Origin of the sequence: Pseudomonas sp. A-B-19, assembly GCF_019947515.1 — a bacterium.
In the GTDB taxonomy this organism is placed as follows: domain Bacteria; phylum Pseudomonadota; class Gammaproteobacteria; order Pseudomonadales; family Pseudomonadaceae; genus Aquipseudomonas.
Genome location: NZ_JAGYGN010000019.1, coordinates 57,672 through 115,342, shown reverse-complemented (window position 1 = coordinate 115,342; position 57,671 = coordinate 57,672). Strand labels below are relative to the sequence as shown.

The following is a 57,671-nucleotide window of genomic DNA, read 5'->3' as shown; positions in this document are numbered from 1 at the left end:
ACTCCCACTCCTTTCGAAAACGGATTTTGAATCCGCCGCGTCTACCAATTCCGCCATCAGGGCTCAATGGCGGCGAAGTATAGAGATGAGATAACCGTTGGTCAATCAGGTACATGGAGAATTTTTGATATTTCCGCTAGACTTCCCGGCCCTGCTAGACGACACCCCATCATGCGCGTTGCTGACTTTACCTTCGAGCTCCCTGATTCGCTGATCGCCCGCCATCCGCTGGCCGAGCGGCGCAATAGTCGCCTGTTGACCCTGGATGGGGTCAGCGGCGCCCTGGCACACCGTCAATTCACTGATTTGCTGGAGCATTTGCGCCCCGGCGACTTGATGGTGTTCAACAATACCCGGGTGATTCCGGCGCGGCTGTTTGGCCAGAAGGCTTCCGGCGGCAAGCTGGAAATCCTGGTGGAGCGGGTGCTCGACAGTCATCGCGTGCTGGCTCATGTGCGGTCCAGCAAGTCGCCCAAGCCTGGGTCGAAGATTCTGATCGACGGCGGTGGCGAGGCCGAGATGCTGGCGCGGCACGATGCGTTGTTCGAGCTGGGGTTTGCCGAGGAGGTGTTGCCGCTGCTCGACCGTGTCGGGCACATGCCGTTGCCTCCTTATATAGACCGCCCGGATGAAGGTGCCGACCGCGAGCGTTACCAGACGGTCTACGCCGAGCGTTTGGGCGCGGTGGCGGCGCCGACGGCGGGGCTGCATTTCGATCAGCCGCTGATGGAGGCAATTGCCGCCAAGGGCGTCGAGACCGCGTTCGTGACCTTGCACGTCGGGGCTGGCACTTTCCAGCCGGTGCGCGTGGAGAAGATCGAAGACCACCACATGCACAGCGAATGGCTGGAAGTCGGCCAGGACGTGGTCGATGCGGTTGCCGCCTGCCGCGCTCGCGGTGGCCGGGTGGTGGCCGTGGGGACCACCAGCGTGCGTTCCCTGGAAAGCGCCGCCCGCGATGGCGTGCTCAAGCCGTTCAGCGGCGATACCGACATCTTTATCTACCCGGGCCGGCCGTTTCATGTGGTCGATGCCCTGGTCACCAACTTCCATTTGCCCGAATCCACGCTGTTGATGCTGGTTTCGGCGTTCGCCGGTTATCCCGAGACCATGGCCGCCTATAAAGCCGCCGTCGACAACGAATACCGCTTTTTCAGCTACGGTGATGCGATGTTTATCACCCGTAATCCAGCACCGCGTGGCCCCGAGGAAACAGAATGAGTCGCCAATGTCGTATGTCTTTCGAGCTGCTTGCCACAGACGGCAAGGCTCGTCGCGGTCGTTTGACCTTCCCGCGCGGTACCGTCGAGACCCCGGCCTTCATGCCGGTGGGCACCTACGGCACGGTCAAGGGCATGCTGCCACGGGATATCGAGGCGACTGGCGCTGAAATCATTCTGGGCAACACTTTCCACCTGTGGTTGCGTCCGGGCACGGAAGTGATCAAGAAGCACGGCGACCTGCACGATTTCATGCAGTGGAAAGGCCCGATCCTGACCGACTCCGGCGGTTTCCAGGTGTTCAGCCTGGGCGCCATGCGCAAGATCAAGGAGGAGGGCGTGACCTTCGCTTCCCCGGTCGATGGCGCCAAGGTGTTCATGGGCCCGGAAGAGTCGATGCAGGTCCAGCGTGACCTGGGCTCCGATATCGTGATGATTTTCGACGAATGCACGCCGTACCCGGCCGACGAAGATGTCGCCCGCGTATCCATGGAGTTGTCCCTGCGCTGGGCCAAGCGTTCGAAAGAAGCCCATGGCGACAACACGGCGGCGCTGTTCGGTATCGTTCAGGGTGGCATGCACCAGGACCTGCGCATGCGCTCCCTGGAAGGCCTCGACAAGATCGGCTTCGATGGCCTGGCCATCGGCGGTCTGTCGGTGGGCGAGCCCAAGCACGAGATGATCAAGGTGCTGGATTATCTACCGGGCATGATGCCGGCTGACAAACCTCGTTACCTTATGGGCGTTGGCAAACCGGAAGACTTGGTTGAGGGTGTGCGCCGCGGTGTGGACATGTTCGATTGCGTGATGCCAACCCGTAATGCCCGCAACGGGCATCTGTTCATCGATACCGGCGTGCTGAAGATCCGTAACGCGTTCCATCGCCATGATGATTCGCCGCTCGATCCGACCTGCGATTGCTATACCTGCCAGAACTTCTCCCGCGCTTATCTGCATCACCTGGACAAGTGCGGCGAAATGCTGGGAAGCATGCTCAATACCATCCATAACTTGCGCCATTATCAAGTGCTTATGGCTGGTTTGCGCGAGGCTATTCAACAGGGTACATTGGCCGCCTTTGTCGATGCCTTCTACGCCAAACGCGGGCTTCCCGTGCCGCCTTTGGACTGAGTTTTCTGACCCCAAGATTCAACATTTGCAACTGGAGTGCTAAATGAGCTTTTTTATCTCTAATGCCATGGCTGACGCCGCTGCACCTGCTGCGGGCCCAATGGGTGGCGGTTTCGAGTGGATTTTCCTGGTCGGTTTCCTGGTCATCTTCTACCTGATGATCTGGCGTCCACAGGCCAAGCGCGCCAAAGAGCAGAAAAACCTGCTGAGCAGCCTGCAAAAGGGCGACGAAGTTGTGACCACTGGCGGCATCGCCGGCAAGATCACTAAAGTGGCCGACGATTTCGTCGTTCTGGAAGTTTCCGACACCGTCGAAATGAAATTCCAGAAAGGCGCCATCGCCGCCACGCTGCCAAAAGGCACGCTCAAGGCGATCTAAGTTTCAACTTCATCTTCAATCGACGGGGCGCGCAAGGCGCCCCGCGTCATAAACGGGCGGCGTGATGCTGAACAAATATCCTCTGTGGAAATACATTCTGATCCTGGCGGTGCTGGCGGTCGGTCTGATTTATTCCGCTCCCAATCTCTACCCTGATGACCCGGCCATTCAGGTCAGCGGAGCCAGCACGGCGCTGCAGGTCAATCAGGCTGATCTGGATCGTGTGAGCGCTGCGCTCAAGGAATCCGGGATCAACGTCAAGGCTGCCACTCTGGCCGCCAACGGCAAGGGCGGGCTGATTCGCCTGACCAAGGCTGAAGACCAGCTGCCGGCCAAGGACGTTGTACGCAAGGCATTGGGTGATGACTACGTCGTCGCGCTGAACCTGGCACAAACCACCCCGCAATGGCTGCGCAACCTCGCTGCGCACCCGATGAAGCTGGGTCTGGACTTGTCCGGTGGTGTGCACTTCCTGCTGGAAGTGGACATGGAAAAAGCCCTCGATGCACGCCTGAAAGTCTACGAAGGCGACGTCAAGAGCCTGCTGCGTAAAGAGAAGCTGCGCTATCGCAGCCTGCCGCAACTGGGCGGTGCCATCCAGCTGGGCTTCGCTGATGAAGACAGCCGCGAACAGGCTCGTTCGATCATCCGCAAGAACTTCAACGATTTCGACATTGTTCCGGCCGACCTCAATGGTCAACCGGTGCTGCGTCTGGCGATGACCCCGGCCAAGCTGGCGGAAATCCGCGAATACTCCATCAAGCAGAACTTGACCACGGTGCGTAACCGCGTCAACGAGCTGGGTGTTGCCGAACCGATCGTCCAGCGTCAGGGCGCCAACCGCATCGTGGTTGAGCTGCCGGGCGTGCAGGACACCGCCGAAGCCAAGCGTATCCTCGGCAAGACGGCCAACCTGGAGTTCCGTCTGGCTGCTGAGCCGGGTGCTTCGAAAGCCACTTCCGAGGAATTCGAGTTCCGTGAGGGCAAGCGTCCTCCTGCGCTCATCGAGCGTGGCCTGATCATCACCGGTGACCAGGTGACCGACGCCAAGGCTGGCTTCGGCGAGCACGGCACACCGGAAGTGAACATCCGTCTGGACGGTCACGGCGGCGAGCTGATGAACCGTGCGACCCGTTCGAACGTCGGTCGCAGCATGGCGGTGATCTTCATCGAGCAGCGCCCGGTCACCACTTACACCAAGCAGATGGTCAACGGTGTCGAGAAGGACGTGCCGGTTCAGACTTTCAAGGAAGAGAAGAAGATCATCAGCCTGGCGACCATCCAGTCGCCGCTGGGTGCGCAGTTCCGTATTACCGGCCTGAACGGCCAGGGCGAGTCGTCCGAACTGGCGCTGCTGCTGCGTGCCGGTGGTCTGGCTGCACCGATGTACTTCGCTGAAGAACGCACCATCGGCCCGAGCCTGGGTGCCGACAACATCACCAAGGGTATCGATGCATCGCTGTGGGGCATGCTGTTCGTTTCGCTGTTCATCATGGCCATCTACCGCTTCTTCGGCCTGATCGCCACCGTCGCTCTGGCGGTGAACATGGTGATGCTGCTGGCCCTGATGTCGCTGCTGGGTGCAACGCTGACCCTGCCGGGTATCGCCGGTATCGTGTTGACCATGGGTATGGCGGTCGACGCCAACGTGCTGATCTTCTCGCGGATCCGTGAAGAGATCGCCGCCGGCATGACGGTGCAGCGCGCAATCAACGAAGGCTTCGGCCGGGCATTCACCGCGATTCTCGACGCCAACCTGACCACTCTGCTGGTCGGCGGCATCCTCTTTGCCATGGGCACCGGCCCGGTCAAGGGCTTCGCAGTGACCATGTCCCTCGGGATCTTTACCTCGATGTTCACGGCCATCATGGTGACCCGCGCGATGGTCAACCTGATCTTCGGCGGTCGTGACTTCAAGAAGTTGTGGATTTAAGGGGCTGCCATGTTACGTACAATCAACTTCATGGGCGTTCGCAACTTTGCGTTCGGCGTCACATTGTTCCTTACTGCACTGGCCATATTCAGTGTCTTCCACAAGGGCATGAACTGGGGCCTGGACTTCACCGGCGGTACGCTCATCGAGCTGACCTACGAGCGTCCGGCCGACGTCACCAAGGTGCGCGAGCAGCTGGTGACCGCGGGTTATCACGAAGCCATCGTGCAGAACTTCGGTGCAACTACCGACCTGCTGGTGCGCATGCCTGGCGAAGACCCTCAACTGGGTCACCAGGTCGCCGAAGCCTTGCAGAAGGTGGGTGGCGAGAACCCGGCGACGGTCAAGCGCGTCGAGTTCGTCGGCCCGCAGGTGGGTGAAGAGCTGCGCGACCAGGGCGGCCTCGGCATGCTGATGGCGCTGGGCGGTATCCTGATCTACCTGGCGTTCCGCTTTCAGTGGAAGTTTGCGGTCGGTGCGATCGTGTCCCTGATCCACGACGTGATCGTGACTGTCGGTATCCTGTCGTTCTTCCAGATCACCTTCGACCTGACGGTGCTGGCGGCGGTACTGGCGATCATCGGTTACTCGCTCAACGACACCATTGTGGTATTCGACCGGGTTCGCGAGAACTTCCGTGTACTGCGCAAGGCCAGCCTGATCGAGAACATCAACATCTCGACCACGCAAACCCTGCTGCGGACCATGGCGACTTCGATCTCCACCTTGCTGGCGATCGCGGCCCTGCTGTTCTTCGGTGGCGATAACCTGTTCGGTTTCTCCATTGCCCTGTTCATCGGTGTTCTGGCGGGTACCTACTCGTCGATCTACATCGCTAACGTGGTGCTGATCTGGCTGAACCTGAGCACTGAAGACCTGATTCCTCCGGCCAATACCGAGAAGGAAGTCGACGACCGTCCTTGAGGCAGCAGTCCTTAAGCGGTGTCATCCAAAAAGGCGCGAGTTGAACTCGCGCCTTTTTTTGTGCTCCAAGGCTGGGAGAAGCGCGGACACGCTCCGCATGTGATGGTCCAGGAGGTTCATGTGAACAAGTCGATGCTGGTTGGTGCTGTACTGGGTGCTGTCGGTGTAACTGCCGGGGGTGCTGTGGCCACCTACAGCCTGGTTAAAAGCGGCCCGGAGTACGCACAAGTACTCGCCGTTGAGCCGGTCAAGACACAAATCAAGACTCCACGTGAAGTATGCAAGGATGTAACGGTCACCCGGCAGGCGCCGGTGAAAGATCAACATCAGATCGCCGGTACGGTGGTCGGTGCATTGGCAGGTGGTCTGCTGGGTAACCAGATTGGTGGCGGCTCCGGCAAGAAGATCGCCACGGTCGCGGGCGCTGTCGGTGGTGGTTATGCCGGCAACAAGGTGCAGGAAGGCATGCAGGAGCGTGATACCTACACCACCACCCAGACCCGCTGTAACACGGTTAACGACATCAGCGACAAGGTTGTAGGTTACGACGTACGGTATTCGCTGGATGGCAAGGAAGGTAAGGTGCGCATGGATCGTGATCCAGGCAACCAGATTCCGGTGGATAAGGAAGGCAAGTTGATCTTGTCGGAGAATCAGGCGGCTCAGTGATCTGCTGAAGCCGGATTCAAAAGAAGCACCTTGCGAGGTGCTTTTTTTGTGCCTGCCATTTATGCATCGCGGCGTACCCCTTGTAGGAGCGAGCGTGCTCGCGAAGAACCCAAAGGCACCGCGTCTATCCAGAATGCCCGCGTTATCGTTGGCGACCATCGCGAGCGAGCTCGCTCCTACAGTATTTCGGATCGAATTGCGGGCATAAAAAAAGCACCCCGAGGGGTGCTTTCTCTGTCGCTGGAAGCTTAGCGCTTCAGCGAGGCTGGCAGGTGCGGCTGGATCGCCGTCAAAACTGCCTTGAAGCATTTGGTGTTGCCGGCAACGACGTGGCCTTTCTCAAGGAAGTCGTGACCGCCGGTGAAGTCGCTCACCAGGCCGCCAGCTTCCTGGATCAGCAGGGCGCCTGCAGCCATGTCCCACTCGGACAGGCCCGACTCCCAGAAGGCGTCGAAGCGGCCGGCGGCCACGTAGGCCAGGTCCAGGCTCGCCGAACCTGCGCGGCGGATGCCGGCGGTCTGGCCAACCAGGGCGCGGAACATGCCCAGGTAGTTGTCGAGGTTGTCCATCTGGTCGTCACGGAACGGGAAGCCGGTACCCAGCAGGGCGCCGTCCAGGCTGGTGCGGCCGCTGACGCGCAGGCGACGACCGTTCAGTTGGGCGCCGCGACCACGGCTGGCGGTGAATTCTTCCTGGCGAACCGGGTCCAGAACAACGGCGTGCTCAAGACGACCGCGGTATTTGCAGGCGATGCTGACAGCGAAGTGAGGAATGCCGCGCAGGAAGTTGGTGGTGCCGTCCAGCGGATCGATGATCCACAGGTACTCTTCGCCTTCGATGCCGGTGCCGGCGTGCATGCCGGTCTCTTCGCCCAGGATCGAGTGATTCGGGTAGGCCTTGCGCAGGGCGTCGATGATTTTCTGTTCGGCGGCGCGATCCACCTCGGATACGTAATCCTTGGCGTCTTTTTCGTCGACCTTGATGGTATCCAGGCGCTCGATGGAGCGGAAGATCAATTCACTGGCGCTGCGGGCGGCGCGCAGCGCGATATTCAGCATGGGCTGCATGGATGTGTCACCTAAGGTTGTTAAAGAAAGCCGAGCATTCTATCAGAAAGTTTCTACAGGAGAAGGACGACGTTCGCTTTCGTGGCTTAACGGTAACGACAGCTGTAAGATTCCGCTCCCGATTATCGTGTTCGAGAGCGCCTCCCTTGCTGCAAAACATTCGTGTCGTCCTGGTCAATACCAGCCATCCGGGTAATATCGGCGGGGCTGCGCGTGCCATGAAGAACATGGGCCTGTCGCGGCTGGTGCTGGTCGAGCCGCGCCTGTTCCCGCACCACGAGGCCGATGCCCGTGCTTCCGGTGCCGGCGACATCCTTGAAAACGCGCAAGTCGTCGCCACCTTGGAAGATGCCTTGGTCGGCTGCAACCTGGTGCTCGGTACCAGTGCCCGTGACCGACGGATTCCCTGGCCGCTGCTCGATCCTCGCGAATGCGGTGCGAAAGTGGTGGAGGAAGCCGGGCAGGGCGCCGAAATCGCCCTGGTGTTCGGTCGTGAAGATTCCGGCCTGACCAACGAAGAGCTGCAGCGATGTCATTATCACGTGCACATCCCGTCAGACCCTGAGTTCAGCTCGCTGAATCTTGGGGCCGCGGTGCAGGTGTTGAGTTATGAAGTGCGCATGTCCTGGCTGGCGGCCCAAGGTCAGCCGAGCAAGGTCGAGAAGGAAGAAGTGGCCTCGGTGAAAAGCGCTGAGCTTGCGACCATGGATGAGCTGGAGCGATTCTATGAGCACCTGGAGCAAACTCTGGTGGCCATCGAATTCCTCGATCCGGAAAAGCCACGGCACTTGATGGCGCGCCTGCGCCGGTTGTATGGACGAAGCTCGGTCAGCCGGGCGGAAATGAATATTTTGCGTGGCATCCTCACGGAAACCCAGAAAGCGGCCCGTGGTGAACTACTAAACCGGAAGGATTAATGATGTTCGAGCGTTTGCGTGAAGATATCCAGAGCGTATTCCACCGAGACCCGGCGGCGCGTAACGCTTTTGAAGTCCTGACTTGCTACCCGGGCATGCATGCCATCTGGATTCACCGTTTGTCGGCGATGCTGTGGCGCGCGGACCTGAAATGGCTGGCGCGCCTGGTGTCGAACTTCGGGCGCTGGTTGACCGGGATCGAGATTCATCCGGGCGCCAGGGTCGGTCGTCGTTTCTTCATTGACCATGGCATGGGCATCGTCATCGGTGAAACCGCTGAAATTGGCGATGACGTGACCATTTATCAGGGCGTGACCCTGGGCGGTACCAGCTGGAACAAGGGCAAGCGTCACCCGACGCTGGGTGATGGTGTCGTTGTCGGTGCCGGCGCCAAGGTGCTTGGCCCGTTCACTGTCGGTGCTGGTGCCAAGGTCGGTTCCAACGCCGTGGTGACCAAGGAGGTGCCGCCGGGCGCCACTGTGGTGGGGATTCCGGGGCGGATCATCGTCAAACCCGACGAAGAACAGGACGCCAAGCGCAAGGCCATGGCCGAGAAGATCGGTTTCGACGCCTACGGCGTGACTGAAGATATGCCTGACCCGGTGGCTCGCGCCATTAACCAGTTGCTCGATCACCTGCAGGCGGTCGATGGGCGCCTGGAGGGTATGTGCGGGGCGTTGAAGGATCTGGGCAGCAATTACTGTGCGAAAGATCTGCCTGAGCTGCGCGAAGAGGATTTCGCCTGTGTGAAGGACAAGGATCAGAGCCAGGCCAGCTGATGCCTGTGTAGGAGCTGCCGCAGGCTGCGATCTTTTGATTTGGCTCTTTCAGGAGCGAAGATCAAAAGATCGCAGCCTGCGGGTCGCAATCAGGTAATGGCAGAGCGCTGACCGGTGTGCCATTAAACCGCAGACCCTGCTATGATTCCGCCGCTCTTTTGCCACTAAACCCGACTAAAGCACTAGGTCTTATAGTTGACTTAAATACTCGGGAATTGCATACTCGCCTCATTCCGAACTCCGTGGTAATTGTCCATGCGACTGACTACAAAAGGCCGATACGCCGTGACCGCCATGCTTGACCTGGCGTTGCACGCGCAGCACGGGCCCGTGTCCCTGGCCGATATCTCCGAGCGCCAAGGCATCTCCCTGTCCTACCTCGAACAGCTTTTCGCCAAGCTGCGCCGCAGCAATCTGGTGTCCAGCGTGCGTGGTCCGGGCGGTGGTTACCAATTGTCCCGCGACATGCAGGGCATCCAGGTCGCCCAGGTGATCGATGCAGTGAACGAATCGGTCGATGCAACAAAATGCCAGGGGCAGGGTGATTGCCATTCCGGCGACACTTGCCTGACTCACCACTTGTGGTGCGATCTGAGCCTGCAGATTCACGAATTTCTGAGCGGTATCAGCTTGGCTGACCTTGTGACTCGCCGTGAGGTGCAAGAAGTAGCCCAGCGTCAGGACCAACGCCGTTGCAACAGCAAGGTGCCACGCCTGGACAAGATTGAAGCGTCCGCCGTCGAATGACAGCCGAAGAGCCAGCGGCACGCCAGCCAGCCTGATTTAGGAGATAGTCCATGAAATTGCCGATTTACCTTGATTACTCTGCGACCACCCCGGTTGATCCGCGTGTCGCGCAAAAAATGAGTGAATGCCTGCTGGTCGACGGAAACTTCGGTAACCCGGCGTCCCGTTCCCACGTGTTCGGCTGGAAAGCCGAAGAGTCCGTTGAAAACGCCCGTCGTCAGGTCGCTGACCTGGTCAATGCCGACCCGCGTGAAATCGTCTGGACCTCCGGTGCCACCGAGTCCGACAACCTGGCAATCAAGGGTGCGGCGCATTTCTATGCCACCAAAGGCAAGCACCTGATCACTACCAAGATCGAGCACAAGGCTGTCCTCGACACCATGCGCCAGCTGGAGCGTGAAGGTTTTGAAGTGACCTACATCGAGCCTCGTACCGATGGCCTGGTGACCCCGGAGATGGTCGAAGCCGAACTGCGCGATGACACGATCCTGGTGTCGGTCATGCACGTGAACAACGAAATCGGCACCATCAACGACATCGCAGCGATCGGCGAACTGACCCGTTCCAGGGGCATCCTGTTCCACGTCGACGCCGCTCAGTCCACCGGCAAGGTCGAGATCGACCTTTCGAAGCTGAAAGTCGACCTGATGTCCTTCTCCGCCCACAAGACCTACGGTCCTAAAGGCATTGGCGCCCTGTACGTAAGCCGCAAGCCGCGCGTACGTATCGAGGCGACCATGCACGGTGGCGGCCACGAGCGCGGCATGCGTTCCGGCACCCTGGCGACCCACCAGATCGTCGGCATGGGCGAGGCTTTCCGTGTAGCCAAGGAAGACATGGCTGCCGAGAACGCGCGCATCAAGGCGTTGAGTGACCGTTTCTACAAACAGGTCGAGCACCTGGAAGAGCTGTACGTCAACGGCAGCATGACCGCCCGCGTTCCGCACAACCTGAACCTGAGCTTCAACTACGTTGAAGGCGAGTCGCTGATCATGGCGCTCAAGGATCTGGCGGTATCGTCCGGTTCGGCCTGCACCTCGGCGTCGCTCGAGCCTTCGTACGTACTGCGCGCCCTGGGCCGCAACGACGAACTGGCACACAGCTCGATCCGTTTCACCTTCGGTCGTTTCACCACCGAAGAAGAAATCGACTACGCCGCGCAGAAAGTCTGCGAGGCCGTTACCAAGCTGCGCGCTTTGTCGCCGCTGTGGGATATGTACAAAGACGGTGTCGACATTTCGAAAATCGAGTGGGCGGCACACTGATTTCAAGTCGCCGCGAACCGGCCCTGCGCACGATGGTGACAGGGCTCAAAGAGCGACTCTCTGATGAGTGAGGATTGAGAATCATGGCTTACAGCGAAAAGGTCATCGACCACTACGAAAACCCGCGCAACGTCGGCAAGATGGACGCGCAGGATCCTGATGTCGGCACCGGCATGGTCGGCGCTCCGGCGTGCGGCGACGTGATGCGCCTGCAGATCAAGGTCAACGACGCCGGCATCATCGAAGATGCCAAGTTCAAGACTTATGGCTGCGGTTCGGCTATCGCTTCCAGCTCCCTCGCCACCGAGTGGATGAAGGGCAAGACCCTGGACGAAGCAGAAACCATCAAGAACACTCAGCTGGCTGAAGAACTGGCCCTGCCGCCAGTGAAAATCCACTGCTCGGTACTCGCTGAAGACGCCATCAAGGCGGCTGTTCGCGATTACAAGCAGAAGAAAGGCTTGATCTGATTTTCGAGTTTTGGCGACGAGTAAGGAGTCACCGATGGCTATCAGCATGACAGAAGCGGCTGCTCGACACGTGCGGCGCTCCCTCGAAGGGCGCGGCAAAGGTGAAGGGATTCGTCTGGGTGTTCGCACCACAGGCTGTTCCGGTCTTGCCTACGTGCTGGAGTTTGTCGACGAGGTGGTTGCAGAGGATCAGGTGTTCGAAAGTCACGGCGAAAAAGTGATTATCGACCCGAAAAGCCTGGCCTACCTGGACGGCACCGAGCTCGATTTCGTCAAGGAAGGGTTGAACGAAGGCTTCAAGTTCAACAACCCCAACGTACGCGGTGAATGTGGCTGCGGCGAGAGCTTCAACATCTGAGGCTTGTCGTGGGTACTCCTTGTCATTTCGCTTTATTCGAGCTGCAACCGAGTTTCGATCTGGACCTCGATCAGCTGGCTACGCGCTACCGTGAGTTGGCGCGCAGTGTTCATCCGGACCGCTTTGCCGACGCTTCCGAGCGAGAGCAGCGGTTGGCGCTGGAGAAATCCGCGAGCCTCAACGAGGCCTACCAGACGCTCAAGAGTCCACCCAAGCGCGCGCGTTACCTGCTTGCCTTGAATGGTGGTGAGCTGCCGCTGGAGGTCACGGTGCATGATCCGGAGTTCCTGCTGCAGCAGATGGAGCTGCGTGAAGAGCTCGAGGATTTGCAGGACAGCGCCGACCTCGATGGTGTTGCCGTCTTCAAGCGTCGCCTGAAGGCTGCCCAGGATGAACTGAACCAAAGCTTCGCAGCTTGCTGGAACGATGCCGCGCAACGTGAACGGGCTGAACGCCTGATGCGGCGCATGCAGTTTCTCGACAAGCTCACCTACGAAGTGCGCCAGTTAGAAGAGCGCCTCGACGATTAACCCAGTGCCGCTCCGGTCGCACGCCTGATATACAGATAAGTCCTGATAACGATGGCCCTACTGCAGATCGCCGAACCCGGCCAAAGTCCTCAACCGCACCAGCGTCGCCTGGCTGTGGGGATCGACTTGGGCACTACCAATTCGCTGGTCGCTGCATTGCGCAGTGGTCTTTCCGAGCCACTTGCCGACGCAGAAGGGCGGGTTATCCTGCCGTCTGCCGTGCGCTACCACGCTGATCGCGTCGAGGTTGGCGAATCCGCCAAGCTGGCCGCCGCTACCGACCCCCTGAATACTGTGCTGTCGGTCAAGCGCTTGATGGGGCGTGGTCTGTCCGACGTCAAGCAATTGGGCGACCAGCTGCCGTACCGTTTTGTCGACGGCGAGTCGCACATGCCGTTCATCGAGACGGTCCAGGGCCCGAAAAGCCCGGTCGAAGTCTCCGCCGATATCCTCAAGGTCCTGCGTCAGCGCGCTGAAGCGACCCTGGGTGGCGAACTGGTGGGCGCGGTGATCACCGTTCCGGCCTATTTCGATGACGCTCAACGTCAAGCCACCAAGGATGCGGCCAAACTGGCCGGTCTGAACGTGCTGCGTTTGCTCAATGAGCCGACCGCCGCGGCAGTGGCCTACGGTCTGGACCAGCACGCCGAAGGCCTGGTCGCGATCTACGACCTGGGCGGCGGCACCTTCGATATTTCGATTCTGCGCCTGACTGGCGGAGTGTTCGAAGTCCTGGCTACCGGCGGCGACAGCGCCCTGGGTGGCGATGACTTCGACCACGCGATCGCTGGCTGGATCATCGAAAGCGCTGGTCTCTCCGCAGACCTCGATCCGGGTACGCAACGCAACTTGCTGCAAACCGCCTGCGCGGCCAAGGAAGCCCTGACCAATGCCGTGACCGTCGAGGTGGCCCATGGCAACTGGAAGGCCGAGCTGACCCGCGAAGCCTTCAATGCGCTGATCGAGCCGATGGTCGCTCGCAGCCTGAAAGCCTGCCGCCGTGCGGTGCGTGATTCCGGTATCGAGCTGGAAGACGTGCATGCCGTGGTCATGGTGGGTGGTTCGACTCGCGTTCCTCGCGTTCGCGACGCCGTCGCCGAAGCTTTCGGTCGCCAGCCGCTGACTGAAATCGACCCGGATCAAGTGGTTGCCATCGGTGCTGCGATCCAGGCCGATACCCTGGCTGGTAACAAGCGCGATGGCAGCGAATTGCTGCTACTGGATGTGATTCCGTTGTCCCTGGGGCTGGAAACCATGGGCGGCCTGATGGAGAAGGTGATTCCGCGCAACACCACCATCCCTGTCGCTCGCGCCCAGGACTTCACCACTTACAAAGACGGCCAGTCGGCCATGGCCATCCACGTATTGCAGGGCGAGCGCGAGCTGATCAGCGACTGCCGCTCCCTGGCGCGCTTCGAGTTGCGCGGCATTCCGGCGATGGTGGCAGGTGCTGCGAAGATTCGCGTGACCTTCCAGGTCGATGCCGATGGTCTGCTCAGCGTTTCCGCCCGGGAACTGGGGTCGGGCGTCGAGGCCAGCATTCAGGTCAAGCCGTCCTACGGCCTGACCGACGGCGAAATCGCCAAGATGCTCAAGGATTCGTTCCAGCACGCCAATGACGACAAGGTTGCCCGTGTATTGCGCGAGCAGCAGGTCGACGCCCAGCGCCTGATCGAAGCGGTACAGGCGGCTCTGGAGGCGGATGGCGAGCGTTTGCTCGACGCCGACGAGCGCATGGTCATCGAGCTGCAGATGCAGGAACTGAGCGAACTGATCAAGGGTACCGATGGTTACGCCATCGAGCAGCAGACCAAGCGTCTGTCGCAAGTGACCGATGCCTTTGCCGCCCGCCGCCTGGATTCGACGGTGAAAGCCGCACTGGCGGGGCGCAACCTGAATGAGATTGAGGAATAACGATGCCGCAGGTCATTTTTCTGCCACACGAAAAGTTTTGCCCGGAAGGCATGGTCGTGGAGGCTGAGACGGGTGTTTCCATCCTCGAGCTGGCCCACGCGAACCATATCGAGATGGAAAGTGCCTGTGGTGGCGTCTGCGCCTGCACCACCTGCCACTGCATCATTCGCGAGGGTTTCGACTCGCTGGAAGAGGCTGACGAGCTGGAAGAGGACTACCTTGACAAGGCTTGGGGTCTTGAGCGCGAGTCCCGCCTGGGATGTCAGGCCAAGGTCGGCACCGAAGACCTGACCGTCGAGATTCCGAAGTACTCGCTCAATCACGCAGCCGAAGCACCGCACTGATTCAAGGAATTGTCATGAAACTCAAGTGGACTGATGTGCTGGAGATCGCGATCCAGCTGGCTGAAAGCAAGCCCGACGTGGACCCTATGTCGGTCAACTTCGTCGATCTGCGTAAATGGGTGATGGAATTGCCCGATTTCGACGATATGCCTGAGCATTGTGGCGAGAAGATCCTGGAGGCCATTCAGGCCCACTGGATCGAAGAACGCAACTGAGCCACGCCGCAGGTTAGGCAATACCCGAGAACCCGCGTATAATTCGCGGGTTTAATTTTTCGTAAATTACCGTTTCTGGAGTTACACCATGGCTGTTCAACGTACTTTCTCCATCATCAAGCCTGACGCCGTTGCTAAAAACGTGATCGGCAAGATCGTTTCGCGTTTCGAAGAAGCTGGTCTGAAAGTTGTCGCTTCGAAAATGAAGCAACTGTCCAAAGCTGAAGCTGAAGGCTTCTACGCTGAGCACAGCGCTCGTGGTTTCTTCAACGACCTGGTTGCTTTCATGATCTCCGGTCCGGTTGTCGTTCAGGTTCTGGAAGGCGAAAACGCTATCGCTCTGAACCGTGAGCTGATGGGCGCTACCAACCCTAAAGAAGCTGCAGCCGGCACCATCCGCGCTGACTTCGCTGACTCCATCGACGCCAACGCTGTTCACGGTTCGGACTCCGAAGCCGCTGCCGCTCGCGAAATCGCATACTTCTTCGCAGCTACTGAAGTAACCACTCGCTAAGCATTGGCTTAAGAGTGAAGGTGAATCCATGACTACATCGACTGTAAAAACCAACCTGCTGGGTCTGACTCAGCTGGAAATGGAAAAATTCTTCGACTCAATCGGGGAGAAGCGTTTCCGTGCCGGTCAGGTAATGAAATGGATTCACCACTTTGGTGTCGATGATTTCGATGCCATGACGAACGTCAGCAAGGCCTTGCGCGAAAAGCTCAAGACTGTTGCCGAGGTCCGTGGTCCGGAAGTGGTCAGCGAGGACATCTCCAGCGACGGCACCCGCAAATGGGTGGTGCGCGTGGCGTCCGGCAGCTGCGTCGAGACCGTCTACATTCCCCAGGGCAAACGCGGCACCTTGTGCGTTTCGTCCCAGGCAGGCTGTGCCCTGGATTGCAGTTTCTGCTCCACCGGCAAGCAAGGCTTCAATAGCAACCTCACCGCCGCCGAAGTCATCGGCCAGGTGTGGATTGCCAACAAATCCTTTGGCAGTGTCCCGGCAACCGTCGACCGTGCCATCACCAACGTGGTGATGATGGGCATGGGTGAGCCGCTGCTGAACTTCGACAACGTCGTCGCGGCCATGCATCTGATGATGGACGACCTGGGTTACGGCATTTCCAAGCGCCGTGTGACCCTGTCGACCTCCGGCGTGGTACCGATGATCGATGAGCTCTCCAAGCACATCGACGTCTCCCTGGCGTTGTCCCTGCACGCACCGAATGACGCATTGCGTAACCAATTGGTGCCGATCAACAAGAAGTATCCGCTTAAGATGCTGCTCGAGTCGTGCCAGCGCTACATGTCGAACCTCGGCGAAAAGCGCGTACTGACCATCGAGTACACCTTGCTCAAGGACATCAACGACAAGGTTGAGCACGCCGTGGAAATGATCGAGCTGCTCAAGAACATCCCGTGCAAGATCAACCTGATCCCGTTCAACCCGTTCCCGCATTCCGGGTACGAGCGTCCGAGCAACAACGCGATTCGTCGTTTCCAGGATCAGCTTCATCATGCCGGTTTCAACGTCACCGTCCGCACCACCCGTGGTGAAGACATCGACGCTGCCTGTGGTCAATTGGTAGGGCAGGTGCTGGATCGCACCCGTCGCAGCGAACGTTATATCGCCGTGCGTGAGTTGAACGCCGACAGCGATCTGGCGACGAACGCTACGAACGACAACTAAGAGAGGATCTCTATGTCCCTGCGCTTTGCGCTGCTTTTGCTGTTGGCCAGCCTGTGTGCTGGCTGTGTGCTTTCGGGTGACTACAGCCCGATGAAGACCAGCAAGGGCCGTGATGAAGCGCGTGAGGCATATGTGCAACTCGGTATCGGGTATTTGCAACAAGGTATGACCGAGCGTGCCAAGGTTCCGCTGAAAAAGGCGTTGGAGCTGGATGGCTCCGACCCGGATGCCAATGCGGCGCTGGGGCTGGTCTTCCAGGCCGAGATGGAACCGGAGCTTGCCGACGAGCATTTTCGCAAGGCGCTGTCTTCCCGCCCCTCCGATGCGCGAATCCTCAATAACTACGGCAGTTTTTTGTTCGAGCAGAAACGTTACAAGGAGGCCTACGAGCGCTTTGAACAAGCCGCCGCCGATACCCTGTATCCTGAGCGTTCGCGGGTGTTCGAGAACCTGGGCATGACCGCTGCGATGCTTGGTGAGCGCGATCTGGCCCGGCAGCAACTGGAAAAAGCCTTGCGCCTGAATCGCCAACAACCTCGTGCATTGCTGGAAATGGCTGAGTTGTCTTACGAAGACAGGCATTATGTGCCCGCGCGTGACTATTACGACCGTTTTAGCCAGCTCACCGAACAAAATGCACGTAGTCTATTGCTCGGCGTTCGGCTGGCAAAAGTGTTTGAAGACCGCGACAAGGCCGCAAGTGCAGGCCTGAAACTGAAAAGACTCTATCCCGGTACGCCGGAATATCAGCAATACCTGTCGGAGCAATGATGAAAGCGGCGCATCCTGAAGTTGTAGCAGCGAATCGCGTTAACCCCGGTGAGATTTTGCGCCAGGCCCGCGAAAGCAATGGCTGGTCGCTGGCCGAAGTGGCTCTCAAGCTCAACCTCACCACCACTTCCCTGAGCAATCTGGAAGCCGGCGCTTTCGACAAGCTGCCCGGGCATACTTTTGCCCGTGGTTATATTCGTACCTATGCCAAATTGCTCGGCATGGACCAGGCCGTACTGGTCCAGCAATTCGATCAGTCCACCGGCACCGATTCCCAGGGCAGCAGCGTTCACAGCCTGGGTCGTATCGAAGAACCGGTCCGGGTCTCCCACACCATCCTGCGAATCGTCAGCCTGCTGTTGCTGATCGCGGTGATCGGCGGCGGTTTCGTCTGGTGGCAGGATCAGACCTCGATGCGTGCCAAGGACCTGATCGGCCTGGCTCCGGAACACGTTGTAGTCGAAGGCGCCGACGGTACGACACAGATTCATCCGCTGGACGAGCCGGAAGACCAGGCCGTCGTGGAAGGTCAGACCGAAGGCGGAACCGTCCTCGTGCTGCCACAGGCCGACACTCCGGCTGAAGTGCCGACGGATGCTCAGGCGACTGCGCCGGCCGTCCCTGCAGCGCCGGCAACACCAGCCGCACCCGCTCGCAATCCGGCGCCAGTTGTCGCGGCGCCAGTGACGCCGGCAACGCCAGCGTCGGCGGTACCTGCTGCCCCGGTCGCGGTCGTGACGGCTCCGGTAGCACCGAGCGCGCCTGCTCCTGCGGTAACCGCGCCGGTGGCCGGCCAAGGCCAGGTTCAGGTGCGGTTCACCGCCGATTGCTGGACACAAGTGACCGACGGTAGCGGCAAGGTGCTGTTCAGCGGTCTCAAACGCAAAGGCGACAGCCTGGCAGCCAATGGCAAACCACCGTTTACCGTGCGTCTGGGCTTTGCCCGCGGCGCTCAGGTCAGCTACAACGGCCAGCCGGTTGATGTCGCTCCGTTCACCAGTGGCGAGACTGCTCGCCTGAAGTTGGGTCAATAAGTCATGCACGGCGAATCTCCAATCAAACGTCGCGAATCCCGCAAGATCTGGGTCGGTAACGTGCCTGTTGGCGGCGATGCACCTATCGCTGTGCAGAGCATGACCAACAGCGACACCAACGATGTCGCGGCCACGGTCGCGCAAATCAATCGTCTGGAAGCGGCTGGCGTCGATATCGTGCGGGTCTCCGTACCGGACATGGACGCCGCCGAAGCCTTCGGCAAGATCAAGCAACTGGTCAAGGTGCCCTTGGTTGCCGACATTCACTTCGACTACCGCATCGCTTTGCGCGTAGCCGAGCTGGGTGTCGATTGTCTGCGGATCAACCCGGGCAACATCGGCCGCGAAGACCGTGTGCGCGCCGTGGTCGATGCCGCCCGTGACCGCGGGATCCCGATCCGTATCGGCGTGAACGCCGGTTCCCTGGAAAAAGACCTGCAAAAGAAATACGGCGAGCCGACCCCGGCGGCACTGGTCGAGTCTGCCTTGCGTCACGTCGAGCACCTTGAACGCCTGAACTTCCAGGACTTCAAGGTCAGTGTGAAAGCGTCCGATGTGTTCATGGCCGTCGAAGCGTACCGCCTGCTGGCCAAGGAAATCGTCCAGCCGCTGCACCTGGGCATCACTGAAGCCGGTGGTTTGCGTTCCGGCACGGTGAAATCCGCCGTGGGCCTCGGTATGCTGCTCGCCGAAGGGATTGGCGATACTATCCGCATCTCGCTGGCGGCCGACCCGGTCGAGGAAGTGAAAGTCGGCTACGACATTCTCAAATCCCTGCACCTGCGTTCCCGTGGCATCAACTTCATCGCTTGCCCGAGCTGTTCGCGGCAGAATTTCGATGTGGTCAAGACCATGAACGAGCTGGAAGGGCGCCTCGAAGATCTGCTGGTGCCGCTGGATGTCGCGGTGATCGGTTGCGTGGTCAACGGCCCGGGCGAAGCCAAGGAAGCTCATATCGGCTTGACCGGCGGTACGCCGAACCTGATTTACATCGATGGCAAGCCGTCGCAGAAACTGACGAATGACAATCTGGTGGATGAGCTCGAACGCTTGATCCGCCAGAAAGCGGCCGAAAAGGTCGAAGCTGACGCTGCCGTTATTGCGCGCGGCTGAGCCTGGCTAAAAAGAGCCGAACGAATTAAGGAATTTTTGTGAGCAAGTCTTTGCAAGCCATTCGTGGCATGAACGACATCCTGCCCGAACAGACTCCGCTGTGGCGTCATTTCGAAGGCACCGTTTCGCGTCTGCTGGATAACTACGGTTACAAGCAGATCCGCATGCCGATCGTCGAGTTCACCGAACTGTTCAAGCGTTCGATCGGTGAAGTGACCGACATCGTCGAAAAAGAGATGTACACCTTCGAGGACCGCAACGGCGACTCCCTGACGCTACGCCCTGAAGGCACGGCGGCCTGCGTGCGCGCAGTGCTGGAACACGGCATCACCGGCGGTGGCCAGGTTCAGAAACTCTGGTACATCGGCCCGATGTTCCGCCACGAACGTCCGCAGAAAGGCCGTTATCGCCAGTTCCACCAGATCGGCGTGGAGGTGTTCAATCTCGACGGTCCGGACATCGACGCCGAACTGATCGTGCTGACCTGGCGCCTGTGGGGCGAACTGGGTATTCGCGATGCGGTAAAACTCGAGCTCAACAGCCTGGGTACCAGCGAATCCCGTGGTCGTTATCGCGAAGCACTGGTCGAGTTCCTGTCCCGGCATCTGGACAAGCTGGACGAAGACAGCCAGCGCCGCCTGAAGACCAACCCGTTGCGGGTCCTGGACACCAAGAACTCCGAGACACAGGCGATTCTGGCCGATGCGCCGAAAATGGCCGACTACCTCGACGAAGAGTCCCGCGTGCATTTCGAGGGCCTCAAGGCTCGCCTGGACGCCGCCGGCATTCCTTACGTGATCAACCCGAAGCTGGTTCGCGGGCTCGATTACTACAGCAAGACCGTTTTCGAATGGGTCACCGACAAGCTCGGCGCCCAGGGCACCGTCTGTGCCGGTGGCCGTTACGACGGTCTGGTGGAGCAGATGGGCGGCAAGCCGACCGCCGGCGTTGGTTTTGCCATGGGCATCGAACGCCTGGTGTTGTTGCTGGAAACCCTGGAGCAGATCCCGCAAGAGATCTCCCGTCAGGTCGACGTCTACCTCTGCGCCTTCGGTGAAGCCGCCGAGCTCGCCGGCCTGACGCTGGCAGAGCGCGTTCGTGATCAGTTGCCCAACCTGCGCCTGCAAGTGAATGCCGGCGCCGGCAGTTTCAAAAGCCAGTTCAAGAAGGCCGACAAGAGCGGCGCGCTGTATGCGCTGATCCTTGGTGACGACGAAATGGCCCGGCAAGTGGTAGGTTTCAAACCCCTGCGTGGCCAGGGCGAACAACAAAGCATTGACTGGGATGCGCTTGCAGCACACCTGGCCACCTGCGTCGTGCAGGGTTGAAGCTGTCTAAACAGCCGAATTAGCGATTAAGGAGTATTGGGGTGTCGAGTACCGAAGACGAACATGTGGCGGAATTGAAGGAATGGTGGTCACGCAACGGTAAGCCCCTGGTCACTGGCGGCTTGTTGGCGCTGGTCATCGTGTTCGGCTGGCAGGCGTTCCACAAGTATCAGAGCAATCAGTCGCAAGGCGCCTCGATGCTCTATCAGCAATTGCTCGAGACCACGCTGACGCCTGATGGCAAGCCTGATGCGGCCCGTGTTTCGGAACTGGCCGGCAAGCTCAACAGCGAGTTCGCCGGCAGTGCCTACGCGCAGTACGGCAGCCTGTTCGTGGCCAAGGTGGCGGTCGACAGCGGCAAGCTGGACGACGCGGCCAGCGAGCTCAAAGCCATTGTCGCCAAACCGGCCAACCCGGCGCTGGGCGAAATCGCCCGTCAGCGTCTGGCCCAGGTACTTGGCGCGCAGAACAAGGCCGATGAAGCGCTGAAGCTGCTCGATGGCGATGCCGACAAGGCATTCCTGGCCACTCGCGAAGAGCTCAAGGGCGACCTGCTGGTGCAGTTGGGTCGTACCGATGAGGCGAGCGCGGCGTATCAAAAAGCCAAGGCGGCTCTGTCGGATGAAGCGGCGGTCGGTGGCCTGCAAATCAAGCTGGACGACCTGGCCAAAGGGGATGCGTGACGTGATTCGTTGGAAACATGCAGCATTGCTGGCCCTGGCCTTGTTGGCCGCGGGTTGCAGCAGCAACAGCAAAAAAGAACTGCCTCCGGCCGAACTGGTCGACTTCAAGGAAGAAGTGGTTCTGCACAAGCAGTGGAGTCGTTCGATCGGTGACGGTCAGGGCGAAACCTACAACATGCTGGTTCCGGCCATCGATGGCGATACCATCTATGCCGCCGACGTCACCGGCGTGTTGATGGCGATGGACCGCAACACCGGCGACGTCAAATGGAAGAAAGATCTCGAGCTGCCTGTCTCCGGCGCTGTTGGCGTAGGTTACGGTCTGGTCACCATCGGTACGCTCAAGGGTGAAATCGTTGCCCTGGACGCTATCAACGGTGAAGAGAAGTGGCGCGCTCGCGTGTCCAGCGAAGTGCTGGCTCCGCCAGCCAACAACGGTGACGTTGTGGTGGTTCAGACCCAGGACGATCGCCTGATCGGCCTGGATGCCTCCACCGGTAACCGTCGCTGGATCTATGACAGCACGCCTGCAGTACTGACCCTGCGTGGTACCAGTGCACCGATCGTGACCAACCGCCTCGCGGTGGCTGGCCTGTCGACCGGTAAAGTGGTTGCCGTGGATATCTCCAACGGCGTACCGGTGTGGGAGCAGCGCGTAGCGATCCCGCAAGGTCGTTCGGAGCTGGAGCGTGTGGTCGATATCGACGGTGGCTTGCTGCTGTCGGGCGGGACGCTGTATGTCGCCAGCTATCAGGGGCGCGTTGCCGCTCTGGACCTGCAAAGCGGCCGTCAGCTCTGGCAGCGTGATGCTTCCAGCTACGCCGGTGTCGCCCAGGGTTTGGGCTCCGTTTATGTGAGCCTGTCTTCTGGCACCGTTGAAGGCATCGACGAGCGTTCCACTTCTGCCTTGTGGAGCAACGATTCGCTGGCCCGTCGTCAACTGTCGGCCCCGGAAGTGTTCTCCAGCTACGTTGCAGTCGGTGACCTGGAAGGTTACCTGCACCTGCTGAGTCAGGTGGACGGTCGTTTCGTCGGCCGCGAGCGCATCGACAGCGACGGCCTGCGTGCCCGTCCGCTGGTGGTGGGTGACACGATTTATGTATATGGCAACAGCGGCAAACTGGAAGCCCTGACCATCAAGTAACGACTATGCTTGGGGTTAACCCCCCAGGCGGCCCCGGTTTACCGGGGTTTGCAGCGCTTTCATGCGCTGCCCCGAGCACCAGCCGCTGCCACGCAGCGGCTTTTGTATTTTCTGAAATAACGAAGTGGAGAGCCGCATGGTTCCCGTAATCGCCCTGGTGGGCCGACCAAACGTCGGCAAGTCCACCTTGTTCAACCGCCTGACCAGGACTCGCGACGCCATCGTTGGCGACTTGTCCGGTCTGACCCGTGATCGCCAGTACGGTGAGGCCAAGTGGCAAGGGCGTTCCTACATTCTGATCGACACCGGCGGTATCTCCGGTGACGAACATGGTATGGACGAAAAGATGGCCGAGCAGTCGCTGCTGGCCATCGAAGAAGCGGATGTCGTGCTGTTCCTGGTAGATGCCAAGGCCGGTTTCACCGCCGCCGACCAGATGATCGCCGAGCATTTGCGCAAACGTAACAAGCGTTCCCACGTGGTGGCCAACAAGGTCGACAACATCGACCCGGAAATGGCCCGCGCCGAATTCGCCCCGTTGGGCATGGGCCATGCGATCCCGATCGCCGGTGCCCACGGCCGTGGTATCACCCAGTTGCTGGAAATTGCACTGAGTGACTTCCCGAAAGACGAAGACGAGCTGGAAGAAGGCGAGGAAGAAGACGTCGCCGAAGGCGAGGAAGCCAAGCGCATTCCTGGCCCAAGCGAAAAAGACGGGATCAAGATCGCCATCATCGGCCGTCCGAACGTCGGCAAGTCGACCCTGGTCAACCGCATGCTCGGGGAAGACCGGGTCATCGTCTATGACCAACCCGGCACCACCCGCGACAGTATCTACATCCCGTTCGAGCGAAACGACGAGAAGTACACGCTGATCGACACCGCCGGTGTGCGCAAGCGCGGCAAGATCCACGAAGAAGTCGAAAAGTTCTCCGTGGTCAAAACCCTGCAAGCGATCAAAGACGCCAACGTGGTGATCTTCGTGATGGACGCTCGCGAAGGCGTGGTGGACCACGACCTCAACCTGCTGGGCTTTGCCCTTGAGGCCGGTCGTGCATTGGTCATCGCGATCAACAAGTGGGACGGCATGACGCCGAGCGAGCGCGACTTCGTCAAGATCGAGTTGCAGCGTCGTCTGTTCTTCGTCGAGTTTGCCGACATCCACTTCATCTCGGCCCTGCACGGCACTGGCGTGGGCAACCTCTACGCGTCGGTACAGAACTCGTTCAAGTCCGCGGTCACCCGCTGGCCGACCAGCCGCCTGACCCAGATCCTCGAAGACGCGGTCAGCGAGCACCAGCCGCCGATGGTCAACAGCCGTCGGATCAAGCTGCGCTACGCCCACCTCGGTGGCGCGAACCCGCCGATCATCGTGATCCACGGCAACCAGATCGAGAAGGTGCCGAAGTCCTACGTGCGGTACCTGGAAAACACTTACCGTCGTGTTCTGAAGCTGGTCGGTACGCCGATCCGCATCGAGTTCAAGGGCGGCGAGAACCCGTACGAAGGCAACAAGAACACGCTCACCGACCGTCAGGTCAACAAGAAGCGTCGTTTGATGTCGCACCACAAGAAGGCCGACAAGAAGCGTCGCGACAAGAAGTGATTCCAAGCCCTCACACTATCTTGTGTGGGGGGCTTGTTGTGGCGAGGGAGCTTGTCGGAATGCCGCACCATCCCGTTCGGCTGCGCAGCAGTCGCAAAACCAACCCGTGCGTTCTACTTGAACGATCACGGTTGCAGATTTTGGGACCGCTTCACGGTCCAGCGGGAGCAAGCTTCCTCGCCACGGGTACGGCGGTGATCAATTGAAGAGGGGCGTCTATAAGGCGCCCTTTTTCATGCCTGCCGTTTGGGCTATCCTCGGACTCCCCCGCGCCGCCGTAGAGCCGGGTGTAGAGCAGGGAACCACCGATGATCACCAGCAAGCTGCCGAATGTCGGCATCACTATCTTCACTCAGATGTCTCAGCTCGCGGCTCAGACCGGCGCGCTCAATCTGTCCCAGGGCTTTCCCGATTTCGATGCCCCGCAGGCCCTGTGCGATGCGGTCGGCCGGCATATCGCCAGCGGCCATAACCAGTATTCGCCAATGACCGGTCTGCCGCTGTTGCGTCAGCAGATCGCGGCGAAGATCGCCCGCAGTTATGGCGTGCAGGTGGATGCCGATAGCGAAGTGACGGTCACCCCTGGCGCGACCCAGGCGATTTTCTGTGCCATCCAGGCGGTTATCCACAGCGGTGACGAAGTCATCGTGTTTGACCCGGCGTACGACAGTTACGAACCTTCGGTGGAACTGGCTGGCGGTCGTTGCGTGCATGTGCAGCTGGGCCTCGACGATTTCAGCATCGACTTCCAGAAACTCGCCGAGGCACTGAGCCCGCGCACGCGGATGATCATTCTCAACACCCCGCACAACCCCAGCGGCGCATTGATCAGCCGTGCCGAGCTCGACCAGTTGGCAGCCCTGATCCGCGATCGCGACATCTATGTGATCAGCGACGAAGTCTATGAACACCTGGTGTATGACGGTGTGCCCCACGTCAGCGTGCTGGCCCATGAAGAGCTGTATAAGCGTGCCTTCGTGGTCAGTTCGTTCGGCAAGACTTACCACGTCACCGGCTGGAAAACCGGTTACGTGGTCGCACCACCGGCCCTGACGGCGGAGTTGCGCAAAGTGCACCAGTACGTCAGTTTCTGCGGCGTGACGCCGCTGCAATATGCCCTGGCCGATTACATGGCCGAGCACCCTGAACATGTCGAAGAGCTGCCGGATTTCTATCAGGCCAAGCGCGATTTGTTCTGCGATCTGCTGGCGCCGTCGCGTTTCAGTTTCACCCGGGTGACCGGTACCTATTTCCAGTTGGTCGATTACTCGCAGATCCGTCCGGACCTCAACGATGTGGAGATGGCCCTGTGGATGACCCGCGAGCATGGCGTGGCCAGTATCCCGATCTCGGTGTTCTACCAGACGCCGCCAGAAGGCCAGCGCCTGGTGCGGCTGTGCTTTGCCAAGCGTGAGGAGACCCTGCGGGAAGCCGCGGAAAAACTATGCGTGATCTGAATGCGTTGCCCAATCTGAACGTGGCGCTGATCCAGACGTCCCTGGCCTGGCACGACCGTCAGGCCAATCTGGAGCATTTCGAGCCATTGCTGGAGCAGGCTCGTGGTGCTGACCTGATCATCCTGCCGGAGATGTTCACCACCGGTTTCTCCATGGAGTCCGAGACCCTCGCTGAAGCGGAAAACGGGCCGACCAGCAAATGGCTGCGGGCTCAGGCGGCGCAACTTGATGCAGTGATTACCGGCAGCGTGATCGTTCAGGCGGCCGATGGCAGCCATCGCAATCGCCTGCTGTGGGCACGCCCGGACGGTGAGGTGTTGCACTACGACAAGCGTCACCTGTTCCGCATGGCCGGTGAGCACAACCACTACACCCCCGGCGAGCGCCAGGTGCAGTTCGAGCTCAAGGGCTGGCGAGTGCGACCGCTGATTTGCTATGACCTGCGCTTTCCGGTGTGGAGCCGTGACGCCCAGGACACCGACCTGCTGCTGTACACCGCCAACTGGCCAGGTGCACGGCGCCAGCACTGGAACCGCTTGCTGCCGGCGCGGGCGATCGAGAACCTGTGCTATGTAGCGGCGGTCAATCGCATCGGGACTGATGGCAAAGGCTTTGCCTATACCGGTGACAGCCAGGTGCTGGATTTCCAGGGTGAGACGCTGCTCAGTGCCGGAGAGGCTGACGGGGTGTTCAAGGTGACGTTGGATGCGGCAGAGCTGGCGGCATATCGGCAGCGGTTTCCGGCGAATCTGGATGCCGATACCTTCGAGTTCACCTGAGATTTTTGTTGCCTGATAGACCGCCATCGCGAGCAAGCTCGCTCCCACAGTGGATCGGTGTGAACGCGAACACTGTGGGAGCGAGCTTGCTCGCGATGAGGCCGGGACAAGCAGCACAAAAACAGACAGATCAACAAAAAGGCCCCAAGGTTCACACCCCGGGGCCTTTTGCATTTCAGCGATGGCTTACGCCGCTTTCGCTTCCGGCTGGCTCAGCGAGCGGTTCAGCGCGCTGAACAGGGCCTTGAAGCTGGCGGTGGTGATGTTTTCGTCGATGCCGACGCCATGCACCGCACGCTCACCGTTCACGCGCAGTTCAATGTAGGCCGCGGCCTTGGCATGGGTGCCCGCACCGATGGCGTGTTCGTTGTAGTCCATGATTTCCACCGGTACCGGCAGACCGGCCACTAGCGCTTCCAGGGCACCGTTACCCTTGCCGCGCCAGTGCAGGTTGGTCTCGCCCTGGCCTTGACTGGCCACTTCCACTTCAACGGCGCTGTGGCCGTTTTCCTCCTGCAGGCGATGGCTGACCAACGCGTACGGAGTGTTGGCCTGCAAGTACTCGCTGATCAACAGCGAGTGGATCTGCTTGGCGGTCATTTCCAGGCCGAGGCGGTCGGTTTCACGCTGCACCACCTGGCTGAACTCGATCTGCATGCGACGCGGCAGGCTGATGCCATATTCCTGTTCCAGGAGGTAGGCGATGCCACCCTTGCCCGACTGGCTGTTGACGCGGATGACCGCCTCATAGCTGCGGCCGATGTCGGCCGGGTCGATCGGCAGGTACGGTACTTCCCACAATTCGTCCGGTTTCTGCTGGGCGAAGCCCTTGCGGATCGCATCCTGGTGCGAGCCGGAGAACGCGGTGTGAACCAGGTCGCCGACGTACGGGTGGCGCGGGTGCACCTGGATCTGGTTGCACTCTTCGACGACTTTGCGCACGCCGTCGATGTCGGAGAAGTCCAGCTCAGGGTTCACGCCCTGGGTGTAGAGGTTCAGGGCCACGGTCACCAGGTCGACGTTACCGGTACGCTCGCCGTTGCCGAACAGGCAGCCTTCGACGCGGTCGGCGCCAGCCATCAGGCCCAGTTCGGTGGCAGCCACGCCAGTGCCACGGTCGTTGTGGGTGTGCAGGCTGATGATCACGCTGTCACGACGGTTGATGTGACGGCCGAACCATTCGATCTGGTCGGCATAGATGTTCGGGGTCGCGCATTCCACTGTGGCCGGCAGGTTGAGGATCATCTTGTGCTCGGGCGTCGGGTTCCAGACTTCGATCACCGCGTCGCAGACTTCCTTGGCGAATTCCAGTTCGGTGGCGCTGAAGGTTTCCGGCGAGTATTCGAAGGTCCACTCGGTGTCCGGCTGCTGGGCTGCGTATTTGACGAACAGCTTGGCGGCGTTGACGGCGATGGCCTTGACCCCGTCCTTGTCCTGGTTGAAGACAATGCGGCGGAAGGAAGGGGAGGTCGCGTTGTACAGGTGAACGATGGCTTTTTTCGCGCCGCGCAGGGATTCGAAGGTGCGCTCGATCAGGTCTTCACGGCCCTGGGTCAGCACCTGGATGGTGGTGTCGTCCGGGATGTGGTTGCCTTCGATCAGGGTGCGGACGAAGTCGAAGTCGGTTTGCGACGCGGCCGGGAACGACGCTTCGATTTCCTTCACACCGACTTGCACCAGGGTTTTCCAGAAGCGCAGCTTCTTGACCGCGTCCATCGGTTCGATCAGCGACTGGTTGCCGTCACGCAGGTCCGAGCTGCACCAGATCGGCGCGGCGGTGATGGTTTTCGACGGCCAGGTGCGGTCCGGGATGTCGATGGTCGGGAACGCGCGGTATTTCGAAGACGGGTCTTTGAGCATGCTCATCAGGAAATCCTTGTTGTGTGGGCCGAAAAAAGGCGGCCTGCCGGTGGATCAAAAGTTCTTGGAGTAACGCTTGGGACGAGGCACCACGATTCAGCCTGGCAGTCGTGCGCTGACAAGGCACAGGCTGCGGTGCTGGCGGAGCTGAATGAGGGTGTGAGAGGTTTTCATGCCTTCAACCCTAACCGCGGGGGGGAAGGTTGGCAAGCAGTCGAAAAAAATTGAGAGGAATACTCGTTGATGAGTATTTATCGAGATTTTATTGCTGTGAATGGCAGTGTTTGTTTTGTTGTTTGCGCGAGGTTTGAGTGGTGCGCAATTGATAAAATCAGGATTTCAGGAGAGGTAGGGTGGGGTGGCCTTGGGTTTTTCTGGTGTCTGGAAGGCCGTCTTCGCGGGCAAGCCCGCTCCTACAGTGGTACAGACACCGCGTATCCCTGTAGGAGCGGGCTTGCCCGCGAAGAGGCCATCAGCCTCGGCGAAGATTCAGGGCTGAAACGCACCAATGAAGATGGCCGGATCGACCCGCGCATCGTTCAGGCTGACGTTCCAGTGCATGTGCGGCCCAGTCGCGCGGCCGGTCGCACCGACTTTGCCGACCACGTCACCCCGGGCCAGCGGTTGCCCCATCTTCACGTCGATTTTCGACATGTGGCAAAACATGCTGATAAAGCCCTGGCCATGGTCGACGAACACCGTATTGCCGTTGAAGAAGTAGTTGCCGATCAGGATCACCTTGCCGGCGGCCGGGGTCTTGATCGGCGTGCCGGCCGGCACGGCGAAGTCCAGGCCGGCGTGGGGGTTGCGCTCTTCGCCATTGAAGAAACGACGCACGCCGAATTTGCTCGACAGCGGCCCGTTCACCGGTTTGTCCAGCCGCAGGTTGCTCGGGGTATTGGGGCTGAACGTGCGGTAAGCGCTGATCTGCTCGGCCAGTTCACGCTCGATGCGTTTGAGGTTCTCCGGGTCCGGATTGACCTGCTGGGTGTTCTTCAGGGTGATGCGCTGTTCCGGGTATTTCTTGTTGCCAACCGTAAAGCTCAGATTACGACCGCTGCTGCTGACCGATTGAACTCCTGGCTCGACCGTCAGCGGCAGGCCGACGATGGCCAGCCAGTTGTTCTGCTCCCTGACCACCAGCACCGGTTTGCCTTGATAAGTGGCTTTTGGCGCCTGGACGGACGTACCCAGGTCCACCACCGCCACGCCGCCTGGGACCGGTTTGTTCAGCAGGCGGGTGATGTAACTGTCGGCGTGGGCATTGAACGTCAGGCATAGCAGAAACAGGGCACTGAGAAAACGCGGCATGGATCAATCCAGTAGAGAAAGGGTGACAGGCGTCAGGTGATTGTCTTCGACCCGCACTTGCAGTTCGCCTTCGCCCAACCTGGCTTTCAGACGCTGGCCGGTATGGGTCTGCGCGGCGCTGCGAATCGCGTTGCCGCGTTCGTCCAGCAAAATGCTGTAACCGCGCGCGAGGGTCGCCAGGGGGCTGACCACGTGCAGCGTCTGCATCTGACTCTGCAGTTGCAGGCGGCGGGATTTGAGCCCTTCGCGCATGGCCCGGGGCAAACGTTCGGCGAGGCTGTCGAGACGCTGGCGAAGCATCGCCAGTTGCCGGCCCGGATGTTGTGCGGCCAAGCGGGTTTCCAGGCGGATCAAACGTTCGCGACGGGTGTTGAGGCTGCGCTCGAACGCGCGGCGCATGCGCATGTCCAGGTCATCCAGGCGTTGTGCTTGCTGGCGCAGGCGCTCGCCGGGATGACGAAGGCGCCGGGAAATGCCTTCCAGGCGCAGCCGATCGCGCATCAAGCGGTCACGCATGCGCATCACCAGCCGTCGGTACAGGCTTTCGACCCGGCGCACCAGATCGCCGGAGTCCGGCGCCAGCAGTTCAGCGGCAGCGGAAGGGGTGGGCGCGCGAACGTCGGCCACGAAGTCGCTGATCGATACGTCGGTTTCATGGCCGACGGCGCTGACAATTGGCGTCACGCAAGCGTCCACGGCGCGGGCCACGGCTTCTTCGTTGAAGCACCAGAGGTCCTCCAGCGAACCGCCGCCTCGGGCCAGGATCAGTGCGTCAAAACCCCGGGCATCTGCCAGTTTCAGGGCGCGGACAATCTGCGCGGTGGCTTCGCGGCCCTGCACGGCAGTGGGAATCAGTGTCAGTTGGATCTGCGGTGCGCGCCGGCGGAACACGCTGATGATGTCGCGGATCACCGCCCCGGTGGGCGAACTGATGATGCCGATGCGTTGCGGGTGCGCCGGTAGCGGGACCTTGCGCTCGGCACTGAACAGGCCTTCGGCGCTGAGTTTTTCCTTGAGTGCATCGAAGGCCAGACGCAGGGCGCCATCACCGGCCGGCTCCACGGTATCGAGGATCAGCTGATAATCACCGCGCCCTTCGAACAACGAGACTTTACCGCGCACCTTGACCGCGAGCCCGTCCTTCAGTGCCTGGCGAACCCGCGCCGCGTTCTGTCGGAACAGCGCACAACGCACCTGGGCGCTACTGTCCTTGAGGGTGAAATACACATGGCCGGAAGCCGGGCGGGCGAGGTTGGAGATTTCGCCTTCGACCCAGATATTGCTGAACACGTCTTCGAGCAACACCCGCGCGCGGCCGTTGAGCTGGCTGACAGTCAGGACTTCGCGGTCCAGGCCGAGTCTTGCAAAGGGATCTTTAATCATGGGGCGCAGTTTAAAGGCATTCGGTGGTCAATCTCCATGATCCGGCGAAAATCCATGACGCTATGTTTTTTGTGGGAGAGAGCTTGCTTGCGATAGCGGTCCCGCAGGCGACATCGTCGGTGAATTTTAAGACGTCATCGCGAGCAAGCTCGCTCCCACAGGGTTAAAGTCGTGGCGCAAATTCATGGAAGACAAGGAAATGGACGTGATTGAGTTATTAAACCAATGGCCCTTCGATCCGCTGGACTGGCTGGTGATCGCTACAGGCATCGCCCTGGCCTACATCGTGTTCGGCGTTGCCGGTTTCGGCACCGCGCTGGTGGCGGGGCCGATTCTGATTCTGTTCATGCCGCTGTCGAAGATCGTGCCGCTGCTTGTGCTGCTGGATTTTGTTGCGGCGTTCGGCAACCTGCTGCCCTCGCGGCGCGATGTGGCGAAACCGGAACTGCTGCGCTTGCTGCCGTGCATGGCGGTGGGCTGCACCCTCGGCGTGATATTCCTGCTGAACCTGAAATCCGATCTGTTGCTGCTGATGATGGGGCTGTTTATCAGTGCCTATGCCATTTACAGCCTGTGGATAAAGGTCCGTCCGGCGCAGTTGTCCGCCCTGTGGGCGCTACCGATGGGGACAGTGGGCGGAATGTTTGGCGCGTTGTTTGGCAGCGGCGGCTTTCTCTATGCGATCTATTTGAACAGCCGTTTGCCCAAGGAAGCGGCCCGGGCCACCCAGAGCGCATTGATCAGTTGCAGTACGGTGGTGCGTTTGAGCCTGTTTGCAATCGCCGGTGTGTATGCCGACCTGCCGTTGCTGGTGCTGGCGGTTTGTCTGTTGCCGGCGATGGTGCTGGGGCTGTGGTTCGGTCGACGGCTGACCATGCGCTTGTCCCGCGAGGCGTTCGTGCGCCTGGTGACGTGGCTGGTGCTGGCCAGCGGGATTGCGTTGATCGGGCGTTACTTGAGCACCTGAAGATTCAACCTGTGGCGAGGGAGTTGGTGTCAGAGAGGCATTTTGTGGCGAGGGAGCTTGCTCCCGCTCGGCTGCGCAGCAGACGCTTATTCATCCAGACCGGTTTAACTGACAGAAAAGGCCAGGGCCGCTTCGCAGCCCAGCGGGAGCAAGCTCCCTCGCCACAGGCAAGCCCCTCGCCACAGTTTGTCTGTGTTCCGTCAGTCGTTGTACTGGCTCAACAAACGCTCCAGTCGTGCACTGAGGCGGCGTTTGATTTCGGTCTCGATGTGCGGGGCGAAATCGTCGATCACGTCTTGCATGATCAGTTGCGCAGCGGCGCGCAATTCGCTGTCCAGGTGCAGCAAGTCATCCGGGTTCTTATTGGCGACTGGCGCCGGTGCCGGTTCTACGGCCGGAGCCGCAGGTGTTGCTTCGACGGGCGGTGAAGGCTCGCCCACGGCGTCGAACAGCATGGGAATCTGTTCCTGATCGCCGTCCTCGACCGTGTCGGTCAGCAGGGGCGGTTGCAGGTTGTCATCGCCGAGCAATTGGCGGATCGACTCGAGGTCGTCCAGCAGATGCGCGGACTGTTGCAGCGGTTTTGGAGTGTCCATTGGAAGGCTCAGAGTCGCTGTAATCGGTGATCTTGCAGAGGATAGCCCTGTTCGCGGTAGAAACGGAAACTCTCCCGCGCGGCCGCTCTGATCGTCGGATCCTCCACCACCACTTCCGCCACCCGGGCGAACTTGTTGGCGAAAGCGGGGACCTTCAGGTCGAGATTGACCAGCAAGTCCTGGTGCTGACGGCAGTCATCGCCCAACCCCAGGACAATCAAACCCTCAGGTTCGCTGTCGGCAGGGCCGTGGGGCACGAAGCTTTCGCCCTTGAACGCCCACAGCCGCGCATCGAGATCGTCCCGCTGGGCCGCGTCGCTGCAATGCAGGTAGATACGATGGCCCATGCGCCAGGCTTTCTCGGTGAGCTTGCAGGCAAAGTCCAGGCGTGCCGAAGGATCGGCGCTGGGCAGGATATAAAAGTCGACTTTGGTCATTGCGGTTCCAGAGCGGCAAGCGGCGTCACTGGAAAGTGACGCCGCCGCCCGTCATCGGTTTCAGGCTTTGGCGCGGTCCAGCAGGTACTGGGTCAGCAGGGGAACCGGACGGCCAGTGGCGCCCTTGTCCTTGCCGCCGCTGGTCCAGGCCGTGCCGGCGATGTCCAGGTGCGCCCAGTTCAGGTTCTTGGTGAAACGCGACAGGAAGCAGGCCGCGGTGATGGTGCCGGCTTTCGGGCCGCCAATGTTGGCGATGTCGGCGAACGGGCTGTCCAGCTGTTCCTGGTATTCATCGAACAGCGGCAGTTGCCAGGCGCGGTCGTCGGCAGCCTTGCCGGCGCTCAGCAGTTGGCCGATCAGTTCGTCGTTGTTGCCCAGCAGGCCCGACGTGTGGGAACCCAGGGCGACCACGCAGGCACCGGTCAGGGTGGCGATGTCGATCACCGCTTGCGGCTTGAAGCGCTCGGAGTAGGTCAGGGCGTCGCACAGCACCAGACGGCCTTCGGCGTCGGTGTTGAGGATTTCCACGGTCTGGCCGCTCATGGTGGTGACGATGTCGCCCGGGCGCGAAGCGTTGCCGCTCGGCATGTTCTCGGCACAGGCCAGGATGCACACCAGGTTGATCGGCAGCTTCAGTTCCAGCACGGCACGCAGGGTGCCGAACACGCTGGCGGCGCCGCCCATGTCGTACTTCATTTCATCCATGCCGGCGCCCGGCTTGAGGCTGATACCGCCGGTGTCGAAGGTGATGCCTTTGCCGACCAGCGCGTACGGCTTCTCGGATTTCTTGCCGCCGTTGTATTGCATGACGATCAGGCGCGGTGGCTGGGCGCTGCCCTGGCCGACGGCGTAGAACGAGCCCATGCCCAGGGCCTTGATCTTCTTCTCGTCGAGGACTTCGACTTTCAGGTCCTTGAATTCCTTGCCCAGGTCTTTGGCCTGCTCGCCGAGGAAGGTCGGGTGGCAGATGTTCGGCGGCAGGTTGCCCAGGTTGCGGGTGAAGGCCATGCCGTTGGCGATGGCAGTGGCGTGGGCCACGGCGCGCTGCACTTCAGCCTGAGCCGCCTTGATGGTCAGCAGGGTGATTTTCTTCAGGGCGCGGGGTTCGGCTTTCTGGCTCTTGAACTGGTCGAAGCTGTACTCGCCGTCCACCAGGGTTTCGGCCAGCAGACGGGTCTTGCCGTAGCTGTCGCGACCCTTGACCACGATTTCGTCCAGGGCCAGCACCGCATCGCTGCCGCCCAGGCCTTTGAGGGTATTGAGGACGCCGGCGATGATTTTGCGGAACGGGCGGTCACCCAGTTCGTCGTCCTTGCCAACGCCTACCAGCAGCACGCGCTCGGCCTTGAGGTTCGGCAGGCTGTGCAGCAACAGGCTCTGGCCAACCTTGCCGGCCAGATCGCCGCGCTTGAGCACTGCGCTGATCGCGCCGCCGCTCAGTTCGTCGAGTTGTTTGGCAACCGCACCGAGCTTGCGACCTTCGCCGACGGAGACCACGAGAGTGGCGGTCTTCAACGTTTCGGGGTTGACGCTTTTTACAACCAGTTCCATGTCCGGGTCCCTGAATTGATGGTTATCACGCATGCGCCCGACACCTTAAGTGCGTCGATTGCCTGCATTTAAATAGAAAGCAAAAGAAAGGCGCCAGTATCGACCGGCCACAAAGGCCGCAGTTTGAACCTCGCTACCGGCGGCTGACAACCCTCGGTTGTACGATCTTCACGGTTTTGTGGGCCCCTGCAGGAGCGAGCTTGCTCGCGAAGAACCTGAGACCACCGCGGGGTTTCAGGTTCTTCGCGTTATCGTTGGCGACCATCGCTAGCAAGCTAGCTCCTACACGTCCCCGGGATGTATTGCGCAGTGACAGGTGCACCCAATCACAGGATAATGCGCCATCTTTTTTTCGGCGGCTCTACTTTGCGGGCTGTCCGATATGTTTGCTTGTTTGGCCGCCTTAGCCTGACAACCCTGGAGTGTCTGGTTTGATCGTCTTCCGTTATCTGTCCCGCGAAGTCCTGTTGACCTTGAGCGCCGTCAGCGCTGTGCTGCTGGTCATCATCATGAGCGGGCGCTTCATCAAATACCTCGCCCAGGCGGCCTCGGGCCTGCTGGATCCGGGTTCGCTGTTCCTGATCATGGGGTATCGCCTGCCGGGCTTCCTCCAACTGATCCTGCCGCTGGGGCTGTTTCTCGGGATCCTGTTGTCCTACGGACGCCTGTACCTCGAAAGCGAAATGACCGTGCTCTCGGCCACCGGCATGAGCCAGCAACGGCTGGTTTGCATGACACTGTTTCCGGCCACCCTGGTTGCACTCGTCGTGGCGTGGCTGAGCCTGAGCCTGGCGCCACAGGGGGCCAACCAGTTTCAGCTGCTGCTGAACAAGCAGGATGCCCTGACCGAATTCGATACCCTGGAGCCGGGGCGCTTCCAGGCCCTGCGTGACGGTACCCGGGTCACCTATACCGAACGCATGACGGATGACCGCGTCAATCTGGGCGGTGTGTTCATCTCGCAAAAGAACATCAGCTCCAACAACAAGGATCGCGGAATTTCCGTCCTGGTGGCAGAGAAAGGGCGTCAGGAAATTCGCCCGGACGGCAACCGCTACCTGATCCTGGATAACGGCTATCGCTATGACGGCAATCCGGGGCAGGCCGACTACCGGGCGATCAAGTACGACGAATACGGTGTGTTGCTGCCAAAACCCGACGTCAGCGACGAAGTCACCGACCGCGATGCGATGCCGACCCGTACGTTGGTCGGCAGTGAAGACATCCGTCTGCGCGCCGAATTGCAATGGCGGATGTCACTGCCGTTGCTGGTGTTCATCGTGACCTTGATGGCGGTGCCGCTGTCGCGGGTCAACCCGCGTCAGGGCCGATTCCTCAAATTACTGCCGGCAATTCTTCTTTATATGGCTTACCTGACCATTCTGATCGCCGCTCGCGGTGCTCTCGACAAGGGCAAGATCCCGGCGGTACTGGGCTTGTGGTGGGTGCACGGGATTTTCCTGGCCATTGGCCTGGGCTTGCTTTATTGGGAACCCCTGCGATTGAAGAGGGCGAGTCGCCGCAGCGCGCTGGAGGTGGCCCGTGGTTAAGCTGGATCGCTACATTGGTAGCAGCGTGTTGATGGCGATTCTGGCGGTGCTCGGGATCATTCTGGGTCTGGCGACACTGTTTGCCTTCATCGACGAGATGAGTGAAGTCAGCGATACCTACACCCTGGTCGATGTGCTGGGTTATGTGTTGCTGACCGCTCCGCGCCGGATGTACGAAATGCTGCCGATGGCCGCGCTGATCGGTTGTCTGATCGGTCTGGGCAGCCTGGCCAGCAACAGTGAGCTGACGATCATGCGCGCCGCCGGTGTGTCGACCGGCCGGATCGTCTGGGCGGTCATGAAACCCATGCTGTTATTGATGCTCGCCGGTGTGCTGGTCGGCGAGTACATCGCTCCGCCTACTGAAACCGCCGCGCAGGCCAATCGTTCGCTGGCCCAGGGCAGCGGCGATGCACAAAGCGCCAAGCACGGCTTGTGGCACCGCCAGGGCGATGAGTTCATTCACGTCAACTCGGTGCAGCCCAACGGCATCCTGTACGGCGTGACCCGCTATCGTTTCGACGGCGAACGGCACATGCTGTCGGCGAGCTTCGCCAAGCGTGCCGAGTTCGATACGGATCACTGGCAGCTGACGGACGTCACGACCACGCTGTTCCACGAGCGCAGCACTGAAGTGGTGTCGGCCCCGGTCGAGCGTTGGGGCGTGGCCTTGAGTCCGCAATTGCTGAGCACGGTGGTCATGGTGCCCGAGTCGCTGTCGATCAGCGGTCTGTGGAGTTATATCCACTACCTGGCGGACCAGGGGTTGAACAATAGCCGCTATTGGCTGGCATTTTGGGTCAAGGTGTTGCAGCCGTTGGTGACTGCTGCCCTGGTGTTGATGGCGATTTCCTTCATCTTTGGTCCGCTGCGTTCGGTGACCCTGGGTCAACGGGTGTTCACCGGTGTGCTGGTGGGCTTCACCTTCCGTATCGTTCAGGATCTGCTGGGGCCTTCGAGCCAGGTGTTCGGCTTCCCACCGTTGCTTTCGGTACTGGTGCCGGCAGGTATTTGTACCGTGGCGGGGCTCTGGCTGTTGCGTCGAGCGGGCTGATGGCCGGCATTTTCCAACCGCTTTGACGATAAAAAACGCCCTTGTCGCAAGACCGGGGCGTTTTTGCAGGCACCGTCTGACCTGCGAACGTGACGCTTGCGCCGTGGATCAGGTACAATTCCCGGCTATTTTTCGGCGGGCCATGCCTGCAGCCTTTTTGAGTGTTGATCCGTGAGTGATTTGAGTCATATCCGCAATTTCTCCATCATCGCCCACATTGACCATGGCAAGTCGACGCTGGCCGATCGCTTCATCCAGATGTGTGGCGGCCTGGCCGAGCGCGAAATGGAAGCCCAGGTCCTGGACTCCATGGACCTGGAGCGTGAACGCGGGATCACCATCAAGGCGCATAGCGTCACCCTGTATTACAGGGCTCGCGACGGTATCAACTACCAGTTGAACTTCATTGATACCCCCGGCCACGTTGACTTCACCTATGAGGTGAGCCGTTCGCTGGCAGCCTGTGAGGGCGCGCTGCTGGTGGTCGATGCCGGTCAAGGCGTTGAAGCACAGTCGGTTGCCAACTGCTACACGGCGATCGAACAGGGCCTGGAAGTGATGCCGGTGCTGAACAAGATCGACCTGCCACAGGCCGATCCGGACCGCGTCAAGGAAGAAATCGAAAAAATCATCGGCATCGATGCCACCGACGCGGTCACTTGCTCTGCCAAGACCGGTCTGGGCGTCGATGAAGTGCTCGAGCGCCTGGTGACCACCATTCCAGCGCCGACCGGCAACATCGAAGATCCGCTGCAGGCGTTGATCATCGACTCCTGGTTCGACAACTACCTGGGGGTAGTCTCCCTGGTACGCGTGCGCCACGGCCGCGTGAAGAAGGGCGACAAGATCCTGGTCAAATCCACCGGCAAGATCCACCTGGTGGACAGCGTCGGTGTATTCAACCCGAAACACACCCCTACCGTCGACCTGAAGGCCGGCGAAGTGGGCTTCATCATCGCCAGCATCAAGGACATTCACGGTGCGCCAGTGGGCGATACCCTGACCTTGAGCACCACGCCGGACGTCGACGTGCTGCCGGGGTTCAAGCGTATCCAGCCGCAGGTGTACGCCGGTCTGTTCCCGGTCAGCTCCGACGACTTCGAAGACTTCCGCGAGGCGCTGCAAAAGCTCACCCTCAACGATTCGTCGCTGCAGTACACACCGGAAAGCTCGGACGCCCTGGGCTTCGGCTTCCGTTGCGGCTTCCTCGGCATGCTGCACATGGAAATCATCCAGGAGCGCCTGGAGCGCGAGTACAACCTGGACCTGATCACCACGGCGCCGACGGTAATCTTCGAGCTGTTGCTCAAGACTGGCGAGACGATCTACGTCGATAACCCGTCCAAGCTGCCGGACCTGTCTTCCATCGAAGATATGCGTGAGCCGATCGTGCGGGCCAATATTCTTGTGCCGCAGGAACACCTGGGCAACGTCATTACCCTGTGCATCGAAAAACGCGGTGTGCAGGTCGACATGCTGTTCCTCGGCTCCCAGGTACAAGTGACCTACGACCTGCCGATGAACGAAGTGGTACTGGACTTCTTCGATCGTCTGAAATCCACCAGTCGCGGCTATGCTTCTCTGGACTACCATTTCGATCGTTACCAATCGGCCAGCCTGGTGAAACTGGACGTGCTGATCAACGGCGACAAGGTCGACGCCCTGGCGCTGATCGTGCACCGTGACAACTCGCATTACAAAGGTCGCCAGTTGACCGAGAAGATGAAGGAACTGATTCCGCGGCAGATGTTCGACGTGGCAATCCAGGCCGCCATTGGCGGGCAGATTGTGGCGCGGACAACCGTCAAGGCGCTCAGAAAGAACGTATTGGCCAAATGCTACGGTGGTGACGTCAGCCGTAAGAAGAAGCTGCTGGAAAAGCAAAAGGCCGGTAAGAAACGCATGAAGCAAGTCGGCAACGTGGAAATTCCACAGGAAGCCTTCCTTGCAGTGCTCAGGTTGGATAGTTAGGTCCTATGTCACTAAATTTCCCGCTGTTGCTGGTCATCGCTGTATTCGTCTGCGGTCTTTTGGCGTTGCTCGATCTGTTGTTCCTGGCGCCACGGCGCCGGTCTGCCATCAATGCCTATCAGGGCAGTGTGAGCCAGCTTGATGGGGCAGTGGTCGAGAAACTGAGCAAGGAGCCGCTGCTGGTTGAATACGGCAAGTCGTTCTTCCCGGTGTTGTTCATCGTGCTGGTGCTGCGTTCGTTCCTGGTGGAACCGTTCCAGATTCCTTCGGGCTCGATGAAGCCAACCCTGGATGTCGGCGACTTCATTCTGGTGAGCAAGTTTTCCTACGGGATCCGCTTGCCGGTGATCGACAAGAAAATCATCGAAGTCGGTGATCCACAGCGCGGCGATGTGATGGTGTTCCGTTACCCGAGCGATCCGAACGTCAACTACATCAAGCGTGTGGTCGGCCTGCCGGGTGACACGGTTCGTTATACCGCCGACAAGCGCCTGTTCGTCAACGGTCAATCGATTGCCGAACAACTGGTCGGCTCCGAGCCGGGCACGCTGGGCAGCGCCGAGCTCTACAAGGAAAAACTCGGTGCGGCCGAGCATATGATCCGCAAGGAAATGAGCCGCTACCGCGCCATGCCGGACCATTCGTGGACCGTGCCCGCCGGGCACTACTTCATGATGGGCGACAACCGCGACAACTCGAACGACAGTCGCTACTGGGATGATCCAAACATTCCCAAGGATGTACTGGGCATGGTTCCCGACAAGAATATCGTCGGCAAGGCCTTCGCGGTCTGGATGAGCTGGCCGGAACCCAAACTCAGTCACCTGCCGAATTTCTCGCGGGTTGGCCTGATCAAGTAATCAAACACGGCGCTGTTGAACACAGCGCCGAATGCATTTCTGGAACCGGCACAATGGGCGCCAGAGGCATGAAAACAATGATATTCAGGACGTTATTTTTGAACACAGCGTTAATTGTCCCAAGCCTGCGCCGCCTCACGGCGATGGCGCTGGAATCCAGCCACGAACTCAGCGTGGGTAAACCGTGAGCGTCTCCTTAAGCCGTCTAGAGCGTCAGCTCGGCTACACCTTCAAGGACCAGGAACTGATGGTCCTGGCCCTGACTCACCGCAGTTTTGCCGGGCGTAACAACGAACGCCTGGAATTCCTCGGTGACGCCATTCTCAACTTCGTTGCCGGCGAGGCGTTGTTCGAGCGTTTCCCGCTGGCCCGCGAAGGCCAATTGTCGCGTTTGCGTGCGCGGCTGGTGAAAGGCGAGACCCTGGCCGTGTTGGCCCGTGGTTTCGATCTGGGCGAATACCTGCGCCTGGGTTCGGGCGAGCTGAAAAGCGGTGGTTTCCGTCGCGAGTCGATTCTGGCCGATGCCCTCGAAGCGCTGATCGGTGCGATCTACCTCGATGCCGGCATGGAGAAGGCCCGGGAGCGCGTGCTTGCCTGGCTGGCCGGAGAGTTCGAAGGCCTGACGCTGGTCGACACCAACAAAGATCCAAAGACCCGCCTGCAAGAGTTCCTGCAGTCCCGTGGTTGTGAGCTGCCGCGTTACGAAGTGGTGGATATCCAGGGTGAGCCGCATTGCCGGACGTTCTTCGTCGAATGCGAAATCATCTTACTGAATGAAAAAAGCCGAGGTCAGGGTGTGAGCCGTCGTATTGCCGAACAGGTAGCGGCCGCCGCAGCACTGATTGCCCTGGGTGTGGAGAATGGCAATGACTGATACAAACGCAACTCGCTGTGGCTATGTTGCCATCGTCGGCCGTCCGAACGTGGGCAAGTCCACGCTGCTGAACCACATCCTGGGTCAGAAGCTGGCGATCACCTCGCGCAAGCCGCAAACCACCCGTCACAACATGCTCGGTATCAAGACCGAGGGCGACGTGCAGGCGATCTACGTTGACACCCCTGGCATGCACAAGGGCGGCGAAAAGGCTCTGAACCGCTACATGAACAAGACCGCTTCGGCGGCGTTGAAAGACGTCGACGTGGTGATCTTCGTGGTTGACCGCACCAAGTGGACCGAAGAGGACCAGATGGTTCTCGAGCGCGTCCAGTACGTGACCGGCCCACTGATCGTGGCGCTGAACAAGACCGATCGCATCGAAGACAAAGCCGAACTGATGCCGCACCTGAGCTGGTTGCAGGAACAGTTGCCGAATGCGCAGATCATCCCGATTTCCGCGCAACACGGGCATAACCTCGAGGCGCTGGAACGAGTGATTGCCGGGCACCTGCCGGAAAACGATCATTTCTTCCCGGAAGACCAGATCACCGACCGCAGCAGCCGTTTCCTCGCCGCGGAGCTTGTGCGCGAGAAAATCATGCGCCAGATGGGCGCCGAGCTGCCGTACCAGATCACCGTTGAAATCGAAGAATTCAAGCAGCAGGGCAAGACCCTGCACATCCATGCCTTGATCCTCGTCGAGCGCGATGGCCAGAAGAAAATCATCATTGGCGACAAGGGCGAGCGCATCAAGCGCATCGGCACCGAAGCGCGCAAGGACATGGAGTTGCTGTTCGATTCCAAGATCATGCTCAACCTGTGGGTCAAGGTTAAGGGCGGCTGGTCCGATGACGAGCGTGCGTTGCGTTCGTTGGGTTATGGCGACTTGTAATACGTTTTCCGGATCAACAATGATCCCCTGTGGGAGCGAGCTTGCTCGCGATAGCGGTCTGTCAGTCAGCATCAATGTTGAATGTCAGGCCCTCATCGCGAGCAAGCTCGCTCCCACAATGGTTTTGGGTTGTATGTAAAACGGCATTCCTTCATTGAGCACTGCGATTTCCATGTCCCAACCCATCGCCCAACCCGCCTACGTCCTGCATTCGCGCGCCTACCGTGAAAACAGTGCGCTGGTGGACTTCCTCACGCCACAAGGGCGGCTGCGGGCGGTGTTGCGCAGTGCGCGGGGCAAGGCGGGGACGCTGGCGCGGCCATTCGTGCCGCTGGAAGTCGAGTTCCGGGGCAGGGGCGAGCTGAAGAACGTCGGGCGCATGGAAAGTGCCGGTGTATCCACCTGGCTCAATGGCGAGGCGCTGTTCAGCGGTCTTTACCTCAATGAACTGCTGATTCGCCTGCTGCCCGCCGAAGACCCGCACCCCGCCGTGTTCGATCATTATGCCGCCACTTTGCTCGCCTTGGCCGAGGGCCGCGCGCTGGAGCCGTTGCTGCGTTCCTTTGAATGGCGCCTGCTCGATGACCTCGGATACGGATTCTCACTGACCACGGATATCCACGGTGATGCCATCGCCCCCGACGGCCTCTATCGTTTGCAAGTGGATGCGGGGCTTGAGCGTGTCTACCTGTTGCAACCCGGTCTGTTCAATGGCACTGAACTGCTGGCCATGGCCGATGCCGACTGGAGCGCGCCGGGTGCCTTGTCGGCAGCCAAGCGCTTGATGCGTCAGGCGCTGGCCGTTCACTTGGGCGGTCGACCGCTGGTTTCCCGAGAGTTGTTTCGAAAGCCGTAAATTCCTTGTGTATGCTGTGCACCGAACTTTCTCTTCTTCTGGAGCGCTTCTGTGACCACCAGCACCCGTATTCTTCTTGGCGTGAACATCGACCACGTTGCCACCCTGCGTCAGGCCCGGGGCACCCGTTACCCGGACCCGGTCAAGGCGGCACTGGACGCGGAAGAGGCGGGCGCCGACGGCATCACCGTGCACCTGCGCGAAGACCGTCGGCACATTCAGGAGCGCGACGTTCTGCTGCTCAAGGACGTGCTGCAAACCCGCATGAACTTCGAAATGGGCGTCACCGAAGAAATGATGCAGTTCGCCGAACGCATCCGCCCGGCGCACATTTGCCTGGTACCGGAAACCCGTCAGGAACTGACCACCGAAGGTGGCCTGGACGTGGCAGGTCAGGAAGCGCGGATCAAGGCGGCGGTCGAGCGCCTGTCGAGGCTCGGCTGCGAGGTGTCGCTGTTCATCGACGCCGATGAGCGGCAGATCGAAGCCTCCCGCCGTGTCGGCGCGCCAGCCATCGAACTGCACACCGGGCGATATGCCGATGCCGAGACGCCGACCGAAGTCGCCGAAGAACTCAAGCGTGTGGCCGATGGCGTGGCGTTCGGTCTGGCCCAGGGCCTGATCGTCAATGCCGGCCATGGCCTGCACTATCACAACGTTGAAGCCGTGGCGGCGATCAGGGGTATCAACGAGCTGAACATCGGCCATGCGTTGGTGGCCCATGCGCTGTTCGTTGGCTTCAAGTCGGCGGTATCGGAGATGAAGGCGCTGATTCTGGCGGCTGCGCTCAAAGGCTGACATCGGCGGCGCGGCTTTCGCTGGCAAGCCAGCTCCTACAGTTCGGCATAGTCCTGTAGGAGCTGGCTTGCCAGCGAAGGCAATCTTGAAGTCCCCCCGAAATCAGAGGGGCGCTGGCTCTTGCGCCGGCTTGCTCTTGTCGATCCCCGGCACAAGCAGTTTGCCCTCGGCGACCTGATCGCCTTCAAGCTGCGGCTGCGTGACCCAGGTCAGGATGTCGTAGTAGCGACGGATGTTCGCCACAAAATGCACCGGTTCGCCACCACGGGCGTAGCCGTAACGGGTTTTGCTGTACCACTTCTTTTCCGACAGGCGCGGCAGGATTTTCTTCACGTCCAGCCATTTGTCCGGGTTCAACCCTTCCTTGGCCGCCAGTTTGCGTGCGTCATCGAGGTGGCCGCTGCCGATGTTGTAGGCCGCCAGAGCAAACCAGGTACGGTCCGGTTCCTGAATCGAGTCGTCGAGCTGGTCTTTCATGTAGGCCAGGTACTTGGCGCCGCCCATGATGCTCTGTTTGGGGTCCAGTCGGTTGGACACACCCATGGCTTGCGCGGTGTTCTGGGTCAGCATCATCAGGCCGCGCACGCCGGTCTTGGACGTGACGGCCGGTTGCCACAACGACTCCTGGTATCCGATGGCCGCCAGCAGGCGCCAGTCGACTTTCTCTTTCTTGGCCGACGATTTGAAGTGCTGTTCGTACTTGGGCAGGCGTTGCTGCAAGTGTTGGGCAAACGTGGTGGCGCCCATGTAGCCGAGAACATCGACATGCCCGTAGTAACGATCCTTGAGGCGTTGCAGGGTGCCGTTTTTCTTGACCTCGTCGAGGTACTCGTTGATTTCGTTGAGCAGGCTGTTGTCATCGCCCGGCGCGACGGCCCAGCTCTGGTTGCTGGCGTCACCGAGGTCGAAGGCGACCCGGATGTTGGTGAAGTACACCTGGTTCATCGCCACTTCGTTGGAGTCGACCAGCGTCAGGTCGATCTGGCCTTCGTCGACCATGCGCAGGAGATCGACGACCTCGACTGCGTCAGACTCTTCGTATTCGATGCCGGGAAACTTCTGTTTCAGCTGTGCCAGTTGTTCGGCGTGGGTGCTGCCCTTGAGCACCATGATCTTCTTGCCCACCAGATCCTTCGCATCGGTTGGTCGAGACTGGCCGTTGCGGTAGATGATCTGCGGGGTGACTTCCAGATAGGAGTGCGAGAAGCGCACCTGCTTTCTGCGTTCTTCGCTGCTGACCAGGCCGGCAGCCGCCAGCACCGGGCCGTCGGGCTTGCCGACCTGATTGAACAGGTCGTCCAGGTTGTCGGCGGTCTCGATCTTGAGCTCGACCCCCAGATTGTCGGCAAAGCGCTTCACCAGCTCGTATTCGAAGCCGGTTTCACCGTTGCGATCCTGAAAGTAGGTGGCGGGGCTGTTTCGGGTAACCACCCGCAGCACACCATCCTCCTTTACGCGCTCGAGCGTGTTGGGTTTATCAACACAGCCACCGAGCATCAGGAAGAGTCCGGTTGCGATCAGCCATTTGGCGTACCGCGGACGCAAAGCCGTTGGGAAAAACATCTGCGCAGTATACGCAAAGGACCGCGGGCGCCATATCTCGACAGCGAGGGGCTTGTCTGCTAGAGATTACAAAAACGGCCCAAACCCCGCAGAAATGGGCCTTGTCTGCATTTTTTCACCGTAAAAATAAGCTGTCGTTACACGTCTGGTTAACCTGACTTTCGAGGCAGAAACACAGATCGACGTCCGGGTGCAACCGTGCGTAGCGTTTCGGGTGCTGTCGCGGGCTGTTTAGGCTAGAATGCACGGCCTCAAAGCACACCCCTTCCCGAGGCTGTCCCGAAGATGTTGATCCTGCGCGGCGCTCCTGCCCTTTCTGCCTTTCGCCACAGCAAGCTCCTTGAGCAACTGAGCCAGAAGGTTCCGGCTGTCAGTGGCCTGTATGCTGAATTCGCTCACTTCGCCGAAGTTACCGGCGTCCTGACCGGCGACGAACAGCAGGTGCTTGCGCGCCTTCTGAAGTACGGTCCAAGCGTTCCTGTACAAGAACCGACCGGTCGTCTGTTTCTGGTGCTGCCGCGTTTCGGCACCATCTCGCCGTGGTCGAGCAAGGCCAGCGACATCGCCCGCAACTGTGGCCTGGCGAAAATCCAGCGCCTGGAGCGCGGCATTGCGTTCTACGTGGCCGGCCAGTTCAGCGACGCTGAAGCCCGGTTGATCGCCGACGGTCTGCACGACCGCATGACCCAGATCGTCCTGGGCAACCTCGAACAGGCCGCCGGCCTGTTCAGCCACGCCGAACCGAAACCCCTGACCGCCATCGACGTGCTGGGTGGCGGCCGCGCCGCACTGGAAAAAGCCAACACCGAGCTGGGCCTGGCCCTGGCCGAAGACGAGATCGATTATCTGGTCAACGCCTTCGTGGGCCTTGCGCGCAACCCGCATGACATCGAACTGATGATGTTTGCCCAGGCAAACTCCGAGCACTGCCGTCACAAGATTTTCAACGCCAGTTGGGACATCGACGGCCAGAGCCAGGAAAAAAGCCTGTTCGGCATGATCAAGAACACCTATCAGATGCACAGCGAAGGTGTCCTGTCGGCTTATAAGGACAACGCTTCGGTGATCGTCGGCTCCGTGGCCGGGCGTTTCTTCCCGGACCCTGAAACCCGCCAGTACGGTGCGGTGCAGGAACCGGTGCACATCCTGATGAAGGTTGAAACCCACAACCACCCGACCGCGATTGCCCCGTTCCCGGGCGCATCCACCGGTTCCGGTGGCGAAATCCGCGACGAAGGCGCGACCGGTCGCGGTGCCAAGCCGAAAGCCGGCCTGACCGGTTTCACCGTGTCCAACCTGCAGATCCCGGGCTTTGAACAGCCGTGGGAAGTGCCGTACGGCAAGCCCGAGCGCATCGTTACCGCGCTGGACATCATGATCGAAGGCCCATTGGGCGGCGCTGCGTTCAACAACGAATTCGGCCGTCCGGCCCTGACCGGCTACTTCCGTACCTTCGAACAGTCGATCACCACCCCGCACGGCGACGAAGTCCGCGGTTACCACAAGCCGATCATGCTGGCTGGCGGCATGGGCAACATCCGTGAAGAACACGTCAAGAAAGGCGAGATTCTGGTCGGCTCCAAGCTGATCGTGCTCGGCGGCCCGGCGATGCTGATCGGCCTGGGCGGCGGCGCGGCTTCCTCCATGGCCACCGGCACCAGCTCGGCAGACCTGGACTTCGCTTCGGTACAGCGCGAAAACCCGGAAATGGAACGCCGTTGCCAGGAAGTCATCGACCGTTGCTGGCAACTGGGCGACAAGAACCCGATCAGCTTCATCCACGACGTGGGTGCGGGCGGTCTGTCCAACGCCTTCCCGGAACTGGTCAACGACGGCGACCGTGGTGGCCGTTTCGAACTGCGCAACATTCCAAACGACGAGCCGGGCATGGCCCCGCACGAAATCTGGTCCAACGAATCCCAGGAACGTTACGTCCTGGCGGTCGGCCCGGCTGACTTCGAGCGCTTCAAGGCGATCTGCGAACGCGAGCGTTGCCCGTTCGCAGTGGTCGGCGAAGCCACTGCCGAACCACAGCTGACCGTCACCGACAGCCACTTCGGCAACAGCCCGGTGGACATGCCGCTCGAAGTGCTGCTGGGCAAGGCTCCGCGCATGCACCGTTCGGTGGTTCGTGAAGCCGAACTGGGCGATGACTTCGATCCGTCGACCCTGAACATTGCCGACTGTGTCGAGCGCGTTCTGCACCACCCGGCCGTGGCCAGCAAAAGCTTCCTGATCACCATCGGCGACCGCACCATCACCGGCCTCGTGGCCCGTGACCAGATGGTCGGCCCGTGGCAGGTTCCGGTGGCCGACGTTGCCGTCACCGCCACCAGCTTCGACGTCTACACCGGTGAAGCCATGGCCATGGGCGAGCGTACTCCGCTGGCACTGCTGGACGCTCCGGCGTCGGGCCGCATGGCCATCGGCGAAACCCTGACCAATATCGCCGCCTCGCGCATCGGCAAGATCTCCGACATCAAACTGTCGGCGAACTGGATGTCCGCCGCCGGTCACCCGGGTGAAGATGCACGCCTGTACGACACCGTGAAAGCGGTCGGCATGGAACTGTGCCCTGAGCTGGGCATCACCATTCCGGTGGGCAAGGACTCGATGTCCATGGCCACGCGCTGGAACGATGAAGGCGTGGACAAGTCCGTCACTTCGCCGATGTCCCTGATCGTGACCGGTTTCGCGCCAGTGACTGACATCCGTCAGACCCTGACCCCGCAACTGCGCATGGACAAGGGCACCACCGACCTGATCCTGATCGACCTGGGCCATGGCCAGAACCGCATGGGCGCCTCGATCCTGGCACAGGTTCACGGCAAGCTCGGCAAGCAGGCGCCGGACGTCGATGACGCCGAAGACCTCAAAGCCTTCTTCGCCGTGATCCAGGGCCTCAACGCCGATGGTCACCTGCTGGCTTACCACGACCGTTCCGACGGTGGTCTGCTGACCTCCGTTGTGGAAATGGCCTTCGCCGGTCACTGCGGCCTGAGCCTGAACCTCGACAGCGTTGCCCACAGCGCCGACGAAATCGCCGCGATCCTGTTCAACGAAGAACTGGGTGCGGTGATCCAGGTTCGCCAGGACGCCACCCCGGACATCCTCGCGCAATTCAGCGCTGCCGGCCTGGGCGACTGTGTGTCGGTGATCGGTCAGCCAATCAACAATGGCCAGATCAGCATCACCTTCAACGGTGACACCGTGTTCGAAGGCCAGCGTCGTCTGCTGCAACGCCAGTGGGCCGAGACCAGCTACCAGATCCAGCGTCTGCGCGATAACGCCGACTGCGCCGAGCAAGAGTTCGACGTGCTGCTGGAAGAAGACAACCCGGGCCTGAGCGTCAAGCTGAGCTACGACATCAATCAGGACATCGCCGCGCCTTACATCAAGAAAGGCATCCGCCCACAGGTTGCCGTACTGCGCGAGCAGGGCGTCAACGGTCAGGTGGAAATGGCGGCGGCGTTCGACCGCGCCGGTTTCAACGCGATCGACGTGCACATGAGCGACATTCTGGCCGGCCGTGTCGACCTGAACGAGTTCAAGGGCATGGTCGCTTGCGGCGGCTTCTCTTACGGCGACGTGCTGGGTGCCGGTGAAGGCTGGGCGAAATCGGCGTTGTTCAACAGCCGTGCCCGCGATGCGTTCCAGGGTTTCTTCGAGCGCAACGACAGCTTCACCCTAGGTGTGTGCAACGGTTGCCAGATGATGTCCAACCTGCACGAGTTGATCCCGGGCAGCGAGTTCTGGCCGCACTTCGTGCGTAACCGTTCCGAGCAGTTCGAAGCCCGCGTTGCGATGGTGCAGATCCAGGAGTCGAACTCGATCTTCCTGCAGGGCATGGCAGGTTCGCGCATGCCGATCGCTATCGCCCACGGCGAAGGTCATGCTGAATTCGCCAGCGAAGAAGCATTGCTTGAAGCCGATCTGTCGGGTTGTGTGGCGATGCGTTTCGTCGACAACCACGGCAAGGTCACCGAAAGCTACCCGGCCAACCCGAACGGCTCGCCGCGCGGGATCACTGGCCTGACCAGCCGCGACGGTCGCGTGACCATCATGATGCCGCACCCGGAGCGTGTATTCCGCGCCGTGCAGAACTCGTGGCGCTCGGATGACTGGAACGAAGATGCACCGCTGATGCGCATGTTCCGTAATGCTCGCGTCTGGGTGAACTAAGTACTGTGTACAAGCTCAGCTTCTTCGTTCCCGACAGTCATGTCGAAGCGGTCAAAAGCGCCGTATTCGCCGCCGGTGGCGGACGGATCGGTGCTTACGATCACTGTGCATGGCAGGTATTGGGCCTGGGTCAGTTTCGTCCACTGGACGGCAGCCAGCCGTTCATTGGGCAAGCGGGGCAGGTCGAACAGGTCGAGGAATGGAAAGTCGAGCTGGTAGTGGCCGATGAGTCGATTCGCGCGGTGGTGACGGCTCTGAAACAGAGCCATCCCTATGAGACGCCGGCTTATGAAGTGTGGCGGCTGGAGGATTTCTGATCTTCCTGCCCTGGAAACGAAAAGCCCGCTGAAAGCGATTTCAGCGGGCTTTTTATTGGGCGTGATAGTGGGTGACTGGGGCTGATTACGGCGCTGGCGTCAGGCCAATATCTGCCTTGAGTGCTCCGATCAGCATGTCCTGGTACTTGAATCGTTGTGCCGTCATGTCCCAGCGGTCGATAAAGAACAATCCGTTATCGTCCACCTGAATCGGTGTGGAAACAATTTCACCGCTGCGGGAGCGGTGCAGCAGGTTGGTCTCGGCAGCCGAGGGGCGTTCGATCAGGAAGTGCCTCGTCTGGCGCAGTCGTGACCTGTCGACAGGTGCAAAGGGCTCGGGAACTCGTTGCCGGGCGTTGCTGACTTCCAGTTTGAAGTCACTGCGTATTGCCCTCCAGCCAGGCCCCGTGAGATCGGTTTCCCAGTACCCGAGGTGAATGCCTCTGGACAGTGACGGCGCGCAATCCCTGACATGCAGGCTAACCGTGCCCAGGATTTCGGCCAGTCCCGATACGCCTTGGTAGTTATTGGTGTGGGCGCTGCCGATGAAGGCAATCCACTTATGGGGCCCGTGTGCCGCCTGGTCGGCCAGAATGACCCGGGAAGCGAAGTAGTTGAACATCTGGTTGCGGGCCTTTTCCGGATCAGGCAAGCCCTTGAGGTGATAACTGGCGGTACAGTCCAGTGCCCTGATGCGGATGCCATATTTGTTGGCTGCCTGGATGACTTCCGAATAGTTGTCAGAGCCAGTGTAGAGCAGCATATGTCCCCGATCCTGGGCTTTCAGGTAGGCCTTGAGTTTGTCGGAAAACCGCTGGGTCTGATGGAATGCCTCCAGTTCAGCCTGGTGCAGGTCGGTGAGCAGGTGTTCGACGTAGAGCGTCTTGTAGCCCTGCTGCTTCAACTGCTTCATGTGTTTTTTCAGAAATGCCTTGCTCGACTCTGCCGAGTGAGCCTCGCCGATCACCAACCCCGGCAGGCGGCTTTCGCTGATTTGTTTCAGGAACGACTCGGGCGTGGTGCTGCTGCTGATCGTTGGCAAGGCTGGCCTGGCAGGTGGAACATAATCGGCAAAGAAGCTCTCAGCCTTGGTATTCAAGTCTTTGCGTAGTTTGATGAATTCAGAGAACGCTTCAGCTCGCGTTCGCTGGTGCGGTGGGTAGCGAGTATCCAGGCCGTGCGGTTGGTCGCTCATGCGGGCGATCTCATTTCTTAGCGACGGTGCAATATCGAAGTCGTTGAAATGGCCAGTGCTGACGACGGATGTAGCGGCAGCCGCCGAGATGGGTTGGGGGGGCTTGTACGGTGTTTGCAGGGTCATGTGGTAGTCGCCTTTGGCGAGTCCGTCACCTGGTATCTTGCCGAGGGTGTCTGACCAGATGCCCACCGATTGATTCAAGCCGACGTCTTCGACGCGCAGCGCAACCGCATTGGTCAAGTCAGCCAGGCCGGGTGTCCCGTTGTATGTGGTCATGCGTGAGCGATCGACCAGGGCGATCCAGCGTTCGTGCGGTGCATCGGCCATGTCGGCTTCAATGACTTTATGCGAGTAGTAGTTTCTCAGGCTGTTGGGCTGGGGCGTGGTCGGCGAGCTATCGCCCATGAGCAGGACATCGTCCAGTCGATAGGAGGTCGAGGCGTCCAGCGCCTTGATTTGCACGCCTTTTTCCCGGGCCTTGCGTACGAGGGCCAAGTAAGAGTACTCGGCGTCTTGTGCGATGCCGAAGGACTGGTCTATGGCCTTCAAATGTTTTTTGATGTGCCGCCATGATTTCCCTTGGTTGAGCTTTTCAAGCTTGAGCTTGAAAACATCCCCCGGCAGGAACTCCACATACAGGCGCTTGAAACCTTGTTCGACCAGGGCAGCCATGTTGGCAATCAGTGCCTGTTTGCTGGCGATGGAGCCTGGCACGGCACCGATGACCAGGTTCCTGTTGCCGGCAAAGGCGTCGTTGACGACCAGTCGGGCCAGCGGGGTGCTGGCCTCTACGACAGGCACGCTGGCGCGAGCGGGCAGCGTGTCGAGGAAGAGGAAGAAGTTGTCTGCGTCCCTGGTCAGGCGTTCGACCTGCTGCAGGTAAACCGTGCGTAACGAACTCAGTTCATCGGCGGCATTGCCCAGCACGGTGCCGACCAGACCTTGGTCAGTATTGGCTGCCTGGTTGATCATGAGCGTGCGCATCTGCGGGTCCATGACAGGCTCAAGCCTGCTCCAGTACTTCTGTGGCATCCCATAGTCTCTTGACGGTCCGGGGGTTTCAGGCACTGTTTCGTATTTCGGCGCGCCGCCGGAAACGCCGGTGCGGGTCCAGAAGCCCTCTGCGTTCGGTGCGGCCAGGCGCGTGGTCGATACCCATTTACCGCTGACCGGGTCATGGCGATATAGCAAGTAGCGACCGATCGCATCCGGGGTCTTCGGCGCCCAGAGCACCTCGCCGTTGAACCACACCGGCTGTATGTCTGCAGCTGCCGGGGGGGCGGTTTCCAGCTGGCTGATCAGCTTCATCGCCCGGCCTTGCTCGGTGCTGGCAACTGCCAGGCGCCCGGAATTGCCGATGGGTTTGAACGATTTCAGGGCCGGACGCAGGTCGGTGAAGAGGGCGCCGGCGCTGTTGAACAGATACCCGGCGAAGTGCTCAAGGGCGGCCGAGGTGTCGCCCTGGTTGTACGCATGCAGGGCGAGCATGCCGTCCTTGAAGGCCAGTAGCAGGCCAACACTCAGACTCAGAACCGGGAAAGGCGCAGTGGCGATGGCGGCCATGAACTCCACGCACGTCCAGAGCATGCTGGTGATCATCTGAGTGCGGTCAGTGGTGGTGGCGGTCACTTCGTCGATCTTGCGTTGCAGCTTCATGTTGTACAGCAAGCGGCGCAGGTCAAGCACCGGAGGCAGTGCCCGGGTCGAGTCGTAACGTGGGGGGCTGGGGGTGGTTTTATCCAGGCTCTCGGGCAGCCCTTGTTTGGCGGTCTCCAGAAATGCCTGGACCCGACCCCGGGATCGAACATCGACACGCTGGGCGAGGTAGTCGATGAATCCGGGCAGTTTTTTCAGCAGGTAATTGAACCGGCTGGCCTCGCGAAAGGTGATGCCGTCGGGGGCATGGGGCGTATAGAACAGCACCGGGTTGTCAGCGTGGCTGAACAGGTAGGTGTCGATGACCCATTCGCCGTCGACCAGCAGGCGATGGATGGCGTAGTTGCCGCGAGTCTGCGGTGACGTGTCGCCCATACTGGCGATGCAGCGCTCAAGCCATTGCAGGTCAACGCCAGCGATGTGTCCTTGCAGGCGACACTCCAATGCGGCACTGAGCATCTGTCGTTGAGTAATGGCCAGCACCGCATTGCGCCTGAAAGTAAACGCCGGGCTGCCCGGGTCCAGCAACTCGGCCTTGACCTTGTCGACGTAGCGCTGGCCAATCCAGACGCCGGTGACCGAGCGTGCGACGGCTTGCGGATTGGCGTTCAGGGTGCTCAGGTCAACGCCTTGCGGGCCCCTGTACCTTGCCGAGCGGGAGAATTTTTCGTCGAGAAAACCGACACCATCGGCGTAGCCGTCACGGTAGAGCCGGGTATACGTCATGGGCGCCGGTGTCCGGGTGCCGAGCGCGGAGGGTGAATAGGCCCATACGGTGTCCGGGTCGACATCGTTCTGACGGCGACCCAGCAGTTGGTTCAAGCGCTCCCTGGCCTTTTCATGCAGGTAGGCATCGAAGCTTGGGAAGCGGGCCTCGGACTGTGGATGGTCGTTGTAGGTCTGCAAGCTGCCTTCTGCATCCTCGGCCAGGGTCGAGAGCCTTCGCCTGACATCAATGGTGGCTGAGCGATACCAACTGGGCGTATTGAATTCGTAGTTATCGATACGTGTGGCGAGTACATGATCAGCCATCGATTTCAGGCTCTGGCGATAGTTGCCAGCGTTGAACGTGATCTTGTTGTAATCCTGGGCGTGAAACTTCAGGCTCAGACCGTTCAAGAGGTGCTTCATCGAGTTGCGAAGGCGCAGTGGTACCTGGCGGATCAAGTAGTCGGTCATGGTGCCGGGTGGGGCCTTGAGGCCGTTGTCCTGGGTCCAGCCGAGGATGTGTTGCCGGCACGCAAGCTCGCTGTCGAATGCCTGGAACTGGTGCTCTTGTGGTGCCTCGGGGGTGCAGAGCAGCACGCGGTTGACCGTCCCGTTGGCATCGGTCTGGCGCATCACCCAGAGGTCCTGAAGTTGCGCACCGTGCAGCGATAGGACGCTGGCGCCCAGGGTGGCCGCGCTCAGTCGCACATCGGTACCCAGGCGCAGGCGCTGGATCGCCTGGTAGTCGTCTTCGCGAATGTGGCCTTGCAGGAAGGCGGTGTAGGCCAGGGCGTTGATCCGCTGGTCGAGCATCTGCTCGATGGCGCTGCTGAACTCGGGCCGGGCGTGCAGTTCCCGTTGCACCTGTGCAAAGTCGAACCGAGGTTGCAGGGTCATCGACTGTTGCACGATCCACGCTGGGGTCAGGTCCTGGTACGCATCGGGCAAGGGCGCTCCGTTATACGTGAAGGTGGTCTTCGTCAGAAAGTCGGAGCCAGGCAGTTCGTCGCCTGTATGCAGGCCCCGCAAGGCCAGGTCGATCAGGTTGCGATTGTGTTCATAGTGGCCGACGCCGGGCACAAGCCGTTGGGTTTTGACCTGCAGGTGCTCCGGGTTCAGGTCGTGAATCTCCAGGTCATCGCTCAACCGCTCCAGCCATTGAAAACGGGCCAGGGCTTGGGGGTTCGCGGCGGGGCCCAACAGATCGAGCAGGTGTTGGCGTGCCTGGTTGTAACTGGCCAGATGTTCAGCCAGCGTGGCTCGGTGTGCCTCGCTGGCGCTGCGATACCAATCGGGTGCGCTGTAGCGCAGCAACCGTTCGAGCAGGCGTTGGGCGCGCAGTTCCAGGCGGGCGCTGAGGTCGGGCAGGGCGCTGCGGATCGCGCGGTCGAGGGCCGCGATCAATTGGGCGGGGTCGTGCTGTGGGTTGTCCACCAGGCTCAGGGCCCGGTCGATATCCTGGGTGCGCTTGGCGATCAGTGCACCGAAGGTGTGTTCGAACAACGGCTGGTCATCGATGGGTGATAGTTCCAGGGGCCAGATTCCGGCGGGGCTCAAGGCGTGGTAGCGCGTGGGCAACCTGTCGATGAACTCACTGCGCCCGCTGGCGTGCTCCATGTTTTGCCGCAAGTGGGTGTTGAGTTCGGCCAGGGTGTTGAACGATTCGATCCCTCGCGCAGGTGTGAACAGCAACACTTGGCCGACGTCCTGCGCGCTCATCAGGTCGTTGACCACAACGCTGTTTTTTTCTGTGGCGACAAAGGCACCTGCCAGCTCGACCTGTTGCGCCTGGTAACTGAACTGCAGGGCGTACAGGCCTGGACGCAAGCTTGGGGGCAGCGCCACGCTTTCGAGCATCGTGCCTTCCTGTGGGTGCAGCAGGCGATCCTGGACGCCGAGCCTGGCCTCATGCTCCAGGGCGGTGAACCCGGCTTCGAAGGTCATGTAGGATTTGAGTGACTTGCCATCGATCTGCTCACGCAGGTCCATGTCCATCAGATGCGTGTTCAAGGTGTTCTTGAGAGTGTTGAGCAGAGCCTGGCCTTCCGAGGTTTTCAGGTCGCTGTTGGCTAATCCTTGATAGTGGGTTTTGGCCTTGCTCAGGAACTGTTCCCGGTAGCGTTTGAGGATGCCGTCCAGGCGTTCCAGGTAGCGTTGCTCGGCTGTGGGTTTATGGTCGGGTAGCAGTGGGGTTTGGGCGTTGAGCAGGTGATAGCCGATTTGGTTGAGGTAGCCTTTGATTTCTTCAAAAGATGGTGGGGTGGGTGTGCTCATGGGCACGGTCTCCAGTCGGTAGAAAGAGCCGGCAGCATGGCGAGGAAGAGGGAGGGGGAGGAGGTACATATGTATGCCACGATTTGGCGGGAGTATCGCGTTACAGGCTGGGATCCTGCTCGCGATAACGGCCTGTCAATCACAGGCTCGGGGTAGGTTTGAAAAGTATTGGAGGTGGGGATTTTGAAGGCAAGGATCGCAGCCTGCGGGCGGGATTGGTATCAACCCCGCAGGCTGCGATCTTTTGAATTTATTTTTTGATGTCGACCAATGGTCGTGGGGGATTACGGGCGGATTTCGATCATCGTGCCGTCGGGCACCAGGTTCCAGACTTCGCGCATGTCCATGTTGCGCATGGCGATGCAGCCGTCGGTCCAGTCCAGGGTGTGGAACAGGTCTTCCGGGGTGTCTTCGCTGTCCGGGGTGCCGTGGATCATGATCATGCCGCCGGGCTCGACGCCTTCACGACGGGCGCGGGCCGAGTCGCTGATGTTCGGGTAGGACACGTGCATCGCCAGGTTGAAGCGGTCGCTGGTCTTGCGCCAGTCGACCCAGTAGAAGCCTTCCGGGGTGCGTTTGTCGCCTTCCATCAGCTTCGGCCCCTTGGGGCGCTTGCCCAGGGAAATGCGATAGGTCTTGAGCGGCTTGCCGTCATTGATCAATTGCAATTGATGGGAAGACTTGAGAATCAGGATTTTCTCGATGACCTTGCCGTTCAGGGGTTCCACGGCAGAAGCCTCGGACACCGCGACGAACGATAAACAGAACAGGGCAAGCAACCAGCGCATTGAAACGATTCCCCAGGAGGTGTCGCGACTATTTATGTATAGAAGTATTTGCAGGCTCGTGCCGCGTTCGGGCGGTCTTTCGGCGCCTTTGAGTGATGCCGAGATGACATCAGATAATGGCAGGCTGAGCAAGTGGCGGGATCGATTCAGACCGAACGGGATAGACCTCGGTCCGCCGGTCAGCGAAGAAGCATTCTAAGGTACGGCCCACCGTGCGGAAAGCCAGCTCGTCCCATGGAATGTCCGCTTCGTCGAATAGTTGCACTTCCAGGCTCTCGGGGCCGGCAGAAAAGTCCAGGTCCACCAGCTCGGCGCGGAAGAACACATGTACCTGGCTGATATGCGGCACGTCGATCAGGGTATAGATGCTCAGGTTGCGCACCCGGGCGCAGGCTTCCTCGGCGGTTTCGCGAATGGCTGCCTGCTCGATGGTTTCGCCGTTTTCCATGAACCCGGCGGGCAGGGTCCAGTAGCCGCGACGTGGCTCGATGGCTCGCCGGCACAACAACACCTTGGTGCCCCAGGTCGCCACGCAGCCGGCGACGATGTTGGGGTTCTGGTAATGAATGGCCTGACAGCTGTCGCAGACAAAACGCAGGCGCGAATCGCCCTCGGGAATGCGCTGGGTCACCGGGTTACCGCACTGGCTGCAAAATTTCATGCTGGGGTTCCTGAATGCTGCGCCTATCTTGGCGTGCGGCAGTGTCTGTCGGCAAGTTGTCGTTTCGCGACATGGGGCTGTTGCGGGGGTTGGGCGACCGCGGCGATTGGTGCATGATGCCGGGTAGGGCACAGATCGAGAACACTCATGCTGGACGAGCTACTGCATCGGGTTAGCAACCACACACCAAGCACATTGGAGACCGACCGTCGTTTTCCCGAAGCCGCGGTGCTGGTGCCCATCACCCGCAGTGACGAGCCTGAGCTGGTGTTGACCCTGCGTGCCAGCGGCCTGTCGACCCATGGCGGCGAAGTCGCCTTTCCCGGCGGGCGTCGCGACCCTGAAGACCCGGACCTGATTTTCACCGCCCTGCGCGAAGCCGAAGAAGAGATCGGCCTGCCGCCGGGGCTGGTCGAGGTGATCGGTCCGCTCAGCCCGCTGATCAGCCTGCATGGCATCCAGGTCACGCCCTATGTCGGGGTCATCCCGGATTTTGTCGAATACCGGGCCAACGATGCCGAGATCGCCGCGGTGTTCAGTGTGCCTCTGGAGTTCTTCCGCAAAGACCCCCGCGAACATACCCATCGCATCGATTATCAGGGCCGCAGCTGGTATGTGCCGAGCTATCGCTTCGGTGAGTACAAGATCTGGGGGCTGACGGCGATCATGATCGTCGAGTTGATCAACCTGCTGTATGACGCCAAAATCAGCCTGCACCAGCCTCCCAAAAGCTTTATCAATATCTGAAGCCATCGTTCGAATGGTCTGAATCTGCCTGCCTGAGTCTTGAGGACAACACGATGAAATACCGCCTGGGCGACGCCCGCGTCGAAACCCACCCACAGAGCTGGGTCGCACCCAATGCCGTGCTGGTGGGCAAGGTCAAGCTGGAA

General features: G+C 60.3%; 51 protein-coding genes and 1 tRNA gene (2 of these 52 cut by a window edge). 40 read left to right on the top strand and 12 right to left on the bottom strand.

From position 1 onward, the window contains the following. Positions 1–63, bottom strand: a tRNA-Leu gene (locus KGA81_RS20535) (it extends 22 nt beyond the left edge of the window). Between the two features lie 108 nt (positions 64–171). Here KGA81_RS20535 and queA point away from each other — a divergent pair. The 6 genes from queA to KGA81_RS20505 all read left to right on the top strand — a co-directional run bounded on the left by queA (position 172) and on the right by KGA81_RS20505 (position 6,256). Then, on the top strand, positions 172–1,221 hold the full coding sequence (queA, locus tag KGA81_RS20530) for a tRNA preQ1(34) S-adenosylmethionine ribosyltransferase-isomerase QueA (RefSeq protein WP_223547912.1): 1,050 nt from the start codon (positions 172–174) through the stop codon (positions 1,219–1,221). A 14-nt stretch (positions 1,222–1,235) separates the two neighbouring features. Continuing rightward, positions 1,236–2,351 (top strand): tRNA guanosine(34) transglycosylase Tgt, encoded by a 1,116-nt coding sequence (gene tgt, locus KGA81_RS20525; RefSeq protein ID WP_177413271.1) that lies wholly within the window; start codon positions 1,236–1,238, stop codon positions 2,349–2,351. A 43-nt stretch (positions 2,352–2,394) separates the two neighbouring features. After that, positions 2,395–2,730, top strand: a complete 336-nt coding sequence (yajC, locus tag KGA81_RS20520) for a preprotein translocase subunit YajC (RefSeq protein WP_007982729.1) — start codon at positions 2,395–2,397, stop codon at positions 2,728–2,730. A 64-nt stretch (positions 2,731–2,794) separates the two neighbouring features. Then, entirely contained in the window at positions 2,795–4,663 is a 1,869-nt protein-coding gene (gene secD / locus KGA81_RS20515) for a protein translocase subunit SecD (protein ID WP_223547911.1), read from the top strand. Between the two features lie 9 nt (positions 4,664–4,672). Further along, entirely contained in the window at positions 4,673–5,587 is a 915-nt protein-coding gene (gene secF, locus KGA81_RS20510; RefSeq protein ID WP_108216509.1) for a protein translocase subunit SecF, read from the top strand. A 120-nt stretch (positions 5,588–5,707) separates the two neighbouring features. Continuing rightward, positions 5,708–6,256, top strand: coding sequence for a glycine zipper 2TM domain-containing protein (locus KGA81_RS20505; RefSeq protein ID WP_223547910.1), 549 nt, complete (start codon positions 5,708–5,710; stop codon positions 6,254–6,256). A gap of 248 nt (positions 6,257–6,504) precedes the next feature. On the opposite strand, the gene suhB is transcribed toward KGA81_RS20505, so the two are convergent. Next, a complete protein-coding gene (gene suhB, locus KGA81_RS20500; RefSeq protein ID WP_008053258.1) occupies positions 6,505–7,323 on the bottom strand; it encodes an inositol-phosphate phosphatase in 819 nt (272 codons plus the stop codon). Positions 7,324–7,469: 146 nt separating this feature from the next. Here suhB and trmJ point away from each other — a divergent pair, with 146 nt between their 5' ends. The 21 genes from trmJ (at position 7,470) to KGA81_RS20395 (ending at position 26,468) form a co-directional block, all read left to right on the top strand. After that, positions 7,470–8,240 carry a tRNA (cytosine(32)/uridine(32)-2'-O)-methyltransferase TrmJ gene (gene trmJ, locus KGA81_RS20495; RefSeq protein WP_223547909.1) on the top strand — a complete coding sequence of 257 codons (771 nt, stop codon included), beginning with the start codon at positions 7,470–7,472 and terminating at the stop codon, positions 8,238–8,240. A 2-nt stretch (positions 8,241–8,242) separates the two neighbouring features. Further along, positions 8,243–9,019, top strand: a complete 777-nt coding sequence (gene cysE, locus KGA81_RS20490) for a serine O-acetyltransferase (protein ID WP_223547908.1) — start codon at positions 8,243–8,245, stop codon at positions 9,017–9,019. Positions 9,020–9,274: 255 nt separating this feature from the next. Further along, positions 9,275–9,766: a Fe-S cluster assembly transcriptional regulator IscR gene (gene iscR / locus KGA81_RS20485; RefSeq protein WP_007982741.1), complete on the top strand. Its 492-nt coding sequence runs from the start codon at positions 9,275–9,277 to the stop codon at positions 9,764–9,766. A gap of 50 nt (positions 9,767–9,816) precedes the next feature. Next, on the top strand, positions 9,817–11,031 hold the full coding sequence (locus tag KGA81_RS20480; RefSeq protein WP_223547907.1) for an IscS subfamily cysteine desulfurase: 1,215 nt from the start codon (positions 9,817–9,819) through the stop codon (positions 11,029–11,031). Positions 11,032–11,114: 83 nt separating this feature from the next. After that, complete coding sequence (gene iscU / locus KGA81_RS20475) at positions 11,115–11,501, top strand: Fe-S cluster assembly scaffold IscU (RefSeq protein WP_056721266.1); 387 nt, start codon at positions 11,115–11,117, stop codon at positions 11,499–11,501. Between the two features lie 34 nt (positions 11,502–11,535). Further along, positions 11,536–11,859 carry an iron-sulfur cluster assembly protein IscA gene (gene iscA, locus KGA81_RS20470; RefSeq protein WP_223547906.1) on the top strand — a complete coding sequence of 108 codons (324 nt, stop codon included), beginning with the start codon at positions 11,536–11,538 and terminating at the stop codon, positions 11,857–11,859. A gap of 8 nt (positions 11,860–11,867) precedes the next feature. After that, positions 11,868–12,389 carry a co-chaperone HscB gene (gene hscB / locus KGA81_RS20465; RefSeq protein WP_223547905.1) on the top strand — a complete coding sequence of 174 codons (522 nt, stop codon included), beginning with the start codon at positions 11,868–11,870 and terminating at the stop codon, positions 12,387–12,389. A 51-nt stretch (positions 12,390–12,440) separates the two neighbouring features. Beyond that, complete coding sequence (gene hscA, locus KGA81_RS20460; RefSeq protein WP_223547904.1) at positions 12,441–14,303, top strand: Fe-S protein assembly chaperone HscA; 1,863 nt, start codon at positions 12,441–12,443, stop codon at positions 14,301–14,303. A 2-nt stretch (positions 14,304–14,305) separates the two neighbouring features. Further along, the gene (gene fdx / locus KGA81_RS20455; protein ID WP_223547903.1) at positions 14,306–14,647 is read left to right on the top strand and encodes an ISC system 2Fe-2S type ferredoxin; all 342 of its coding nucleotides are present in this window, start codon (positions 14,306–14,308) and stop codon (positions 14,645–14,647) included. 14 nt (positions 14,648–14,661) lie between these two features. Next, complete coding sequence (gene iscX, locus KGA81_RS20450) at positions 14,662–14,862, top strand: Fe-S cluster assembly protein IscX (RefSeq protein ID WP_223547902.1); 201 nt, start codon at positions 14,662–14,664, stop codon at positions 14,860–14,862. 88 nt (positions 14,863–14,950) lie between these two features. Continuing rightward, positions 14,951–15,376 (top strand): nucleoside-diphosphate kinase, encoded by a 426-nt coding sequence (gene ndk, locus KGA81_RS20445; RefSeq protein WP_223547901.1) that lies wholly within the window; start codon positions 14,951–14,953, stop codon positions 15,374–15,376. Positions 15,377–15,404: 28 nt separating this feature from the next. Continuing rightward, the gene (gene rlmN / locus KGA81_RS20440) at positions 15,405–16,553 is read left to right on the top strand and encodes a 23S rRNA (adenine(2503)-C(2))-methyltransferase RlmN (RefSeq protein WP_223547900.1); all 1,149 of its coding nucleotides are present in this window, start codon (positions 15,405–15,407) and stop codon (positions 16,551–16,553) included. Between the two features lie 12 nt (positions 16,554–16,565). After that, positions 16,566–17,324 carry a type IV pilus biogenesis/stability protein PilW gene (gene pilW / locus KGA81_RS20435; protein WP_223547899.1) on the top strand — a complete coding sequence of 253 codons (759 nt, stop codon included), beginning with the start codon at positions 16,566–16,568 and terminating at the stop codon, positions 17,322–17,324. Beyond that, positions 17,324–18,358 (top strand): helix-turn-helix domain-containing protein, encoded by a 1,035-nt coding sequence (locus KGA81_RS20430; RefSeq protein ID WP_223547898.1) that lies wholly within the window; start codon positions 17,324–17,326, stop codon positions 18,356–18,358. The genes pilW and KGA81_RS20430 overlap by 1 nt, the downstream gene beginning before the upstream one ends. Before the next feature lie 3 nt (positions 18,359–18,361). Then, a complete protein-coding gene (gene ispG, locus KGA81_RS20425; RefSeq protein ID WP_003185136.1) occupies positions 18,362–19,471 on the top strand; it encodes a flavodoxin-dependent (E)-4-hydroxy-3-methylbut-2-enyl-diphosphate synthase in 1,110 nt (369 codons plus the stop codon). A gap of 38 nt (positions 19,472–19,509) precedes the next feature. Beyond that, the gene (gene hisS, locus KGA81_RS20420) at positions 19,510–20,799 is read left to right on the top strand and encodes a histidine--tRNA ligase (RefSeq protein ID WP_223547897.1); all 1,290 of its coding nucleotides are present in this window, start codon (positions 19,510–19,512) and stop codon (positions 20,797–20,799) included. 41 nt (positions 20,800–20,840) lie between these two features. Beyond that, a complete protein-coding gene (locus tag KGA81_RS20415) occupies positions 20,841–21,482 on the top strand; it encodes a tetratricopeptide repeat protein (RefSeq protein WP_223547896.1) in 642 nt (213 codons plus the stop codon). Next, the gene (gene bamB / locus KGA81_RS20410; RefSeq protein WP_223547895.1) at positions 21,475–22,626 is read left to right on the top strand and encodes an outer membrane protein assembly factor BamB; all 1,152 of its coding nucleotides are present in this window, start codon (positions 21,475–21,477) and stop codon (positions 22,624–22,626) included. The genes KGA81_RS20415 and bamB overlap by 8 nt, the downstream gene beginning before the upstream one ends. A gap of 136 nt (positions 22,627–22,762) precedes the next feature. After that, entirely contained in the window at positions 22,763–24,232 is a 1,470-nt protein-coding gene (der, locus tag KGA81_RS20405; RefSeq protein ID WP_223547894.1) for a ribosome biogenesis GTPase Der, read from the top strand. 308 nt (positions 24,233–24,540) lie between these two features. Beyond that, positions 24,541–25,689 carry a pyridoxal phosphate-dependent aminotransferase gene (locus KGA81_RS20400; protein WP_223547893.1) on the top strand — a complete coding sequence of 383 codons (1,149 nt, stop codon included), beginning with the start codon at positions 24,541–24,543 and terminating at the stop codon, positions 25,687–25,689. Further along, positions 25,677–26,468, top strand: coding sequence for an amidohydrolase (locus KGA81_RS20395; RefSeq protein WP_223547892.1), 792 nt, complete (start codon positions 25,677–25,679; stop codon positions 26,466–26,468). The genes KGA81_RS20400 and KGA81_RS20395 overlap by 13 nt, the downstream gene beginning before the upstream one ends. Positions 26,469–26,654: 186 nt before the next feature. On the opposite strand, the gene leuA is transcribed toward KGA81_RS20395, so the two are convergent. From leuA to xseA, 3 genes are all read right to left on the bottom strand, one after another. Further along, positions 26,655–28,334, bottom strand: coding sequence for a 2-isopropylmalate synthase (leuA, locus tag KGA81_RS20390; protein WP_223547891.1), 1,680 nt, complete (start codon positions 28,332–28,334; stop codon positions 26,655–26,657). A gap of 483 nt (positions 28,335–28,817) precedes the next feature. After that, positions 28,818–29,639 (bottom strand): peptidoglycan DD-metalloendopeptidase family protein, encoded by an 822-nt coding sequence (locus KGA81_RS20385; protein WP_223547890.1) that lies wholly within the window; start codon positions 29,637–29,639, stop codon positions 28,818–28,820. 3 nt (positions 29,640–29,642) lie between these two features. Further along, entirely contained in the window at positions 29,643–31,022 is a 1,380-nt protein-coding gene (gene xseA, locus KGA81_RS20380; RefSeq protein ID WP_223547889.1) for an exodeoxyribonuclease VII large subunit, read from the bottom strand. A 199-nt stretch (positions 31,023–31,221) separates the two neighbouring features. Between xseA and KGA81_RS20375 the strand changes: the two genes are divergently transcribed. Beyond that, on the top strand, positions 31,222–31,989 hold the full coding sequence (locus KGA81_RS20375) for a sulfite exporter TauE/SafE family protein (protein ID WP_223547923.1): 768 nt from the start codon (positions 31,222–31,224) through the stop codon (positions 31,987–31,989). A gap of 200 nt (positions 31,990–32,189) precedes the next feature. Here KGA81_RS20375 and KGA81_RS20370 read toward each other — a convergent pair whose 3' ends face one another. Genes KGA81_RS20370 through KGA81_RS20360 form a run of 3 tightly spaced genes read right to left on the bottom strand, consistent with a single transcriptional unit; the run spans position 32,190 to position 34,573 of the window. Continuing rightward, complete coding sequence (locus KGA81_RS20370; RefSeq protein WP_223547888.1) at positions 32,190–32,585, bottom strand: DNA polymerase III subunit chi; 396 nt, start codon at positions 32,583–32,585, stop codon at positions 32,190–32,192. An 8-nt stretch (positions 32,586–32,593) separates the two neighbouring features. Further along, positions 32,594–33,022, bottom strand: coding sequence for a DNA polymerase III subunit chi (locus KGA81_RS20365; RefSeq protein WP_223547887.1), 429 nt, complete (start codon positions 33,020–33,022; stop codon positions 32,594–32,596). A gap of 60 nt (positions 33,023–33,082) precedes the next feature. Further along, positions 33,083–34,573 carry a leucyl aminopeptidase gene (locus tag KGA81_RS20360; protein ID WP_223547922.1) on the bottom strand — a complete coding sequence of 497 codons (1,491 nt, stop codon included), beginning with the start codon at positions 34,571–34,573 and terminating at the stop codon, positions 33,083–33,085. Positions 34,574–35,004: 431 nt separating this feature from the next. Here KGA81_RS20360 and lptF point away from each other — a divergent pair, with 431 nt between their 5' ends. The 8 genes from lptF to pdxJ all read left to right on the top strand — a co-directional run bounded on the left by lptF (position 35,005) and on the right by pdxJ (position 43,431). Continuing rightward, positions 35,005–36,123, top strand: a complete 1,119-nt coding sequence (gene lptF / locus KGA81_RS20350; RefSeq protein ID WP_223547886.1) for an LPS export ABC transporter permease LptF — start codon at positions 35,005–35,007, stop codon at positions 36,121–36,123. Next, positions 36,116–37,177, top strand: coding sequence for an LPS export ABC transporter permease LptG (gene lptG, locus KGA81_RS20345; protein WP_223547885.1), 1,062 nt, complete (start codon positions 36,116–36,118; stop codon positions 37,175–37,177). The genes lptF and lptG overlap by 8 nt, the downstream gene beginning before the upstream one ends. 171 nt (positions 37,178–37,348) lie before the next feature. Then, positions 37,349–39,148 (top strand): translation elongation factor 4, encoded by a 1,800-nt coding sequence (lepA, locus tag KGA81_RS20340; RefSeq protein ID WP_223547884.1) that lies wholly within the window; start codon positions 37,349–37,351, stop codon positions 39,146–39,148. A 5-nt stretch (positions 39,149–39,153) separates the two neighbouring features. Then, the gene (lepB, locus tag KGA81_RS20335) at positions 39,154–40,008 is read left to right on the top strand and encodes a signal peptidase I (protein ID WP_223547883.1); all 855 of its coding nucleotides are present in this window, start codon (positions 39,154–39,156) and stop codon (positions 40,006–40,008) included. Between the two features lie 184 nt (positions 40,009–40,192). Further along, positions 40,193–40,882, top strand: a complete 690-nt coding sequence (gene rnc, locus KGA81_RS20330; RefSeq protein WP_223547882.1) for a ribonuclease III — start codon at positions 40,193–40,195, stop codon at positions 40,880–40,882. Beyond that, complete coding sequence (gene era / locus KGA81_RS20325) at positions 40,875–41,777, top strand: GTPase Era (protein WP_223547881.1); 903 nt, start codon at positions 40,875–40,877, stop codon at positions 41,775–41,777. Before rnc ends, era begins: the two co-directional genes overlap by 8 nt. A gap of 172 nt (positions 41,778–41,949) precedes the next feature. After that, entirely contained in the window at positions 41,950–42,633 is a 684-nt protein-coding gene (gene recO, locus KGA81_RS20315) for a DNA repair protein RecO (protein WP_223547880.1), read from the top strand. Between the two features lie 51 nt (positions 42,634–42,684). Then, complete coding sequence (gene pdxJ / locus KGA81_RS20310) at positions 42,685–43,431, top strand: pyridoxine 5'-phosphate synthase (RefSeq protein ID WP_223547879.1); 747 nt, start codon at positions 42,685–42,687, stop codon at positions 43,429–43,431. A 102-nt stretch (positions 43,432–43,533) separates the two neighbouring features. Here the strand turns inward: pdxJ and mltF are convergent, their stop codons facing one another. Further along, entirely contained in the window at positions 43,534–44,994 is a 1,461-nt protein-coding gene (mltF, locus tag KGA81_RS20305; RefSeq protein WP_223547878.1) for a membrane-bound lytic murein transglycosylase MltF, read from the bottom strand. Between the two features lie 285 nt (positions 44,995–45,279). Between mltF and purL the strand changes: the two genes are divergently transcribed. Together purL and KGA81_RS20295 are read left to right on the top strand one after the other, a co-directional pair. Further along, on the top strand, positions 45,280–49,176 hold the full coding sequence (gene purL / locus KGA81_RS20300) for a phosphoribosylformylglycinamidine synthase (protein WP_223547877.1): 3,897 nt from the start codon (positions 45,280–45,282) through the stop codon (positions 49,174–49,176). A gap of 5 nt (positions 49,177–49,181) precedes the next feature. Next, positions 49,182–49,493 (top strand): YqfO family protein, encoded by a 312-nt coding sequence (locus KGA81_RS20295; protein WP_223547876.1) that lies wholly within the window; start codon positions 49,182–49,184, stop codon positions 49,491–49,493. Between the two features lie 85 nt (positions 49,494–49,578). Here KGA81_RS20295 and KGA81_RS20290 read toward each other — a convergent pair whose 3' ends face one another. From KGA81_RS20290 to KGA81_RS20280, 3 genes are all read right to left on the bottom strand, one after another. Then, the gene (locus tag KGA81_RS20290; RefSeq protein ID WP_223547875.1) at positions 49,579–55,329 is read right to left on the bottom strand and encodes a membrane-targeted effector domain-containing toxin; all 5,751 of its coding nucleotides are present in this window, start codon (positions 55,327–55,329) and stop codon (positions 49,579–49,581) included. Between the two features lie 284 nt (positions 55,330–55,613). Next, positions 55,614–56,117: a murein L,D-transpeptidase family protein gene (locus KGA81_RS20285; protein WP_223547874.1), complete on the bottom strand. Its 504-nt coding sequence runs from the start codon at positions 56,115–56,117 to the stop codon at positions 55,614–55,616. A 109-nt stretch (positions 56,118–56,226) separates the two neighbouring features. Then, a complete protein-coding gene (locus KGA81_RS20280) occupies positions 56,227–56,778 on the bottom strand; it encodes an NUDIX hydrolase (protein WP_223547873.1) in 552 nt (183 codons plus the stop codon). 147 nt (positions 56,779–56,925) lie between these two features. On the opposite strand from KGA81_RS20280, the gene KGA81_RS20275 reads away from it, so the two are divergent. Together KGA81_RS20275 and KGA81_RS20270 are read left to right on the top strand one after the other, a co-directional pair. Next, positions 56,926–57,525, top strand: a complete 600-nt coding sequence (locus KGA81_RS20275; RefSeq protein ID WP_223547872.1) for a CoA pyrophosphatase — start codon at positions 56,926–56,928, stop codon at positions 57,523–57,525. A 53-nt stretch (positions 57,526–57,578) separates the two neighbouring features. Continuing rightward, on the top strand, positions 57,579–57,671 hold the 5' end (the start) of the coding sequence (locus tag KGA81_RS20270) for a gamma carbonic anhydrase family protein (protein WP_223547871.1). The gene runs 432 nt beyond the window's last position; 93 of the gene's 525 nt are visible here — the first part of the coding sequence; the start codon lies at positions 57,579–57,581; its stop codon lies off the right edge, out of view.

Excerpts from the sequence above, each read along its gene's own strand:
- purL (WP_223547877.1), top strand. The coding sequence starts at position 45,280 with ATGTTGATCCTGCGCGGCGCTCCTGCCCTTTCTGCCTTTCGCCACAGC.
- leuA (WP_223547891.1), bottom strand. The coding sequence starts at position 28,334 with ATGAGCATGCTCAAAGACCCGTCTTCGAAATACCGCGCGTTCCCGACC.
- KGA81_RS20275 (WP_223547872.1), top strand. The coding sequence starts at position 56,926 with ATGCTGGACGAGCTACTGCATCGGGTTAGCAACCACACACCAAGCACA.
- KGA81_RS20480 (WP_223547907.1), top strand. The coding sequence starts at position 9,817 with ATGAAATTGCCGATTTACCTTGATTACTCTGCGACCACCCCGGTTGAT.
- iscR (WP_007982741.1), top strand. The coding sequence starts at position 9,275 with ATGCGACTGACTACAAAAGGCCGATACGCCGTGACCGCCATGCTTGAC.
- iscA (WP_223547906.1), top strand. The coding sequence starts at position 11,536 with ATGGCTATCAGCATGACAGAAGCGGCTGCTCGACACGTGCGGCGCTCC.
- KGA81_RS20365 (WP_223547887.1), bottom strand. The coding sequence starts at position 33,022 with ATGACCAAAGTCGACTTTTATATCCTGCCCAGCGCCGATCCTTCGGCA.
- KGA81_RS20280 (WP_223547873.1), bottom strand. The coding sequence starts at position 56,778 with ATGAAATTTTGCAGCCAGTGCGGTAACCCGGTGACCCAGCGCATTCCC.
- tgt (WP_177413271.1), top strand. The coding sequence starts at position 1,236 with ATGTCTTTCGAGCTGCTTGCCACAGACGGCAAGGCTCGTCGCGGTCGT.
- ispG (WP_003185136.1), top strand. The coding sequence starts at position 18,362 with ATGCACGGCGAATCTCCAATCAAACGTCGCGAATCCCGCAAGATCTGG.
- secF (WP_108216509.1), top strand. The coding sequence starts at position 4,673 with ATGTTACGTACAATCAACTTCATGGGCGTTCGCAACTTTGCGTTCGGC.
- KGA81_RS20290 (WP_223547875.1), bottom strand. The coding sequence starts at position 55,329 with ATGAGCACACCCACCCCACCATCTTTTGAAGAAATCAAAGGCTACCTC.
- bamB (WP_223547895.1), top strand. The coding sequence starts at position 21,475 with ATGCGTGACGTGATTCGTTGGAAACATGCAGCATTGCTGGCCCTGGCC.
- KGA81_RS20395 (WP_223547892.1), top strand. The coding sequence starts at position 25,677 with ATGCGTGATCTGAATGCGTTGCCCAATCTGAACGTGGCGCTGATCCAG.
- fdx (WP_223547903.1), top strand. The coding sequence starts at position 14,306 with ATGCCGCAGGTCATTTTTCTGCCACACGAAAAGTTTTGCCCGGAAGGC.
- pilW (WP_223547899.1), top strand. The coding sequence starts at position 16,566 with ATGTCCCTGCGCTTTGCGCTGCTTTTGCTGTTGGCCAGCCTGTGTGCT.
- ndk (WP_223547901.1), top strand. The coding sequence starts at position 14,951 with ATGGCTGTTCAACGTACTTTCTCCATCATCAAGCCTGACGCCGTTGCT.
- lepB (WP_223547883.1), top strand. The coding sequence starts at position 39,154 with ATGTCACTAAATTTCCCGCTGTTGCTGGTCATCGCTGTATTCGTCTGC.
- hscA (WP_223547904.1), top strand. The coding sequence starts at position 12,441 with ATGGCCCTACTGCAGATCGCCGAACCCGGCCAAAGTCCTCAACCGCAC.
- KGA81_RS20360 (WP_223547922.1), bottom strand. The coding sequence starts at position 34,573 with ATGGAACTGGTTGTAAAAAGCGTCAACCCCGAAACGTTGAAGACCGCC.
- yajC (WP_007982729.1), top strand. The coding sequence starts at position 2,395 with ATGAGCTTTTTTATCTCTAATGCCATGGCTGACGCCGCTGCACCTGCT.
- secD (WP_223547911.1), top strand. The coding sequence starts at position 2,795 with ATGCTGAACAAATATCCTCTGTGGAAATACATTCTGATCCTGGCGGTG.
- mltF (WP_223547878.1), bottom strand. The coding sequence starts at position 44,994 with ATGTTTTTCCCAACGGCTTTGCGTCCGCGGTACGCCAAATGGCTGATC.
- era (WP_223547881.1), top strand. The coding sequence starts at position 40,875 with ATGACTGATACAAACGCAACTCGCTGTGGCTATGTTGCCATCGTCGGC.
- xseA (WP_223547889.1), bottom strand. The coding sequence starts at position 31,022 with ATGATTAAAGATCCCTTTGCAAGACTCGGCCTGGACCGCGAAGTCCTG.
- KGA81_RS20370 (WP_223547888.1), bottom strand. The coding sequence starts at position 32,585 with ATGGACACTCCAAAACCGCTGCAACAGTCCGCGCATCTGCTGGACGAC.
- KGA81_RS20400 (WP_223547893.1), top strand. The coding sequence starts at position 24,541 with ATGATCACCAGCAAGCTGCCGAATGTCGGCATCACTATCTTCACTCAG.
- iscX (WP_223547902.1), top strand. The coding sequence starts at position 14,662 with ATGAAACTCAAGTGGACTGATGTGCTGGAGATCGCGATCCAGCTGGCT.
- rlmN (WP_223547900.1), top strand. The coding sequence starts at position 15,405 with ATGACTACATCGACTGTAAAAACCAACCTGCTGGGTCTGACTCAGCTG.
- der (WP_223547894.1), top strand. The coding sequence starts at position 22,763 with ATGGTTCCCGTAATCGCCCTGGTGGGCCGACCAAACGTCGGCAAGTCC.
- KGA81_RS20385 (WP_223547890.1), bottom strand. The coding sequence starts at position 29,639 with ATGCCGCGTTTTCTCAGTGCCCTGTTTCTGCTATGCCTGACGTTCAAT.
- KGA81_RS20285 (WP_223547874.1), bottom strand. The coding sequence starts at position 56,117 with ATGCGCTGGTTGCTTGCCCTGTTCTGTTTATCGTTCGTCGCGGTGTCC.
- iscU (WP_056721266.1), top strand. The coding sequence starts at position 11,115 with ATGGCTTACAGCGAAAAGGTCATCGACCACTACGAAAACCCGCGCAAC.
- KGA81_RS20375 (WP_223547923.1), top strand. The coding sequence starts at position 31,222 with ATGGACGTGATTGAGTTATTAAACCAATGGCCCTTCGATCCGCTGGAC.
- suhB (WP_008053258.1), bottom strand. The coding sequence starts at position 7,323 with ATGCAGCCCATGCTGAATATCGCGCTGCGCGCCGCCCGCAGCGCCAGT.
- queA (WP_223547912.1), top strand. The coding sequence starts at position 172 with ATGCGCGTTGCTGACTTTACCTTCGAGCTCCCTGATTCGCTGATCGCC.
- KGA81_RS20430 (WP_223547898.1), top strand. The coding sequence starts at position 17,324 with ATGAAAGCGGCGCATCCTGAAGTTGTAGCAGCGAATCGCGTTAACCCC.
- cysE (WP_223547908.1), top strand. The coding sequence starts at position 8,243 with ATGTTCGAGCGTTTGCGTGAAGATATCCAGAGCGTATTCCACCGAGAC.
- recO (WP_223547880.1), top strand. The coding sequence starts at position 41,950 with ATGTCCCAACCCATCGCCCAACCCGCCTACGTCCTGCATTCGCGCGCC.